The organism is Pseudomonas sp. EA_65y_Pfl1_P113 (genome assembly GCF_963970525.1).
Classification (GTDB): domain Bacteria; phylum Pseudomonadota; class Gammaproteobacteria; order Pseudomonadales; family Pseudomonadaceae; genus Aquipseudomonas; species Aquipseudomonas tritici.
The window spans coordinates 1-57,671 of the sequence record NZ_CAXAQM010000026.1 but is presented as its reverse complement, the minus strand read 5'-3'; the positions used below and the strand labels follow the sequence as shown (position 1 = coordinate 57,671).

General features: G+C 59.0%; 47 protein-coding genes and 1 pseudogene (1 of these 48 running past the window's edge). 25 read left to right on the top strand and 23 right to left on the bottom strand.

Features of this window, described 5'->3' with window-relative positions:
* Positions 1 to 1,454: the 3' portion of a glucose/quinate/shikimate family membrane-bound PQQ-dependent dehydrogenase gene (locus AACY52_RS21075; protein WP_339439212.1), read on the top strand. It extends 955 nt beyond the left edge of the window; only the last 1,454 of its 2,409 coding nucleotides appear in the window; the start codon falls outside the window, past its left edge; its stop codon occupies positions 1,452 to 1,454.
* A 55-nt stretch (positions 1,455 to 1,509) separates the two neighbouring features.
* Positions 1,510 to 2,775, top strand: a complete 1,266-nt coding sequence (locus AACY52_RS21070; protein WP_339560751.1) for a carbohydrate porin — start codon at positions 1,510 to 1,512, stop codon at positions 2,773 to 2,775.
* A gap of 6 nt (positions 2,776 to 2,781) precedes the next feature.
* Here the strand turns inward: AACY52_RS21070 and rpiB are convergent, their stop codons facing one another.
* Positions 2,782 to 3,264, bottom strand: a complete 483-nt coding sequence (rpiB, locus tag AACY52_RS21065) for a ribose 5-phosphate isomerase B (RefSeq protein WP_339419352.1) — start codon at positions 3,262 to 3,264, stop codon at positions 2,782 to 2,784.
* A gap of 255 nt (positions 3,265 to 3,519) precedes the next feature.
* On the opposite strand from rpiB, the gene AACY52_RS21060 reads away from it, so the two are divergent.
* The 5 genes from AACY52_RS21060 to dhaL are packed head-to-tail and all read left to right on the top strand — an operon-like array spanning position 3,520 to position 8,443.
* Positions 3,520 to 5,007 carry a sugar ABC transporter ATP-binding protein gene (locus AACY52_RS21060; RefSeq protein ID WP_339560750.1) on the top strand — a complete coding sequence of 496 codons (1,488 nt, stop codon included), beginning with the start codon at positions 3,520 to 3,522 and terminating at the stop codon, positions 5,005 to 5,007.
* Positions 5,004 to 5,981: an ABC transporter permease gene (locus tag AACY52_RS21055; RefSeq protein ID WP_339419356.1), complete on the top strand. Its 978-nt coding sequence runs from the start codon at positions 5,004 to 5,006 to the stop codon at positions 5,979 to 5,981. The genes AACY52_RS21060 and AACY52_RS21055 overlap by 4 nt, the downstream gene beginning before the upstream one ends.
* A 14-nt stretch (positions 5,982 to 5,995) precedes the next feature.
* The gene (locus AACY52_RS21050; protein ID WP_339419358.1) at positions 5,996 to 6,754 is read left to right on the top strand and encodes an SDR family oxidoreductase; all 759 of its coding nucleotides are present in this window, start codon (positions 5,996 to 5,998) and stop codon (positions 6,752 to 6,754) included.
* A 36-nt stretch (positions 6,755 to 6,790) separates the two neighbouring features.
* Positions 6,791 to 7,792 (top strand): dihydroxyacetone kinase subunit DhaK, encoded by a 1,002-nt coding sequence (locus tag AACY52_RS21045; RefSeq protein ID WP_339419359.1) that lies wholly within the window; start codon positions 6,791 to 6,793, stop codon positions 7,790 to 7,792.
* A 3-nt stretch (positions 7,793 to 7,795) separates the two neighbouring features.
* A complete protein-coding gene (gene dhaL / locus AACY52_RS21040; RefSeq protein WP_339419361.1) occupies positions 7,796 to 8,443 on the top strand; it encodes a dihydroxyacetone kinase subunit DhaL in 648 nt (215 codons plus the stop codon).
* Between the two features lie 187 nt (positions 8,444 to 8,630).
* On the opposite strand, the gene AACY52_RS21035 is transcribed toward dhaL, so the two are convergent.
* From AACY52_RS21035 to AACY52_RS20995, 9 genes and pseudogenes are all read right to left on the bottom strand, one after another.
* Positions 8,631 to 9,608: a sugar-binding transcriptional regulator gene (locus AACY52_RS21035; protein ID WP_049708871.1), complete on the bottom strand. Its 978-nt coding sequence runs from the start codon at positions 9,606 to 9,608 to the stop codon at positions 8,631 to 8,633.
* 88 nt (positions 9,609 to 9,696) lie between these two features.
* Positions 9,697 to 10,869: a XylR family transcriptional regulator gene (locus tag AACY52_RS21030; RefSeq protein WP_339428055.1), complete on the bottom strand. Its 1,173-nt coding sequence runs from the start codon at positions 10,867 to 10,869 to the stop codon at positions 9,697 to 9,699.
* Between the two features lie 85 nt (positions 10,870 to 10,954).
* On the bottom strand, positions 10,955 to 11,344 hold the full coding sequence (locus AACY52_RS21025; protein ID WP_339419367.1) for a hypothetical protein: 390 nt from the start codon (positions 11,342 to 11,344) through the stop codon (positions 10,955 to 10,957).
* A complete protein-coding gene (locus AACY52_RS21020; RefSeq protein ID WP_339419501.1) occupies positions 11,341 to 12,252 on the bottom strand; it encodes a hypothetical protein in 912 nt (303 codons plus the stop codon). Before AACY52_RS21020 ends, AACY52_RS21025 begins: the two co-directional genes overlap by 4 nt.
* Before the next feature lie 264 nt (positions 12,253 to 12,516).
* Positions 12,517 to 12,753 (bottom strand): annotated as a pseudogene (locus AACY52_RS21015) (PAAR domain-containing protein); the annotation flags it as partial.
* A gap of 306 nt (positions 12,754 to 13,059) precedes the next feature.
* A complete protein-coding gene (locus AACY52_RS21010) occupies positions 13,060 to 13,449 on the bottom strand; it encodes a hypothetical protein (protein ID WP_339419503.1) in 390 nt (129 codons plus the stop codon).
* Positions 13,446 to 14,858 (bottom strand): PAAR domain-containing protein, encoded by a 1,413-nt coding sequence (locus AACY52_RS21005; protein ID WP_339439211.1) that lies wholly within the window; start codon positions 14,856 to 14,858, stop codon positions 13,446 to 13,448. The genes AACY52_RS21010 and AACY52_RS21005 overlap by 4 nt, the downstream gene beginning before the upstream one ends.
* A 75-nt stretch (positions 14,859 to 14,933) precedes the next feature.
* Positions 14,934 to 15,182 carry a hypothetical protein gene (locus tag AACY52_RS21000; RefSeq protein ID WP_339436252.1) on the bottom strand — a complete coding sequence of 83 codons (249 nt, stop codon included), beginning with the start codon at positions 15,180 to 15,182 and terminating at the stop codon, positions 14,934 to 14,936.
* Positions 15,179 to 15,418, bottom strand: coding sequence for a hypothetical protein (locus AACY52_RS20995; RefSeq protein ID WP_339436251.1), 240 nt, complete (start codon positions 15,416 to 15,418; stop codon positions 15,179 to 15,181). Before AACY52_RS20995 ends, AACY52_RS21000 begins: the two co-directional genes overlap by 4 nt.
* A gap of 333 nt (positions 15,419 to 15,751) precedes the next feature.
* Between AACY52_RS20995 and xylA the strand changes: the two genes are divergently transcribed.
* The 4 genes from xylA (at position 15,752) to AACY52_RS20975 (ending at position 20,858) form a co-directional block, all read left to right on the top strand.
* On the top strand, positions 15,752 to 17,068 hold the full coding sequence (gene xylA / locus AACY52_RS20990; protein ID WP_339419371.1) for a xylose isomerase: 1,317 nt from the start codon (positions 15,752 to 15,754) through the stop codon (positions 17,066 to 17,068).
* A 101-nt stretch (positions 17,069 to 17,169) separates the two neighbouring features.
* Positions 17,170 to 18,171, top strand: coding sequence for a D-xylose ABC transporter substrate-binding protein (gene xylF / locus AACY52_RS20985; RefSeq protein ID WP_339530999.1), 1,002 nt, complete (start codon positions 17,170 to 17,172; stop codon positions 18,169 to 18,171).
* Positions 18,172 to 18,176: 5 nt separating this feature from the next.
* Positions 18,177 to 19,721, top strand: coding sequence for a D-xylose ABC transporter ATP-binding protein (xylG, locus tag AACY52_RS20980; protein ID WP_339530997.1), 1,545 nt, complete (start codon positions 18,177 to 18,179; stop codon positions 19,719 to 19,721).
* Positions 19,722 to 20,858, top strand: coding sequence for a sugar ABC transporter permease (locus AACY52_RS20975; RefSeq protein ID WP_339419377.1), 1,137 nt, complete (start codon positions 19,722 to 19,724; stop codon positions 20,856 to 20,858).
* A gap of 300 nt (positions 20,859 to 21,158) precedes the next feature.
* On the opposite strand, the gene AACY52_RS20970 is transcribed toward AACY52_RS20975, so the two are convergent.
* The 3 genes from AACY52_RS20970 to AACY52_RS20960 all read right to left on the bottom strand — a co-directional run bounded on the left by AACY52_RS20970 (position 21,159) and on the right by AACY52_RS20960 (position 25,337).
* A complete protein-coding gene (locus tag AACY52_RS20970) occupies positions 21,159 to 22,409 on the bottom strand; it encodes a glycoside hydrolase family 68 protein (RefSeq protein WP_339419378.1) in 1,251 nt (416 codons plus the stop codon).
* Between the two features lie 251 nt (positions 22,410 to 22,660).
* Positions 22,661 to 23,599 carry a pectate lyase gene (locus tag AACY52_RS20965; protein WP_339419379.1) on the bottom strand — a complete coding sequence of 313 codons (939 nt, stop codon included), beginning with the start codon at positions 23,597 to 23,599 and terminating at the stop codon, positions 22,661 to 22,663.
* A 238-nt stretch (positions 23,600 to 23,837) separates the two neighbouring features.
* The gene (locus AACY52_RS20960) at positions 23,838 to 25,337 is read right to left on the bottom strand and encodes a CoA-acylating methylmalonate-semialdehyde dehydrogenase (RefSeq protein ID WP_339436246.1); all 1,500 of its coding nucleotides are present in this window, start codon (positions 25,335 to 25,337) and stop codon (positions 23,838 to 23,840) included.
* 109 nt (positions 25,338 to 25,446) lie between these two features.
* Between AACY52_RS20960 and AACY52_RS20955 the strand changes: the two genes are divergently transcribed.
* Both AACY52_RS20955 and AACY52_RS20950 read left to right on the top strand, forming a co-directional pair.
* On the top strand, positions 25,447 to 26,382 hold the full coding sequence (locus AACY52_RS20955; protein WP_339419381.1) for a LysR family transcriptional regulator: 936 nt from the start codon (positions 25,447 to 25,449) through the stop codon (positions 26,380 to 26,382).
* Between the two features lie 172 nt (positions 26,383 to 26,554).
* Positions 26,555 to 28,237: an AMP-binding protein gene (locus AACY52_RS20950; RefSeq protein WP_339428059.1), complete on the top strand. Its 1,683-nt coding sequence runs from the start codon at positions 26,555 to 26,557 to the stop codon at positions 28,235 to 28,237.
* Positions 28,238 to 28,291: 54 nt separating this feature from the next.
* Here the strand turns inward: AACY52_RS20950 and AACY52_RS20945 are convergent, their stop codons facing one another.
* Both AACY52_RS20945 and AACY52_RS20940 read right to left on the bottom strand, forming a co-directional pair.
* Positions 28,292 to 29,566: a glucarate dehydratase family protein gene (locus AACY52_RS20945; RefSeq protein WP_339419384.1), complete on the bottom strand. Its 1,275-nt coding sequence runs from the start codon at positions 29,564 to 29,566 to the stop codon at positions 28,292 to 28,294.
* The gene (locus tag AACY52_RS20940) at positions 29,563 to 30,924 is read right to left on the bottom strand and encodes an MFS transporter (RefSeq protein ID WP_339419386.1); all 1,362 of its coding nucleotides are present in this window, start codon (positions 30,922 to 30,924) and stop codon (positions 29,563 to 29,565) included. The genes AACY52_RS20945 and AACY52_RS20940 overlap by 4 nt, the downstream gene beginning before the upstream one ends.
* Positions 30,925 to 31,030: 106 nt before the next feature.
* Here AACY52_RS20940 and AACY52_RS20935 point away from each other — a divergent pair, with 106 nt between their 5' ends.
* From AACY52_RS20935 to AACY52_RS20920, 4 genes are all read left to right on the top strand, one after another.
* Entirely contained in the window at positions 31,031 to 31,939 is a 909-nt protein-coding gene (locus AACY52_RS20935) for a LysR family transcriptional regulator (protein WP_065876275.1), read from the top strand.
* A gap of 149 nt (positions 31,940 to 32,088) precedes the next feature.
* The gene (locus AACY52_RS20930) at positions 32,089 to 32,544 is read left to right on the top strand and encodes a (2Fe-2S)-binding protein (RefSeq protein WP_339419389.1); all 456 of its coding nucleotides are present in this window, start codon (positions 32,089 to 32,091) and stop codon (positions 32,542 to 32,544) included.
* Complete coding sequence (locus AACY52_RS20925) at positions 32,544 to 34,769, top strand: molybdopterin cofactor-binding domain-containing protein (RefSeq protein WP_339560749.1); 2,226 nt, start codon at positions 32,544 to 32,546, stop codon at positions 34,767 to 34,769. Before AACY52_RS20930 ends, AACY52_RS20925 begins: the two co-directional genes overlap by 1 nt.
* 16 nt (positions 34,770 to 34,785) lie before the next feature.
* Entirely contained in the window at positions 34,786 to 36,129 is a 1,344-nt protein-coding gene (locus tag AACY52_RS20920) for a cytochrome c (protein WP_339419391.1), read from the top strand.
* A 2-nt stretch (positions 36,130 to 36,131) separates the two neighbouring features.
* Here AACY52_RS20920 and AACY52_RS20915 read toward each other — a convergent pair whose 3' ends face one another.
* From AACY52_RS20915 to nhaA, 4 genes are all read right to left on the bottom strand, one after another.
* Positions 36,132 to 37,208 carry a GlxA family transcriptional regulator gene (locus AACY52_RS20915; protein ID WP_339428061.1) on the bottom strand — a complete coding sequence of 359 codons (1,077 nt, stop codon included), beginning with the start codon at positions 37,206 to 37,208 and terminating at the stop codon, positions 36,132 to 36,134.
* Positions 37,205 to 38,614, bottom strand: a complete 1,410-nt coding sequence (gene gabP, locus AACY52_RS20910; protein WP_339419395.1) for a GABA permease — start codon at positions 38,612 to 38,614, stop codon at positions 37,205 to 37,207. Before gabP ends, AACY52_RS20915 begins: the two co-directional genes overlap by 4 nt.
* Before the next feature lie 167 nt (positions 38,615 to 38,781).
* On the bottom strand, positions 38,782 to 39,087 hold the full coding sequence (locus AACY52_RS20905) for a hypothetical protein (RefSeq protein WP_339419505.1): 306 nt from the start codon (positions 39,085 to 39,087) through the stop codon (positions 38,782 to 38,784).
* Between the two features lie 380 nt (positions 39,088 to 39,467).
* Positions 39,468 to 40,661: a Na+/H+ antiporter NhaA gene (gene nhaA / locus AACY52_RS20900; RefSeq protein WP_339419396.1), complete on the bottom strand. Its 1,194-nt coding sequence runs from the start codon at positions 40,659 to 40,661 to the stop codon at positions 39,468 to 39,470.
* A 388-nt stretch (positions 40,662 to 41,049) separates the two neighbouring features.
* Between nhaA and AACY52_RS20895 the strand changes: the two genes are divergently transcribed.
* From AACY52_RS20895 to AACY52_RS20885, 3 genes are all read left to right on the top strand, one after another.
* Positions 41,050 to 42,537, top strand: a complete 1,488-nt coding sequence (locus AACY52_RS20895) for a SulP family inorganic anion transporter (protein WP_339428062.1) — start codon at positions 41,050 to 41,052, stop codon at positions 42,535 to 42,537.
* A gap of 228 nt (positions 42,538 to 42,765) precedes the next feature.
* Entirely contained in the window at positions 42,766 to 44,433 is a 1,668-nt protein-coding gene (locus tag AACY52_RS20890; RefSeq protein WP_339419398.1) for a BCCT family transporter, read from the top strand.
* A 326-nt stretch (positions 44,434 to 44,759) separates the two neighbouring features.
* Positions 44,760 to 46,379, top strand: coding sequence for a methyl-accepting chemotaxis protein (locus AACY52_RS20885; RefSeq protein WP_339436243.1), 1,620 nt, complete (start codon positions 44,760 to 44,762; stop codon positions 46,377 to 46,379).
* A 281-nt stretch (positions 46,380 to 46,660) separates the two neighbouring features.
* On the opposite strand, the gene AACY52_RS20880 is transcribed toward AACY52_RS20885, so the two are convergent.
* Positions 46,661 to 47,383, bottom strand: a complete 723-nt coding sequence (locus tag AACY52_RS20880; protein WP_339425983.1) for a 3'-5' exonuclease — start codon at positions 47,381 to 47,383, stop codon at positions 46,661 to 46,663.
* Positions 47,380 to 49,260 carry a DUF294 nucleotidyltransferase-like domain-containing protein gene (locus AACY52_RS20875; protein WP_339419404.1) on the bottom strand — a complete coding sequence of 627 codons (1,881 nt, stop codon included), beginning with the start codon at positions 49,258 to 49,260 and terminating at the stop codon, positions 47,380 to 47,382. The genes AACY52_RS20880 and AACY52_RS20875 overlap by 4 nt, the downstream gene beginning before the upstream one ends.
* Before the next feature lie 300 nt (positions 49,261 to 49,560).
* Between AACY52_RS20875 and AACY52_RS20870 the strand changes: the two genes are divergently transcribed.
* Together AACY52_RS20870 and AACY52_RS20865 are read left to right on the top strand one after the other, a co-directional pair.
* Positions 49,561 to 50,814 carry a sodium:proton antiporter gene (locus AACY52_RS20870; protein WP_339560748.1) on the top strand — a complete coding sequence of 418 codons (1,254 nt, stop codon included), beginning with the start codon at positions 49,561 to 49,563 and terminating at the stop codon, positions 50,812 to 50,814.
* A gap of 107 nt (positions 50,815 to 50,921) precedes the next feature.
* A complete protein-coding gene (locus AACY52_RS20865) occupies positions 50,922 to 52,199 on the top strand; it encodes a DUF2254 domain-containing protein (protein WP_339493486.1) in 1,278 nt (425 codons plus the stop codon).
* Between the two features lie 6 nt (positions 52,200 to 52,205).
* Here the strand turns inward: AACY52_RS20865 and AACY52_RS20860 are convergent, their stop codons facing one another.
* Positions 52,206 to 53,528 (bottom strand): chloride channel protein, encoded by a 1,323-nt coding sequence (locus AACY52_RS20860; protein WP_339560747.1) that lies wholly within the window; start codon positions 53,526 to 53,528, stop codon positions 52,206 to 52,208.
* A gap of 241 nt (positions 53,529 to 53,769) precedes the next feature.
* On the opposite strand from AACY52_RS20860, the gene AACY52_RS20855 reads away from it, so the two are divergent.
* The 3 genes from AACY52_RS20855 (at position 53,770) to AACY52_RS20845 (ending at position 57,218) form a co-directional block, all read left to right on the top strand.
* Positions 53,770 to 54,723, top strand: a complete 954-nt coding sequence (locus tag AACY52_RS20855) for a TAXI family TRAP transporter solute-binding subunit (RefSeq protein ID WP_339560746.1) — start codon at positions 53,770 to 53,772, stop codon at positions 54,721 to 54,723.
* Between the two features lie 75 nt (positions 54,724 to 54,798).
* On the top strand, positions 54,799 to 56,826 hold the full coding sequence (locus AACY52_RS20850) for a TRAP transporter permease (RefSeq protein WP_339419414.1): 2,028 nt from the start codon (positions 54,799 to 54,801) through the stop codon (positions 56,824 to 56,826).
* Positions 56,823 to 57,218, top strand: a complete 396-nt coding sequence (locus AACY52_RS20845; protein WP_339560745.1) for a DUF1850 domain-containing protein — start codon at positions 56,823 to 56,825, stop codon at positions 57,216 to 57,218. The genes AACY52_RS20850 and AACY52_RS20845 overlap by 4 nt, the downstream gene beginning before the upstream one ends.
* Here the strand turns inward: AACY52_RS20845 and AACY52_RS20840 are convergent.
* Positions 57,211 to 57,671: IS3 family transposase (locus AACY52_RS20840; RefSeq protein WP_339560744.1), on the bottom strand; the 461-nt coding region annotated here is incomplete at its 5' end. The genes AACY52_RS20845 and AACY52_RS20840 overlap by 8 nt on opposite strands.

Genomic DNA, 57,671 nt, shown 5'->3' with positions numbered 1-57,671 from the left:
AAGACTTCGGCACCCACGGCCAAGTCGACTTGAAAGCCGGCCTGGGTAACGTGCCGGACAGCTACTACCAACTGTCCTCCGCGCCGTTGATCGCCGGTACCACTGTGGTGGTGGGTGGCCGCGTGGCCGACAACGTACAGGCTGACATGCCGGGCGGCGTGATCCGTGGTTTCGACGTGATCACCGGCCAGATGCGCTGGGCTTTCGACCCCGGCAATCCGCAAGACAAGCAGGCCCCGGCCGACGGCAGCACCTATGTGCGCAGCACCCCGAACAGCTGGGCACCGATGTCCTATGACCCGCTGATGAACACGGTTTTCCTGCCAACGGGCAGTTCGTCCACCGACATCTATGGTGTGGAGCGCACCGAGCTTAACCATAAATACGGCGCTTCGGTATTGGCGCTGGACGCCTCCACCGGCGCGGAAAAATGGGTCTACCAGACCGTCCACAATGACCTGTGGGACTTCGACCTGCCGATGCAGCCAAGCCTGATCGACTTCACCCCGCCGGGCAGCGACAAGGCTGTGCCAGCGGTGGTGATCGGCACCAAGGCCGGGCAGATCTACGTGCTCGACCGCGCCACCGGCAAGCCACTGACCGAGGTTAAAGAAGTACCGGTCAAGGCCGCCAACATCCCCAACGAACCCTACTCGCCCACCCAGCCAAAATCGGTCGGCATGCCGCAGATCGGCGCACAAACCCTGACCGAATCGGACATGTGGGGTGCCACGCCGTTCGACCAGTTGCTGTGCCGCATCGACTTCAAAGGCATGCGCTACGACGGCCTGTACACCGCGCCAGGCACCGATAAATCCTTGAGTTTCCCAGGTTCGCTCGGCGGCATGAACTGGGGCAGTATTTCCACCGACCCGGTACACGGCTTTATCTTCGTCAACGACATGCGCCTGGGCCTGTGGATCCAGATGGTGCCGTCGCAGAACGAGGCGCTGGCCGCGTCCGGTGGCGAAGCGCTGAACACTGGGATGGGCGCCGTGCCGCTCAAGGGCACGCCGTATGCAGTGAACAAAAACCGCTTCCTGTCGGTGGCTGGCATTCCGTGCCAGGCGCCGCCCTTCGGCACCCTGACCGCGATCGACATGAAGACCCAGAAAGTCGCCTGGCAAGTGCCGGTCGGCACCGTGGAAGACACCGGCCCGCTGGGCATCCGCATGCACCTGCCGATCAAGATCGGCTTGCCGACCCTTGGCGGCACCCTGTCGACCCAGGGCGGCCTGATCTTTATCGCCGGCACCCAGGACTTCTACCTGCGCGCCTTCAACAGCGGCAACGGTGAGGAAATCTGGAAAGCCCGCCTGCCGGTAGGCAGCCAGGGTGGGCCGATGACTTACGTTTCGCCGAAAACCGGCAAGCAATATGTGGTGGTCACCGCTGGCGGCGCACGCCAGTCCACCGACCGTGGCGACTACGTGATCGCTTACGCCCTGCCATAACCGCCTTTAAGCGCGGTGCTCTTTGCACCGCGCCGTCTGCTTTGGAAGAACCCGCATGACCCGCTCTTCTTATCTTTCCCTTGGGCGCCTGTTGCTCGGCCTGGCCTTTGGCGCCGCCCTGCCCGTTCAAGCCAGTGACACCACCCTGACCGGCGACTGGGGCGGCCTGCGCCGTGAACTCGACGAGCAAGGCATTCGCTTCACCGGCGACTACAGCGGCGAAACCGCCTACAACGCCCACGGCGGCCAACACCGCTCGGCGCGCTACTCGCAAAACCTCAAGCTCGGCGTGCAGTTCGACCTGGGCAAGCTCTACGGTTTCAACCATGGCGACCGCATCCAGGTCACCCTCAATGACCGTCGCGGCAACAGCGCTTCCGAAGACCTGGTGGGCAACCGCCTGCCGATCCAGGAAAATTACGGCGGCCTCTACACCCGCCTGACCGAGCTGAGCTACGAGCGCACCCTCTTCACCCCGGCACTGAACGTCAAGCTCGGCTACATGGCCATGGGCAATGACCTCGGCGGTCTGGACAGCGGCATTCTGTGCAACTTCATGAGCGCCGGTTTCTGCGGGCACCCGCTGAACATGTCCGGCGGCAGCGGCTGGAGCAACTACCCGAACGCGCGCCTGGGTGCGCGGGTGAAATACGACTTATCACCCTCCTGGCAATTGCGCGTCGCCGCATTCAATGTGGACCCCGACAGCAACGGCGATTCCAGCCGCGCCTGGCACTTGAGCCCCAAGCACACCACCGGCACCGTGGTGCCGATCGAACTGGTGTACAAACACGCTGGCACCCTGCCGGGCGAATACAAACTGGGCTATTACTACGACAGCTCCGATCTGAAACGCATTGGCAGTAACAAGGAGGTCAGCGGACGCGCCGGCCACTACCTGCTGATCGACCAGGCGGTGTGGGCGTCGGATTCAACCGCCGGCCGCGTGCTGCACGCCTTCGGCCAATACTCCGCTGCCAGCGAAGCAGCGTCGCCGTTCAGCAAGTGGTACGGCGTGGGCGTGGTGCTGTACAAACCGTTCGAAGGCCGGCCACGTGACAGCCTGGCCCTGGGTTATGGCCGAGCCGTACCGAACCCGCGCAGCCGCGAGGTGCAGGAACTGGCCGCCTTGAACGCCGGCACGGATTATCCCAACCTGAACAATGCCGAGCAGTTGATCGAACTGAGCTATGGCTACCAGGCCACGCCATGGCTGACCCTGCGCCCGGATGTGCAATACATCATCGAGCCGGGAGCGTTTTCCGGCGACAACATCGACAACGCTTTGGTGCTGGGCCTGCAGGTCAAAGCGGTATTCTGACCCGGCTCAGTCGTCTGACGGCAACGCCCTGTTCGCCCGTTCGAGCGCCGTGATGCGCTCGACTTTCGCCCCGGAGCGCTCCGCTTCGAATTCCGACTCGAGAAACACTTTCACGATGCTCTTGGCCAGCTCGGGCCCGATCACCCGTGCACCGATCGACAGGATCTGCGCATCGTTGCTTTTGCGCGCCCGCTCGGCGGAATACGTGTCATGGGCTTGGGCCGCCCGCACCCCCTTGATCTTGTTGGCTGAAATCGCCATGCCGATACCCGTGCCGCAAATCAACACACCCAGGCGCTGCTCACCGGCACCGACCGCCATCGCTACAGCCGCCGCGATATCCGGATAGAGCACTGGGCTGGACGAATGGCAGCCAAAGTCCTCAACCTCATACCCCAGGTTTTCGATAAAACGCTTGAGCAATTCCTTGAGCTCGAAGCCCGCCTCATCGCATCCGACGGCCACCGAAAACGTCGTTTGTGCACCCATCACTGTTTCTCCATCAGACCGATCAAATGATCACTCACTGAAATTATGCACAATCATTAGCCAGCGACTGACAGGGTGCTGTCAAGGCTTATTTAAGTGAGAAAACAGTTTAAAACTGCCATACCACTGGAAGACGCTGTACCGGACCATTGACAAAACCGGCTCAAGCAGTTTAAACATATGATCACTATCCGATCATATGATCAGGCTACTGGACAAAACACCTAATAAGAAAATCAGCAAGAGGACACACCAATGGCAGCGCCATTACTGCTCCACGCTGAACACGTTTCCAAAGCCTACGCGGGGGTTCCAGCCCTGCGCGATGGGCGCCTCTCCCTGCGTGCCGGTAGCGTCCACGCCCTGTGCGGCGGCAATGGCGCCGGCAAATCGACTTTCCTCAGTATCTTGATGGGCATCACCGGGCGCGACGCCGGCAGCATCCTGCTCAACGGCCAGCCGGTGCAGTTCGACCGCCCCAGCGCGGCACTCGCCGCCGGCGTGGCGATGATCACCCAGGAGCTGGAACCGATTCCCTACATGACCGTCGCCGAGAACATCTGGCTGGGTCGCGAGCCGCGGCGCGCCGGCTGCATTGTCGACGGCAAGGAACTCAACCGGCGCACCCGCGAACTCCTGCAAAGCCTCGAATTCGACGTGGACGCCACCAGCCCGATGCACCGCCTGAGCGTGGCGCAGATCCAACTGGTGGAAATCGCCAAAGCCTTCAGTCATGACTGCCAGGTGATGATCATGGACGAGCCCACCTCGGCCATCGGCGAACACGAGGCGCAAACCCTGTTCAAGGCCATCCGACGCCTCACCGAGCGCGGTGCCGGCATCATTTATGTGTCTCACCGCCTCAGCGAACTGGCGCAGATCGCCGACGACTACAGCATCTTTCGCGACGGCGCCTTTGTCGAAAGCGGGCGCATGGCCGATATCGACCGCGCTCATCTGGTACGCGGTATCGTCGGCCAGGAGCTGCAGCGCATCGACCACAAAGTCGGCCGCGAATGCGCCGCCGCCATCTGCCTGGACGTCAACGGCCTGAGCCGCAACGGCGAATTCCAGGACATCAGCCTGCAACTGCGCCAAGGCGAAATCCTCGGTATCTATGGACTGATGGGCTCGGGCCGCAGTGAGTTCCTCAACTGCCTGTATGGCCTCACCGTGCCCGACGCCGGCAGCGCCACCCTGCAAGGCCAACCCCTGCCCACTGGCACACCCGCTGCGACGATTCGCGCCGGCCTGTCACTGGTCACCGAAGACCGCAAAGACAGCGGCCTGGTGCTCAGCGCCAGCATCCTCGCGAATATCGCACTGTCGGCCTACAAGCAGCTGTCGAGCTGGTCGGTGATCAACGCGCGCAAGGAGCAAGCCCTGGCGCAAAGCATGGTCAAGCGCCTGCAGATCAAGGTCTCGTCCCTGGACCTGCCGGTGGAATCCATGAGCGGCGGCAACCAGCAAAAGGTGGTGCTCGCCAAATGCCTGTCGACCCAGCCGATCTGCTTGCTTTGCGATGAACCCACGCGCGGCATCGACGAGGGCGCCAAGCAGGAGATCTATCACCTGCTCGATGAATTTGTGCGTGCCGGCGGCGCGGCCATTGTGGTCTCGTCCGAAGCGCCGGAGCTGCTGCATCTAAGTGATCGCATCGCGGTATTCAAGGGCGGCCGCCTGGTGACCGTCAGCACCGACACCGCCCTCTCCCAGGAAGCCTTGTTGAGTCTTGCCTCATGAATAGCAAAGTCCTTGCTGCACCCGTGACCGCCGCGCCGCGCAATCGCCTGCGCATATCCCTGGACCGCTTCGGCCTGCCGCTGGTGTTTATCCTGTTGTGCGTGGTGATGGCGTTTTCCAGCGAATACTTCATGACGTGGCGCAACTGGATGGACATCCTGCGCCAGACCTCGATCAACGGCATCCTCGCCGTGGGCATGACCTACGTGATCCTGACGAAGGGCATCGACCTGTCGGTGGGTTCGATCCTGGCGTTTGCCGGCTTGTGCAGCGCGCTGGTCGCCACCCAGGGCTATGGCCTGCTGGCAGCGGTGAGTGCGGGGATGTTTGCCGGGGCCATGCTGGGTGTAGTCAATGGCTTTATGGTCGCCAACCTGTCGATCCCGCCGTTTGTCGCCACTCTTGGCATGCTCAGCGTGGCGCGGGGCATGACCTTTATTCTGAACGACGGCAGCCCCGTCACCGACCTGCCCGACAGCTTCCTCGCCCTGGGTATCGGCAAGCTCGGGCCTATTGGCGTGCCGATTATTATCTTTGCCGTGGTCGCGCTGATTTTCTGGATGGTGCTGCGCTACACCACCTACGGCCGCTACGTATACGCCGTGGGCGGCAATGAAAAAAGCGCACGCACCTCCGGCATCGGCGTGCGCAAGGTGACGTTCTCGGTGTATGTGATTTCCGGCCTGCTGGCGGGCCTTGCGGGCGTGGTACTGGCCGCGCGCACCACATCGGCCCTGCCCCAGGCAGGCGTTTCCTACGAGCTGGATGCGATTGCCGCCGTGGTGATCGGCGGTACCAGCCTGTCGGGCGGCAGCGGCAGCATTGTCGGCACGCTGTTCGGCGCGCTGCTGATCGGCGTGATCAACAACGGCTTGAACCTGCTCGGGGTGTCGTCGTATTACCAACAAGTGGCCAAGGGGTTGATCATCGTGCTCGCAGTGTTGATCGATGTCTGGCGCAAGAAAAAACGCTAAGTGGAGTGTGTGCAATGTCCAATTTCTGGAACCAGGCGTTTGACCTCACCGGCCGTTGCGCCGTGATCACCGGCGGCGCGGCCGGTATCGGCCTGGCCTGTGCCAATTTATTGGTGGAACGCGGTGCCAGGGTGGCCCTGCTGGATCGCGACCCGGCGGTGGTGGACGTCGCCGCCAGCCTCGGCGCCGGCCACCTGGGCCTGGTGGCCGACCTGCGCCAGCTCGACTCGGTACACGCCGCCGTCGACCAGGCTGCCGCCGCGCTCGGGCGTATCGATTACCTGGTCAACAGCGCCGGCGTTGCGTTGCTGGACAAGGCGCTGGAGGTCAGCGAAAACGCCTGGGACACCACCCTCGATATCAACCTCAAGGCCAGCTTCTTCGTGGCCCAGGCCTGTGCCCGGCACATGATAGAAAGCGGCGGCGGGCGCATCGTCAACCTTGCTTCCCAGGCTGCAGTAATCGGGCTGGATCGCCATGTGGCCTACTGCGCCAGCAAGGCCGCCGTGGTCGGCATGACCAAGGTGTTAGCCATGGAATGGGCGCCCCACGGCATCAACGTCAACGCCGTGTCGCCAACCATCGTCGAAACCGCCCTGGGCAAGAAGGCCTGGGCCGGTGAACTGGGCGAGCGCGCCAAATTGCAGATCCCGGTGGGACGCTTCGCTCAGCCCGAAGAAATCGCCGGCCTGGTGCTCTACCTGGTCAGCGACGCAGCCAAGATGATCAACGGCGAGAACGTGGTGATCGACGGCGGCTACAGCATTCAGTAATCCGCTTGCTCACGAATAAGAATAAGGAAACAGCGCATGAATCGAGTGATAAACGACCCAGACCTGGTGGTCGAGGACATGCTCGCGGGCATTCTCGTGGCGCACCCGGAGCTGGTGCAGTACGAGAGCAACCCACGGGTCATCCGCCAACGTAAAACTTCACCGGCCGGCCAGGTGGGCATTGTCACCGGTGGCGGTTCGGGCCATGAGCCGGCGTTTCTCGGCTATGTCGGCCCTGGCCTGGTGGATGCGGTGGCGGTCGGCGAGATTTTCTCCTCACCCACCGCCAAAAGCTTCTTCGATGCCTTCCGCGCTGCGGACCAGGGCGCGGGCGTGGCCTGCCTGTACGGCAACTATGCCGGCGACAATATGAACGTGAAGCTGGCAATGAAAATGGCCGCCAGCAAAGAGATGAACATCCGCACCGTGGTCGCCAACGATGACGTGGCCTCTGCCCCTGCGGCGGATATCGCCAAGCGGCGCGGCGTGGCCGGTGAGATTTTCATGTGGAAGATCGGCGGAGCCGCCGCTGCGCAGGGCTACGACCTCGACGGCGTGATCCGCGTGGCCCAGAAAGCCGTGGACCGGTGCCGCTCCATCGGCGTGGGCCTCACGCCCTGCACCATTGCGGCAGTCGGCAAACCCAACTTCCAGATCGAAGGCGGCATGATGGAACTGGGCATCGGCCACCACGGCGAACCCGGCATCGAAGTGGTGCCGGTGGAATCCGCGGCCGCGATGGCTAAACGCATGCTCGCACCGATCCTGGCCGACCGCGACTTCAGCGCAGACGACAGCGTCGTGGTGCTGGTCTCGGGCCTGGGCGCCACGCCGGTGATGGAGCTGTACATTTTCTACGCCGAGGTCGAGCAGCAACTGCGTGCCAACGGCCTGCGCATTCACCGCTGCTACGTAGGCAATTACTTCACGTCGCTGGAAATGATGGGCGTGACCCTGACCGTGCTCGGCCTCGATACCGAGCTGACCACCTTAATCGATCACCCCTGCCGCTCCATCGGCATGACACAGTCGGAGTGAAGCATGAGCGAGCATTTCCCCAGCAACACCGGTAGCGCCATCGTCACCAACCTGGTGTCGATCATCGTTGCCAACCGCGAATACCTCAGCGAAGTGGACGGCGCCATCGGCGACGGCGACCACGGTATCAACATGGCCAAGGGGTTCTCGCGCTGCGGCAAGACCCTCGAAGGGCGCGAACTGTCGCTGGCCGAGGCGCTGGACGAACTGACCCTGGCGCTGATGGAGGGCATCGGCGGCTCCATGGGCCCGCTCTACGGCAGCCTGTTTATCGGCATGGCCGACGAAGTGCGCGGCCGCGACAGCATTGATGCGGCGAGTTTCGCCAGGCTGCTGCGCGGTGGCCTCACGTCACTGCAAGACATCAGCGATGCAGGCGTGGGCGACAAATGCCTGATGGACACGCTGATCCCGGCCGTGGAGGCATTTGAACGGGCCGAAGCCAGCGGCGCTTCGTTTGCCGAAGCGTTGCGCCAGATGAAAAATGCGGCCTCCCAGGGCCGCGATTCAACCCGCGACCTGGTGGCGAAAATCGGCCGCGCCAGCCGCCTGGGGGAGCGCTCCCTCGGCGCACTGGATGCCGGCGCGGTGTCTTGCTGCCTGATCCTCACCAATCTCGCCGATTCGGTGGAGGCCCGGCTGGTAGCGTAATTGTGGGAGCGGGCTTGCCCGCGAAGGCGGTGTGTCAGTTGGCATAAATGCTGGCTGACCCATCGCTATCGCAGGCAAGCCAGCTCCCACATTGGGTTCTGCGCCTGGCCGGTCAACTGAGCACACCCCCCATCCTTGTGGGAGCGACGATCCGACGCGCCCGCCAAGGCTGCGCGCCCCTATGCACTTAACGGCGCGTCGCATCATCCAGGGCGAGGATCGTGTAGGCATTCGATACGGTCGTCGCCAGGGTGTTGATCACCCCGGAACGCAACGCGCCGAGGGTCGCCGCCGCCTTGGTGTTCTCGCTGGCAATCGCCACCACATCCGGAATACGCACCAGTTCCTGCACCGACAAGCCGATCACCCTGCCCTGCATGGCGTTGACCGCCGGCTGGCCGTGGATGTCGATGAAGTCGTAGCCCATCATGTCGCCCACCGTACCGGACACACGGGCCTGGGCAATTTCCTGGGGCGAGAACCAGCCCATGCGCACCATGTTGCTGTTCTCGCTCATGTCACCGATGCCAATCAAGGCGATATCGGCGCGGCGCGCTCGGTCGAGGGTCGAGCGTACGGTGTCGTTGTTGATCAGCACACTGCGCAGTTCCGGGTTGGCCACCAGGGCCGGTGCGTACAGGGTTTCGCTCTCGGCGCCGAAACGCAGGGCCAGGCGCCGGCAGATATGGTCGGGGTTCATGTATTCGCCAGCCTTGAGCGAGCCGCCAATCGCACACACAAACGTGCAGTTGCGCGTCACCGGCAGGAACACATTGTCGGCCACCGCGCCGACATTGCGGCCCATGCCGACGGCGATGATCATGCCGTCGCTGAGGGTTTTGTTCAGGTAGTTGGCGACCAGGCTGGCGACGGCCGAACGCTGGGTGTCGGGGTCGCCGTGGTCGACCGCGATCAACGCACGGTCCAGTTGGAAACGCTCGACCAATGCCTGCTCCAGCTCAGTGTTCAGCGCCGGGTGTTGCAACACCCGCACCTCCACCACCCCTTCATCACGGGCGCGCTTGAGCAACCGGCTGACCTTGACCCGAGACAGGTCGAAGCGCTTGGCAATGGCTTCCTGGGTGATGTTGTCGAGGTAATAAAGCATGGCCACTTCGGTCATCAGGTCGATGTCGCTGGCGGCACGCTGAGCACTGTCGGTCATGGGAGCTTCCATTTACGCCACAAAAAACCATTCTCCCTAGTCTGTACGGTGCAAGTCCAGCAGCGAATGGGCCTGGCTGGCAAAGTTTCTAATGACTCTGCTGGTATTCGCGTGGCGTACAGCCGAACTCGCGACGGAACACCGTGTGCAGGTACTGCGCAGATTTGAAGCCGCATTGCTGGGCGATGTCGGCAATCGCCAGGTGGTTGCCTTGCAGGCCCTTGGCGGCGTTGGCGAGCTTGAAGCGCAGAATCTCGTCATGCACGCTGCAGCCGCGCGCCTTGCGAAAGTGCGACTCCAACGATGAACGCGACACGCCGACATAGGCCGCTACCTGGGCGGTCTTGATGCCCTGGCAGGCGTATTGGCGGATAAACAGCAGCGCCTGCATCACGTAGGGATTACCCAGCGGTTGATGCAGGCTGGATGCCTGCACGTTGATCGCATCCGGCGGCACCAGCACCTGCGTGCCCGTGCAGGGCTTGCCGTGCAGCATCTGGTGCAACAGCGCGGCGGCGGTGCGGCCCATGGTTTCGGTGCCCTGGATCACCGAACTCAGTGGCACGCGTGTAAGGGTGCGGGTCAGCGGGTCGTTGTCGATGCCGATCAGCGCCACTTCTTCCGGCACCGCGATGCCGGCGGTGAGACAGGCTTGCAGCAGTTGCCGGGCGCGGGCGTCGGTGACGGCGATGATGCCGATGGGCTTGGGCAGGCTTTGCAGCCAGGCGATCTGCTGCTCCACCGCGCTGTCCCACAGCGGCGCGCTGGTGCCCAGGCCGCGATAGATCTGCACCGGCAAGCCATCCCGTTGCATCAACCGTTTGAAGGCTTTTTCGCGCTCCTGGGCCCAGCGATTGGCCTGGGCTTCGGGCAGACTGAAACAGGCAAAGCGCGTCAGCCCGGCCTCGATCAGGTGCGCGTACGCCATCGTCATCAAGGCATCGTTGTCCGTTGCCACGTAGGGAATGCCCTTGGGGTAGGCGCGCGCATCTTCATAGGAGCCTCCCACCGCCACCACCGGCACCTTGCTCCCGGCCAGCGCTTCGCCGATCAGCGGGTCGTCAAAGTCGGCAATGATGCCATCGCCCTGCCAGCGCTCAATGCCTTTGAGGCGGCACAAAAAGTCTTCTTCGAGGAACAAATCCCAGGACGCGCGGGTGCTGCTCAGGTAGTTGCCAATGCCGGCAATGATGCCGCGGTCATAGATTTTGCTGCCGTTGAAGAGCAAGGCAATGCGGTGCACGGGCGGTAGGGTTTTCATTGTTTTTATCCTGGGGCCGGTGGGTGCAGATTAGCATGCAGGGACTCGGCTCTTGAAAGCGGACCTCGGGTGAGGCCCGTTTTAGTTACCTGAACTTCAGCAGAATGACTACAACCATCATCCAAAAACAAGAAGTGAGCATCAGCGTCGTATTGACGATCAGATGCCTTTTCAGGCGAGGAGGAAAGCTTTCGAGATCAACAGGGTTTACATCGCCTAAACGGATATATGGCCCTGGCCACAAGACCATTCCGGCAATTCTCGACATCTCGAATAGAGACCAGATCAAACCTCTCTTACCAAGGCTAGGCCCCCACACATAAATATAACGGCTGTTTTTTAAAGCTTCCTTTATGGCTTCCAAATGACAGCGGCTCAGGTACAGGCTGTATGCAGTGCCGGCAAATGCGAGAATCATCCACCCCCCAGCAACAGATATTGAAACCCAGGGAGACCAGGTGTCGATACTGGTCATGGTTGTTTAGCCTCGTAGATTTTTTCACCTACGTACTCTCCGCCCATACCACCACCAGTTGTACCTACCCATGCTCCGGTCCCTGCTATGGCCGCGACACAGACAACGCCTCCGATACCTGCTGTGCCTGCCCCAATCGCCACACAGATCGGAGCACTGGCAAGTCCACTCGTCAATCCAGCCCCAACACCGCCCAGCGTAGATCCGGCAAATTTTCCACCTTCAGTGAACTTAACCCTCTCACAAGCCGCCCCGGAATCGAGGTTACACACCTGCTGAATAGCCAACACCGAAGACACCCCACCCAGACCAATCCCGATATACCCACCCGCCTTCATATATTTAGTAGCACGGCTCACCGCCTCCACATGAGCCGAATACCCCGGAATCTGCCCCGGCCCGCCCGCTTTATCCCAGTGATGCACGAGACTGCGACTGGAAATACCGAGGGCCGTTTTCAACTTGGGGTGATCACCCAGCGTCGTCTGGCCGCGCAAACGTGTCGAGTTCAGCAGATGGGCGTCCAGTTGAGTCAGCAGTCGCTGGCGCTCGGCGAAAAACTGCGGCGACTTGAGGTGACCGTGCTGGCGGTAGCTCTCCTGATGCAAGCGTTCGATGGCTTGAAGGGAGTCGCGCAAGTTTCCCAGGTGTTTTTCCATCACCACCGCACTGACGCCCAGCCAGGTGGAGGTATGGCCGATAAAACCGGCGATCTCGGCACCGTGCCGATACGAAAAATCGGCCTCATCCGGCGTCAGCGTTTCCAGGGATGCATCGACTTGTTGAGCCGCCCGCATCAGTTGCGCTTCCTGATAGGTACAGGACGTATTGTTCGGATCGCTGAGCACGATCATCGAGCCGGCTTTAACCTCACCCTTGCCAGGGTTAAGTGATCGATACTTGCTCATCACAGCGGGGTCATGACCAGGGAAAAGCGTGGCTTCCAGTGCCTGGCGAGTCATGCTTTTGGGCACAATATAGAACCCCGGCTCCTGGCCGGGCAGGCTGTTTAATGCAGAGGTTTGCGAAGGGACATATGTCGAGTGTTGTGGCGCAACCGCAGAGCGGGTTGCTGTTGCGGGCGCCGGTTGAGCCGATGATCGAGTCGTGGGTGACGCAACGCTTGAATCCGCAGGTGCAATCAGGCGATTGCTACCTGCGGGGCAGTCGCAGTGGATTGTTGCGTCATGAAGTACCGTCGCAATGCCCATCCAGCACATGGCCGGCCGGCTGCTCACAATGACGCCGGTTTTGCCGCATCGCGGGCATTCCGTGGTTTTATCGCCAAGTCTTAAGACGCTGCGCCCGCCCTGTTTCGCGTTGGGCAGGCTACTGATACACACGGCGCCGGTAGTGGTCAGATCGCCGTGCAGACCTTGCGCTATTCCATTGACATGTCCTCGCGGCACGATTCAGCCCTCTCTATACGTAAGACAAAAGTGATTAGAGAGCCGAACTTTGCAGAGGCAGTTGCCTGACGTAAAGTCAGATGTTTCCGCAAATTACGTAGTCTTTAGAAGCTTGAACTCGGTACAAAAAATTGCACCGTTCCTTGGCGACTTTTTATAGATGGCTTTTTCAATGCCCCGATGAAATGGCCTTTCACTCGTTCAGATTCTAAAATCTAAGAAGCTGCAACTTGATCCGCATACGGCTTCAAAAAAGTCCTCAATAGGTCCTGCCTGGTAGCGGGCCTCAAGTGAGGTCCGCTCGAATTACCTGAACTGCAGCAGAATCCCCACAACCACAATCCAAGTGAACGAGGTGAGCATCAGCGTTATGTTGACGATCAGATGCTGTTTCAAATGAGGTGGGAAATTTTCAAGATCTGCTGGGTCAAGTTCTCCGATGCGGACAGAAGCCTTGGGCCATACAACCATCCCGGCGATTTTCGATATTTCCCACAGTGACCAAATCAAACCTCTTTTTCCAAGGCTCGGCCCCCATAGATAAATGTAACGGCTGTTTTTCAAAGCCTCTTTTATGGCATCCAGGTGACAACGGCTCAGGTAAAGACTGTATGCAGCCCCCACATAGGCAAGCAAAATTGGGCCGCTGACGACTCCAAAAGCCAACCAAGACTTCCAGAATCCCTCCGTTGTCATGGCCACGTTTTCTCGTACAAAATTTCTCCACCTATTTCGCCACCCATACCACCGTAAGTAGTACCCGCCCACGCGCCAGCCCCAACCAACGCAGCGACACACACGACACCCCCTATACCGGTAGAGACGGCAAGCGCCACACAGATCGAACCGCTGGCAGAACCGGCTATCAATCCCCCCGCAACACCGCCACCAGTAGCTCCAATGAATTTCCCCACTTCAGTGAATTTCACTTTTTCACAAGCCGCCCCGGAATCGAGGTTACACACCTGCTGAATAGCCAACACCGAAGACACCCCACCCAGACCAATCCCGATATACCCACCCGCCTTCATATATTTAGTAGCACGGCTCACCGCCTCCACATGAGCCGAATACCCCGGAATCTGCCCCGGCCCGCCCGCTTTATCCCAGTGATGCACCAGACTACGGCTGGAAATGCCAAGCGCCGTTTTCAACTTGGGGTGATCACCCAGCGTCGTCTGGCCGCGCAAACGTGTCGAGTTCAGCAGATGGGCGTCCAGTTGAGTCAGCAGTCGCTGGCGCTCGGCGAAAAACTGCGGCGATTTAAGGTGCCCGTGCTGGCGGTAGCTCTCCTGATGCAAGCGCTCGATGGCTTGAAGGGTATCGCGCAGGTTTCCCAGATGTTTTTCCATCACCAGCGCACTGACGCCGAGCCAGGTTGAGGTATGGCCGATAAAACCGGCGATCTCGGCACCGTGCCGATACAAAAAATCGGCCTCATCCGGTGTCAGTGTTTCCAGGGATGCATCGACTTGTTGAGCCGCCCGCATCAGTTGCGCTTCCTGATAGGTACAGGACGTATTGTTGGGATCGCCGAGCACGATCATCGAGCCGGCTTTAACCTCACCCTTGCCAGGGTTAAGTGATCGATACTTGCTCATCACAGCTGGGTCATGACCAGGGAAAAGCGTGGCTTCCAGTGCCTGGCGAGTCATGCTTTTGGGCACCACGTAGAAACCAGGCTCCTCAGCATCCACGCCTCTGGATCGCACTAAGGCCAGGCTGCCGGAAGGAACAAAACCCGATTGATGCCGGGCCATCGGGCGGTCGTTTATAGATGAGGCGCCCGGCTGAACGGCTCGCGCGTTCATAGGCGCTGGTGCGCTCTCGTTCTCGTAGGTAGCGGTGTACACCGAGGGAATAAGCCCCGCTCGACAGGGGCAACTGCTGAAGCTATCCAGCGTGCCAGCCACCAGCTTGCCATGACTCTCTATATGCGAAATGCCGCCGAGTATTTGATAAATCCCCGCATGTTTTCCACAACTGACTCGGTCACCTTCGCGAGCGTGCAGGAGGCCATGTATGTCAACTCTTGGATCGCCATCAAGCACTTCTCCACCGCAAGTGGTCTTATCGCCCAAGCCAATAAAATATCCTTCAGTCATCTATGTTCTCCGCTCTATAACGCCTGAGCATTCCAAACGCGGCATAGCCACGCTCAGCACTAACACGCGTCATGGTCAATTCTGGATAAGGGGTAAAAAATCCTCGGCCAACTGCACACCCTCACGCGCGATGAGGATTATTGAGCCTTGAGGTGTATTGATGATTTCGTCACCGTTACTGAGCAAGCTGCCCACTAAAGCAATGTTACTATTGCTTTCACCGGCACCCGTCAAAATGTGCGCCTGGGAACCGTCGACGTACTCAACGTAATCGCCCTTGTGTGCGGCGCGTACGCGCTCACCGTTGGTCAATTTGAATGTCATCGCTGAGGTCGTTTGTTTGATCGTTCCGCCGTTGCGGGTTTGACTGCCCAAGCTGCCACTCGGTAAACGGCAACGGCCGGATGAGTTTTTAAGTAAAACTGCCGCTGACTGATTACTTCCAACGCGTGTTCGTTGAATTCTGCAAGTTGCTGTTCTGTGAAGCAGTGATCGTCCAAACTACTTAGATATGCCGAAAACACTTCATTGGTGTACAGCATGGGCGACTGCGCATTCATGTTTTCATCCTTATTTAGTATGTGCCTGATGAGTACCGCGCTCTCAACCGCGAATGGCATCAAGTCAAAGAAAATGACGATGCAGGCCAAACTTTGGAGAGGCACTTGCTTGAGGTAAAGCCAGACGTTTCCGCAAATCACGTAGTACTTAAGAGTTTGATTAGGGATCACTCTGAAAAAATAAATAAACTCGGATCGTCCCCTATGCAGTGACGCTACGCTCAAGCAAAGACATTACTCAAAATCGCACCCTCCCTTGGTGATTTTCATAATCGGCAGCCCCACCGCCGTTGCTAGTATCGGGACACCGCCAAGAACAATAAGGAAAACGCCATGCCGTACTTCCCCGGTGTCGAGAAGGTTCGCTTCGAAGGCCCCAGCAGCGAATCGCCCCTCGCCTTTCGCCATTACGACGCCAACAAAATCATCCTCGGCAAACCCATGCGCGAACACCTGCGCATGGCCGCCTGTTATTGGCACACCTTCGTGTGGCCAGGCGCGGACATGTTTGGCGTCGGCACCTTCAAACGGCCATGGCAACGCAGCGGCGACCCGATGGAACTGGCCATCGGCAAGGCGCAAGCAGCGTTTGAGTTTTTCTCCAAGCTGGGCATCGACTACTACAGCTTTCACGACACGGACGTCGCCCCCGAAGGCAGTTCGCTCAAGGAGTACCGCCACCACTTTGCACAGATGGTCGATCACCTGGAGCGTCACCAGGAACAGACAGGGATCAAGCTGCTGTGGGGCACCGCCAATTGCTTCAGCAACCCACGCTTTGCCGCCGGCGCCGCCAGTAACCCGGACCCGGAGGTGTTTGCCTACGCCGCCGCCCAGGTGTTCAGCGCGATGAACGCAACCTTGCGGCTCAAGGGTTCCAACTATGTGCTGTGGGGCGGCCGTGAAGGTTACGAAACCCTGCTCAATACCGACCTGAAACGTGAGCGCGAGCAGCTTGGTCGCTTTATGCGCATGGTCGTGGAACACAAGCACAAGATCGGCTTCAAGGGCGACCTGCTGATCGAGCCCAAACCCCAGGAGCCGACCAAGCACCAATACGATTACGACAGCGCCACCGTGTTCGGCTTCCTGCATGAATACGGGCTGGAGCATGAGATCAAGGTGAATATCGAGGCCAACCACGCGACCCTGGCCGGGCACAGTTTTCACCATGAAATTGCCACCGCCGTGTCCCTGGGCATCTTCGGCAGCATCGACGCCAACCGCGGCGACCCGCAGAACGGCTGGGACACCGACCAGTTCCCCAACAGCGTCGAGGAAATGACCCTCGCCACCTATGAAATCCTCAAGGCCGGCGGGTTCAAGAATGGCGGCTATAACTTCGACTCCAAGGTGCGCCGCCAAAGCCTGGACGATGTAGACCTGTTCCATGGGCATGTAGCCGCCATGGATGTATTGGCCCTGGCCCTGGAGCGCGCGGCGACTATGGTCGAGAACGATCGGTTGCAGCAGTTCAAGGACCAGCGCTACGCCGGTTGGCAGCAACCGTTGGGCCAGGCCGTGCTGGCGGGAGAATTCAGCCTGGAGTCGCTGGCTGAACATGCGTTTGCCCATGAACTGAACCCTCAGGCCGTGAGTGGCCGTCAGGAGATGCTTGAAGGTGTCGTGAATCGCTTTATCTACCGGTGACATTTGCGCGACAAATCTCTGCACAGAGCGTCGAGGGACGCTCTACAGTTTTACCCGCATCACGCTGTGTCTTTCCAACAACAATAAAAGGACGCACCACCATGAAGTCATTCAAACGTACCCTGCTCGCCACTGCCCTGGCTCTGCTCGCCCTGCCGGTCATAGCCGGCCCGGCCCACCCGAAAATCGGCTTCTCGATCGATGACCTGCGTCTGGAACGCTGGTCCCGTGACCGTGACTACTTCGTCGCGGCGGCAGAAAAACTCGATGCCAAGGTCTTCGTCCAGTCTGCCGATGCCAACGAGCAGAAGCAGATTTCCCAGATCGAAAACCTGATCTCCCGGGGTGTCGACGTGATCGTCATCGTGCCCTTCAACGCTACCGTCCTCACCAACGCCGTCGCCGAAGCCAAGAAGGCCGGAATCAAAGTGGTGTCGTATGACCGCCTGATCCTTAACGCTGACATCGACGCCTACATCTCCTTCGATAACGAAAAGGTCGGCGAAATGCAGGCCAGCGGCGTGATGCAAGCGGCGCCCAAGGGCAACTACTTCCTGCTCGGCGGCGCGCCCACCGACAACAACGCCAAAGTGCTGCGTGAAGGCCAGATGAAGGTGCTGCAACCGGCCATCGACAAGGGCGACATCAAAATTGTCGGGCAGCAGTGGGTGAAAGAATGGAACCCCACTGAAGCCCTGAGCATCGTCGAAAACGCCCTGACCCGGAACAACAACAAGATCGACGCCATCGTGGCTTCCAACGATGCCACCGCCGGCGGTGCGATCCAGGCCCTGGCCGCGCAGAAACTGGCAGGCAAGGTGCCGATCTCCGGGCAAGACGCCGACCTGGCCGCGATCAAGCGTGTGATCGACGGCACGCAAACCATGACCGTGTACAAGCCGCTCAAGCTGATCGCCACCGAAGCCGCCAAGCTCTCGGTGCAACTGGCGCGTAACGAGAAGCCGACCTACAGCTCGCAGTACGACAACGGCAGCAAGAAGGTCGACACCATCCTGCTCACGCCTACCCCGCTGACCAAAGCCAATATCGATCTGTTGGAGAAAGACGGGTTCTATACCAAAGAGCAGATTGCCGGGCAGTGACCGCCATGTCCGACTATTTGCTGCAAATGAACGGCATCGTCAAAACCTTTGGCGGTGTCAACGCCCTCAACGGCATCGACCTCAAGGTACGGCCGGGGGAATGCGTCGGCCTGTGCGGCGAGAACGGCGCCGGTAAATCAACCTTGATGAAGGTGCTGTCGGCGGTTTATCCGTACGGCACCTGGGACGGTGAAATTCTCTGGGACGGGCAGCCGCTCAAGGCTCAGTCGATCAGCGAGACCGAGGCGGCGGGGATCGTGATCATTCACCAGGAACTGACCCTGGTGCCTGACTTGTCGGTGGCCGAAAACATCTTCATGGGCCACGAACTGACCTTGCCGGGTGGGCGCATGAACTACCCGGCGATGATCCACCGCGCCGAAGCCTTGATGCGCGAGCTCAAGGTACCGGACATGAACGTCGCGCTGCCGGTGTCGCAGTACGGCGGCGGCTACCAGCAATTGGTGGAAATCGCCAAGGCCCTGAATAAACAGGCGCGCCTCATGATTCTCGATGAGCCCTCCTCGGCCCTGACGCGCTCTGAAATCGAAGTACTGCTGGACATCATCCGCGGCCTCAAGGCCAAGGGCGTGGCCTGCGTGTACATCTCCCACAAGCTCGATGAAGTGGCGGCGGTGTGCGACACCATTGCGGTGATCCGCGATGGCAAGCACATCGCGACCACGGCCATGGCCGACATGGACATCGCGCAGATCATCACCCAGATGGTCGGCCGCGAGATGAGTAACCTCTATCCCACCGAGCCGCATGACGTGGGCGAGGTGATTTTCGAGGCCCGCAACGTCACCTGCTATGACGTCGACAACCCCAAACGCAAGCGTGTGGACGACATTTCCTTTGTGCTCAAACGCGGGGAAATCCTCGGCATTGCCGGGTTGGTGGGGGCCGGACGTACGGAACTGGTGTCGGCGCTGTTCGGCGCCTACCCAGGGCGCTACAGCGCCGAGGTGTGGTTGGACGGCCAGGTGATAGACACACGCACGCCGCTCAAATCCATCCGCGCCGGGCTGTGCATGGTGCCCGAGGACCGCAAGCGCCAAGGCATCATTCCCGACCTGGGCGTGGGCCAGAACATCACCCTGGCGGTGCTCGATACCTATGCGCACATGACGCGTATCGATGCCGAAGCCGAACTGGGCAGCATCGACCAGCAGATCGCACGCATGCACCTGAAGACCTCCAGCCCGTTTTTGCCGATCACCAGCCTGTCCGGGGGCAATCAGCAAAAGGCTGTGCTGGCGAAAATGCTGATGGCCAAGCCCAAAGTGTTGATCCTCGACGAACCCACGCGCGGCGTGGACGTGGGCGCCAAATATGAGATCTACACGTTGATGAACGCCCTGGCGGCCGAAGGGGTGTCAATCATCATGGTGTCCTCGGAGCTGGCCGAAGTACTCGGGGTCTCCGACCGCGTGCTGGTGATCGGCGAAGGCCAACTGCGCGGTGATTTCGTCAACAACGGCCTCACCCAGGAGCAGGTGCTCGCGGCTGCGCTCAGCCATAACAATAATGATCGGAAGACCGCGTAGATGAATCAGCTCCAACAGCTGTTTACCCGCTACAAAATGCTCGCCCTGGTGATCGCCGTGGCGGTGATCTGGCTGTTTTTCAGCTGGCAGACCGAGGGCGGGTTTCTCACACCACGCAACCTGTCCAACCTGCTGCGGCAGATGTCGATCACCGGGATCCTGGCGTGCGGCATGGTGCTGGTGATCATCAGCGGCGAGATCGATTTGTCGGTGGGGTCATTACTGGGGTTGCTGGGCGGGTTGGCGGCGATCCTGGATGTGGTTTATCACATTCCGCTGCTGGCCAACCTGAGCTTGGTAGCGTTGTGCGGGTTGGTGATCGGGTTGGCAAATGGGTACATGACAGCCTATCTGCGCATCCCGTCGTTTATCGTCGGTTTGGGCGGGATGCTGGCATTTCGCGGGATCCTGCTGGGGATCACGGGCGGTACCACCATTGCGCCGGTTTCACCGTCGCTGGTGTATGTGGGCCAGGGGTATTTACCGCATTCAGTCGGTATTGGCCTCGGGGTTTCGCTGTTTGCCCTGACACTGTTCCTGGCATGGAAACAGCGGCGCAATCGCGCGCTGCATGGTCTTGCGGCGCATTCCCTCGTGCGTGATCTGGTGCGCGTGGTACTTATCGGCGCCGTGCTGGCCGGGTTCGTCACCACGCTCAACAGCTACGACGGCATTCCCGTCCCCGTCTTGCTTCTGCTGGTGCTGTTGGGTGTATTCAGCTACGTCACCCGCCAGACCGTGTTCGGCCGCCGCATCTACGCGGTGGGCAGCAACATGGAAGCCACACGCCTGTCGGGCATCAACGTACAAGCGGTGAAGCTATGGATCTTCGGCATCATGGGCGTGATGTGCGCCCTCGCCGGCCTGGTCAATACTGCCCGGCTCGCGGCCGGTTCGCCGTCGGCGGGGAATATGGGCGAGCTGGATGCCATCGCTGCGTGCTTTATCGGCGGCACGTCAATGCGTGGCGGCTCGGGCACAGTGTACGGCGCGTTGCTGGGCGCGCTGGTGATTACCAGCCTGGACAATGGGATGTCGATGCTGGATGTGGACAGTTACTGGCAGATGATCGTGAAGGGCAGCATTCTGGTGCTGGCGGTGTGGGTGGATGTGAGTACGCGCACGGGCCGGCGGTAAAGATCCGGAAGAACACCGACGCTCAAATGTGGGGGCTGGCTTGCCTGCGGTAGCGGTCTATCAGTACCCGATGTGCTGACTGATACTGCGCTATTGCGGTCACGCCCTCTCCCACATTTGATAGGTGGCGTGAGTGGCTTTGGGTCATGATTCGTAAAGCGCCAGTAAGACGTGTCGCGTTTAATTGCTGGCATCAATGGCGAGCCTGTGATCCCCCCCTCGAGTGTCTTAAGCCATCAACAGCGCCTGCATGAAAAACAGCCGTAAAAAAGCCACTCCGAAGAGTGGCTTTTTAGTCAGTTACTGGCTCAACACAACATCGCGCATCGCCGGGATGTAACCGTAGTCATAAGCCTCCTGCACAAACGAGCGATCGCCCTTCAATACAATCCTCACAGTGGGTGCTTCGGTGCCGCCAATGCGGTAGTCATCGCCGCTGGTGGGCACGCTGTCGATAAAGGAAGTCACCAGGCCATTGGGCATCACGCAGTGGGAATACGTCTGGAACGGCTGCGAAGGCGGATTGCCCAGCACCAGCCCCGAGGCGTTCATCGGCGTGTAGGGGCCGAACAGATGATCGCCGACAAAACCGTAGACGCCATCCGGACCCGTCACGCCATCCGCGTAGGTGAATTTGTGGCTGATGGTGAACAAGTAGTACTTGTTGTCCTGGAACACATAATGCGGGCGTTCGGTTTGATCGTTCACCCCAACAGCAGTCACCAAGGGCGGCAGAATGTCCCACTCGTCACCGTTGAGGTCTTTGGCCACGGCGATGCCGATGCAGCCAACCTGATAACGTGCCCCGCCGACATCTTCATGCCCTGGCGGCACCAGGCCCAGTTCATTCGGCCCCACTTCGTGAGTCCCGCGCTCGCCGGCAACATTGCCCTCAAACACCATGTACAACTTGCCGTCATTTGGATCGATAAACGGGCTTGGATCGCGAAAGTTCCAGGTCGCATTCTGCGCTTCGGTTTGATAATAGGTGCCGTCTGCATCAAACAATGACTTGACCTGAGTGAAGCCTTGCAGCTCGACACCGGTGTCGGAAGTGACCACCCGGCCCCTGACTTTGGCAATGGTGGCACCCGGCGTTACACAGGTGTAATACAGGTCAATGTCACCGTTGTTATTGAGCAGGATAGGTGTGCCCGCCCATTCACGCGTGGTCGGCGAAACCCCTTCGGCCATGACCCGGCCGCCGAAGATCCAGTCCTTGCCGGTGCGCGAGTACCAATAGCAGATACGCGCATGGCCATGGCGGTCTTCCCAATCGCGCTTGATGTCGTAACGGCCATCGGCGTTGATGAATTGTGGATCATGAGGGCGACGGTCGGCGGTCAGGGTGAAGATCACCGACCAGCCATTGACCGATACAACCGTACCATCCAGCTCACGCAATGGCATGGTGTCCCAAATGAATACAGTGTCACTCATGACAGGAAAGTCAGGACTCACTAACGGCTGTGTGGTCGTCGGGTCATTTTCATTAACTTTTAGCGCATCGGCCCGTGTCCAGCGAGTAGGTGCGTGATTCGCATGTTTCATGATGATGTCCTTTTACTGATGCTTACGTGACAAGCGAAGATTGAATAACACATAACAGCCAGCAACTTTGCTGTGACTGAAAAGAATGAGCCGTCGTTGGCCCTGAAGTGCGGAACCAGGTTTAACATGGCCACCCACCTATCGCAGCGTGAAGAATTATTTAGATTAAAAAGGCCATCACTGTATTTATATCCTTGATATAAATACAGTGGCACTTGCAATCTATGCCAACCAACTAGAAAGCTAGCTAATCAACTACCGAATACCAGCGCACCGGACTGGGCTCCGGCATTCTTCTGCGTAAAGTCTTTGGCTTGGGCTGCGGTTTTCAAGGTGTAGGCGTAGTTGGAAGTGGCCGTCCATTGCGCCTTTGGTGACTTCTGGTTGGTGATCGGTGGAACACTGTTGGTATCAGTGAACGTCCCAGTCCCCTTGTCATCCAACATGCCGTTGTTTTGACTGCCCTCACCAAAGTAGTTACTTTCAGAAAGGATGTTGGCGTTCTGCGCCAGGGTAAAACCGAGGTGGAAGTTATTGATGTAGTTGTTATAAACATGAAAGTATCCGTAACGCATCAAGCCCGGCGCACGCACTTCCATATCCTCGAAGCGGTTATGGCACACCGTCAGGCGTGGGTACCCGTTGAACTCTGCCTTATTGTCATCCGCCGGGTGACCGAAGATCAGCCCATACTTGTGACTGCCAAAGAAGCAGTTGCTGAGGGTGACATAGTCGGCTTTCTCGCCGATATACAACAGTTTATCTTCACTGCCGTCAGTGGTAGACCAGCTGTGCCCGACGAAAGAGCAATGGTCAATCCAGTACTTGCTGCCGTAGTTCAGATAGACCTGGATATCGTCATTGGCCTTGATAGTCGCCGAATGCCTGAAAATAATATTCTGCAGAATAATGTTCTGCGACTGCGCCGTTGCCCGCAGGTGAATATTTTCCAAGGTTCGATTCTGGAATGAGCCGATCAGGGTCTTGTTAGCGCCCATCGTCACTTTGGTGAGACGCGAGGCCGAGAGATTACTGTTGATCACCAATACCCGCGGGGTGGTGTCGCCAATATTGGCCTTGAGTTGATCGAGCGTAGTGATGCTGACCACGGGACCCGACCAGCCACCTGTCACTTTTGCCGCTTGGGCGAAACCGGTCAAACCGGTGAGTTTGCTTTCTGGATACGACATGAGTTCCCTCTCTAAAATAAAAACAGCTCGCTATGACGAGCGGGTGCATCAAGTTAATCCGTTAACTTGCACACAGTGTTGGCAGGACTGAGATTGCCGTGTGAGGTTCGATCAGCGCTTAAACACTGTGTTTATATACAGTATTCGGCATTCACCAAAACGTCAACCCTTGTGCGGGCAAAAAAAAATGGGAGGGGCAAGCCCCTCCCACATTGGGTCCTACAGCATCTGTTCAACCTTACTTCGACACCGGCATCGCAAACTCCGCGCCCTGCTCGATGCTCTCCGACCAGCGCTGCATGATCGACTTCTGCTTGGTGTAAAACCGCACACCCTCCGTGCCATACGCATGCATGTCGCCGAACAAACTCTTCTTCCAGCCGCCGAACCCGTGCCATGCCATCGGCACCGGGATCGGTACGTTGATGCCGACCATGCCCACTTCAATCCGCCGTGCAAACTCGCGGGCAATATTGCCATCGCGGGTGAAGCAGCTCACGCCATTGCCGAATTCGTGGTCGTTGACCAGTTTGATCGCTTCGGCGAAGTCACTTACGCGCACGCACGCCAGCACCGGGCCGAAGATTTCTTCACGGTAGATGCTCATCTCTTGGGTCACGTGATCGAACAAGGTCGCGCCGAGCCAGAAGCCGTTTTCCAGGCCCGCTTCGGTGGGCACGTAGTCGCGCCCGTCGAGCAGCAGTTGCGCACCGGCCTGTACGCCTTGTTCGATGTAGCCGCTGATACGCTCCAGCGCCGCGCGGGACACGATCGGGCCCATTTCGGCCTTGAGGTCGCGGCCGTCGGTGATGCGCAGTTGCTTGGCACGCTCGGTCAAGGCGGCGATGACTTTGTCACCCACATCACCCACCAGCACGGCGACGGAGATGGCCATGCAGCGTTCGCCGGCACTGCCGTAGGCGGCGCCCATCAGGGCGTCGACGGTTTTTTCAATATCCGCGTCGGGCATTACCACCATGTGGTTTTTGGCGCCGCCCAGGCCTTGCACACGCTTTCCGTTACGCGCGCCGGTTTCGTAGATGTACTGGGCAATCGGCGTGGAGCCAACAAAGCTCACGGCCTTGACGTCCGGGTGTTCGATCAGCGCGTCCACCGATTCCTTGTCGCCCTGCACGACGTTGAACACGCCCTTGGGCAAGCCGGCTTCACGCAGCAGTTCGGCCATGAACAACGATGCGCTTGGGTCGGTCGGGCTTGGCTTGAGGATGAAGGTATTGCCCGCCGCAATGGCGATCGGGTACATCCACATCGGCACCATCACCGGGAAGTTGAACGGTGTAACACCGGCTACAACGCCCAGCGGCTGGCGCAGGGTCCAGTTGTCCATGCCACGGGAAACCTGGTCGGAGTGTTCGCCCTTGAGCAAGTTCGGAATGCCACAGGCAAATTCGAGGATATCGAGGCCACGGTCGACTTCACCCTGGGCGTCGGTAAAGACCTTGCCGTGCTCGGCGACAATGATGCGCGCCAGGTCATCCTTGCGTGCACGCAGCAGGTGCAGGTATTCGAACAGCACGCGGGCGCGGCGGATTGGCGGGGTGTCGGCCCAGTCGGCGAAGGCAGCCTGGGCGGCGGCGACGGCTTCGGACACGGTCTGGCGACTGGCCAGGGCGACGCGGCCGGTCTTTTCGCCGGTGGCCGGATTGTAGACGTCCTGATAGCGATCGTCGCGGGACACGCGCTGATCGTTGATGTAGTGCTCGATTGTTTTAGTCATGGCAGTAGATCCCAGGTGGGTAGCGTTGGGACACACGATAGGCTTTCGGTTTGTTCCAAACCAGAGCAGAATCCAGAACTTATTGTCCATAAACGCGAACAATACCCGCATGGAAAAGTCTGAGATCGAAGGGCTGTGGACCCACATTCACTGGCTGTCGGTGCTGGAAGAACAAGGCACCTACACCGCCGCAGCCGCTCGCCTGGGGGTGAGTAAGTCCGCCGTCAGCCAGCGCATTTCGGACCTGGAAAAAGCCACCGGTACGCGGCTGGTCACGCGAACGACGCGCAGCGTAAGGCTCACCGATGCCGGGCTGTCGCTGACCCGGGAGGTCCGCAGTGCCTATGAGCAGATCGCGCGCAGCTTCTCGTCGGTGCGCGACTCTGCCGGCGAGATTCGTGGATTGGTGCGCTTGACCGCGCCGGTGGCCTTCGCCAGGCAGCAGTTGGTGCCACACCTGGCGGAATTCCTGCAGCAGTTTGCGCAAGTACGTATCCAGTTGGATGTGTCGGATGCGTTGAGCTCGCTGGCAGCCGAGGGCTACGACCTCGCCGTGCGCCACGGCTTCCAGGTGCCGGAAACCCACGTGGCGTGGAAGCTGTGCGACACCGGCTCGGTGTTGGTCGCCACCCGCGATTACCTGCAACGCCACGGCGAACCCCGTGAGCCTGGCGACCTGTCAGCCCACAACTGCCTGTTCTACCCGCGCGGCACCGACCAGCCGGCGTGGACCTTTGAGCGCGGCAGCACAAACGTCGAGCGCCTTACCGTGCCCATCGCCGGCAGCTTTGCCACCAACAACAGCGAAGCCCTGCGCGATGCGGCCCTCAACCATCTGGGCATCGCCCTGCTCCCGGACTTCAGCGCCCATGCCGCATTGGCCAGCGGCAAGCTGGTACAGGTGCTCAAGGGCTGGACGCTCAAGGGCGCGTTTGCCGATGAGATCTACCTGATCCGACCGTATTCACCGCATGTGCCCAAGTCGGTGACGGCATTGGTGGGCTTCCTCAAGGAAAAACTGTCAGGTGGGTTCAGGTTTGATTAACGGCCATCGCTTGCGCGTAGGCACCGTCATGTTGGAAGGACGAGCATGACTTTTTTGCACAACGCACCGGTATTTTTGGGCGTTCTTCTCTGATTTATGCGTGCCTATACTCGGTCCAGCCTCTCGGTTCAGCCGAGGGCCAGTCCCACAACAATAATTAAGGACAGCCACCATGATCCAGCCCTTCCTGGCCGCTCGGGATTTTCTGCTCGCTCACCGCACCGACTACGCCACCGCCGTACGGGATTTCCGTTGGCCGCAACTGGGCGAATTCAACTGGGCCCTGGACTATTTCGACGCCATGGCGAAGGGCAATGCGGCCAATGCGCTGTGGATCGTCGAGGAAGACGGCCGCGAGCAGCGCTACAGCTTCGAGCAACTGGCCGCACGTTCCAACCAAGTGGCCAACCACCTGCGCGCCCTCGGGGTTGGGCGCGGTGATCGCGTACTGCTGATGCTCGGCAATGATGTGGCGCTTTGGGAAACCATGCTCGCCGCCTTCAAGCTCGGTGCAGTGGTCATCCCCGCCACCGCCCTGCTGAATGCCGACGACCTGCGTGACCGTATTGAGCGCGGGCAGGTTCGTCACTTGGTGGTCGGCGAGGCACATGTGAGCAAATTCGCCGGGCTGGCTGAAGGCTGCAGCCGCATCTGCGTGGGTTCGGCGCCTGCCGGCTGGTTCCCACACAGCGCCGCCTGTGAATATCCCGAGCAGTTTGAAGCCGAAGGCCGCACCCTGGCCACCGACCCGATGCTGCTCTATTTCACCTCGGGCACCACATCAAAACCGAAGATGGTGTTGCACAGCCACCAGAGCTATCCCGTTGGGCACCTGTCGACCATGTACTGGATCGGCCTGCAACCGGGCGACCTGCACCTGAATATTTCCTCACCGGGGTGGGCCAAGCATGCTTGGAGCTGCCTGTTTGCGCCGTGGAACGCCGGCGCCTGCATCTTTATCCATAACGTCGCGCGGTTCAGCGCGCCGGCGTTGCTCAGTGCATTGGAACGCTACGGCGTGACCAGCCTGTGCGCGCCGCCCACCGTGTGGCGTATGTTGATTCAGGAAGATCTGGCCAGCTACAAATCGCGCCTGAACCTGCGCGAACTGGTCGGCGCCGGTGAGCCACTGAACCCGGAAATCATCGAGCAGATCCAGCAGGCCTGGGGGTTGCCGCTGCGTGATGGCTTCGGCCAATCGGAAACCACTGCACTGGTGGGCAACACGCCCGGGCAGTTGCTCAAGCCAGGCTCCATGGGCCGACCGCTGCCGGGCTATCAAGTGGCCCTGCTCGACCCGGATGGCAACCCCGCCAATGAAGGCGAAGTCGCCCTGCCCCTGGACGTGCGCCCGCTCGGCCTGATGCTGTGCTACGAAGACAGCCCGGAAAAAACTGCAGAAGTCATGCGTGACGGTTATTACCGCACCGGCGACACCGCGCAGGTCGACGCCGACGGCTACATCACCTTTGTCGGTCGCGCCGACGATGTGTTCAAGGCCTCCGACTACCGCATCAGCCCATTCGAGCTAGAAAGCTCGCTGATCGAGCACCCGGCAGTGATGGAAGTGGCCGTGGTGCCCAGCCCCGATCCATTGCGCCTGGCCGTGCCCAAGGCCTTCCTGATCCTGGCCCATGACGCCCCCGGCAACGCCGAACTGGCCCGGCATATTCTCGCCTTCGCCCGCGAACATCTGGCGCCCTACAAGCGGGTGCGGCGTATCGAATTCGTGACCGAACTGCCAAAGACCATTTCCGGGAAAATCCGCCGGGTGGAACTGCGCCAGATGGAAGTACTGCGTCGTCAGAGTGATACGCGAGGCGAACAGGAACACTTCGAAGAAGATTTTGGCTGAAAAAAAGCCCGGCAACACACACGTGTGTTGCCGGGCAAAGCGAAGCGACCAGCTTCAGAAACGCGGTTTCACAGCCTTCCAATCCGGTTGGTAACGCTGCATCTGTTTTACGTCGTCGCGCTGGCGAATGCCGCAACTGAGGTACTGCTCATGCAGCTTGCCCAGTTGGTCATGGTCAAGTTCCAAGCCCAGCCCCGGGGCACGGGTGATCGTCACGCAGCCATCGACAATCGGCACCTTGCCGCCCTTGATGACTTCCTCGTCCGGCTCCTGCCAGGGGTAATGGGTGTCGCAAGCGTAATCAAGGTTGGGCACCGACGCGGCCACATGGGCCATCGCCATCAGGCTGATGCCCAGGTGTGAGTTGGAATGCATCGACACGCCCAGGCCGAAGGTCTGGCACATCTTCGCCAACACCTGGGTGTCGCGCAGGCCGCCCCAGTAATGATGGTCAGCGAGGACGATCTGCACGCTGTCCAGGGCAACGCTGCGGCGGAACTCGTCAAAATCGGTGACCACCATATTGGTCGCCAGGGGCAAGCCGGTGCGTTTGTGCAGCTCGGCCATGCCTTCCAGGCCCGGGGTCGGGTCTTCGTAATACTGCAGGTCATCGCCCAGCAGTTCAGCCATGCGAATCGAGGTTTCCAGCGACCAATTGCCATTCGGGTCGATGCGCAGCGGCACGCCGGGGAAGGCTTTTTTCAGCGCTTTGATGCACCGCACCTCATGTTCCGGTTCCAGCGCGCCGGCCTTGAGCTTGATGCTTTTGAAGCCGTAGGCTTCGATCATCCGCCGGGCCTGGGCGACGATCTGCTGTTCGTTGAGCGCTTCGCCCCAGCTGTCAGGCTTGTAGGGCGAGTCGATGTGTTCGGCGTACTTGAAAAACAAGTACGCACTGAACGGAATCCGGTCGCGGAGAGCCCCACCGAGCAAATCCACCAGTGGCACATTCAAGGCGTGGGCCTGCAGATCGAGCAAGGCCACTTCGAACGCCGAATAGGCATTGCTCACGGCCTTGCTGGCGTGGGAGCCCGGCGCCAGTTCTGCGCCGCTGAGGCTCACGGGCCTGTGCGCGGCCACCGTGGCCTGGACGATCGCACGCAGCCCGTTCAGGTTGAAGGGATCGAGGCCGATCAGTTGCGGCTGCACCTGTTGCTGGATCGCCAGCGCCGGGGCATCGCCGTAGCTTTCGCCAAGGCCGATGTAGCCGGTGTCGCTCTCGACCTCGATGATCGAGCGCAGTGCGAGGGCTTCGTGGATACCGCTGGCGTTAAGCAGCGGCGGGTCGCGAAAGGCGATGGGCGTGACGGTAACGCGGACGATTTTCAAGAGGCTGCTCCCTGTGGGCCTGGACGCGAGGCGCGCTGATGTGTAGTCGGTGTGGGGGGCACGGTGCCCCGTGGTGCGGTGCGCGCAAAAAACACCACCACCGCCGCCGCCAGGGAGGTAGCGGCCAGGCCATACAACCCGCCTTCGATGGAGCCGGTGGTCTGTTCCAGCAAACCAAAGGTGGTGGGGGCGACAAAGCCTCCCAGGTTGCCGACCGAATTGATCAAGGCAATCACCGCCGCGGCGATCCGGGCATCCAGATAACCCTGGGGAATTGGCCAGAACAAGGCAGAGGCGGCCTTGAAGCCAATCGCGGCAAAACAGATGGCGACAAAGGCAAACACCGGCCCGCCGGTAGTAGACATGAACATACCGAAGGCGGCGATCACCAGCATCAGCGCAACCCACGCCTGCTGATGTTTCCATTTGCTGGCGAGGGCGGCGAAACCGTACATGGCGACGATGGAAATCAACCAGGGAATCGAATTGAACAAGCCCACCTGGAAGTCGCCCAGGTTGCCCATTTTCTTGATCATGCTGGGCAGCCAGAAGGTGGCGCCATAGATGGTCAGGGCGATGGAAAAGTAAATAAAGCAAAACAGCGCGATCTGTCTGTCGGCGAGGAGCTTGAACATCGAGGGCCGGACAGTCCGGACGGCTTCACGCGCTAGCTGTTCCGCCTCGATGGCACTCACCAACGCGTGTTTTTCCTCTGCGCTGAGCCACGTCGCCTGATCGGGACGGGACTGCAACCAGAACCATACAAAGCCACAGAGCACGATCGAGGCAAACCCTTCGATCAGAAACATCCACTGCCAGCCATGCAGGCTAAACCCATTGATGTGCAGCAAGGCCCCCGACACCGGGCCTGAGATCACCGAGGCAATCGCAGAGCCGCTGAGGAAAATCGCCATCGCCTTGCCACGCTCGGAGGCTGGCAGCCACTGGGTGAAGTAGTAGATGACACCGGGGAAAAACCCCGCCTCGGCGGCGCCGAGGGCAAAGCGCAGGATATAAAAACTGGTTTCACCTTTGACGAAGGCCATGGCCATCGCGGCCGCGCCCCAGGTGAACATGATGCGCGTCAGCCAGGCCCTTGCGCCGTAGCGCTGCAGGAGCAGGTTGGACGGTACTTCAAAGATCGCGTAGCCAATGAAGAACAAACCGGCACCGAGGCCGTAGGCGGCCGCGCCAATGCCCAGGTCGATCTCCAAATGGCTGCGCACAAAGCCGATGTTGACCCGGTCGATGTAGTTGACGATGAACATCACCACAAATAATGGCAGTACATGACGCTTGACCTTGGTGGCCGCACGGGCGAGCACGGTCGGGTCTGGCGGATTCTGAACAGTGTCCAAGGGCAACTCCCAATCATTGTTTTTTTAGGGACGCGTTGATCATGGACGTCGGGCATTGATCCCGTCTAATCTAACTTGGCATCCGATTGATACCTGGATTAGATCAATGTTCGAACTCACTCAACTGCGTTGCTTCACCACTGTGGCCACCGAGCTGAATTTTAGGCGGGCGGCCGAACGGCTGAACATGACCCAGCCGCCGCTCAGTCGACAGATCCAATTGCTGGAACATCACTTGGGGGTCGAACTGTTTGCCCGCACCACCCGCAGCGTTGCCCTCACCGCCGCCGGCCGCGCATTTTTTATCGAGGCGCAGAACTTGCTGGAGCGTGCCCAGCAAGCGGCGGTGACGGCGCGTCGCTTCGCTGAGGGCGATATCGGCACGGTCAATATCAGCTTCGTCGGCAGCGCGGTGTACGAGTTTTTGCCACGCGTGATCGCCGAGGCGCGGCTCCGGCAGCCCCAGGTGAAGATCGACCTGTCAGAGATGAACACCTACCAGCAATATGAAGCGCTGCGCGCCCGCCGGATCGACCTGGGGATCGTCCGCGCGCCGCTGCTGGAGCCGGGCTACGCCACCGAGTGCCTGGTGCGCGAGCCCTTCGTGCTGGCAGTTCCCAGCAGCCATCGGCTGGCCAATGCCGAGACGGTCAGCGTGCACGACTTGGACGCCCAGCCCTTCCTGATGTACGCCCACTCGGCCTACCCGCCGTTCAACGAACTGCTCACCGGCCTGCTGCGCTCAGCGCGCGTGGCGCCGGAGTTTGTGCAGTGGCTGGGGTCATCCCTGACCATCCTCGCGCTGGTCAATGCCGGCATGGGCCTGGCATTGGTGCCACGTTGCGCCAGCAGTGTGGTGTTCAAGAACGTGGTGTTCCGCGATATCGACTTGGGCGAAGGGGCGCAGAGTGAGCTGCATTTGATCTGGCGCGAGAACAACGACAACCCAGCGTTTGCAATGTTGCTGGACGGAATTCGCAGTGCGGTCCGTCAAGAATGGGATCAGGCACGCTAGCTCAATCCTCTTGAATACTTGCCTGATCCTCCGACTTCTCGGATTTCGGATAGATAGCCCTTGCACCGTGGTCTAGAGTTCGACAATAAGCGGCCGCCGCAAGCTCATACTAAAAATGGCCGCATACACCGATGATCAGCAGGTGAGCCATGGAATTACGAATCAACCAGAAAACCTATCAGGTCGAAGCCGACGCTGACACGCCACTGCTGTGGGTGATCCGCGACGACCTGGGCCTGACCGGCACCAAATACGGCTGCGGCCTGGCCCAGTGCGGGGCCTGTTCGGTGCTGGTGGACGGTAATGTGGTGCGCTCGTGTGTCACGCCAGTGGCCGGAGTGGTCGGGCGTGAAATCACCACCATCGAAGCGATTGAAGACGATGAGGTGGGCAAGCGCGTGGTCGCGACTTGGGTCGAGTATCAGGTGGCGCAATGCGGGTATTGCCAGTCCGGGCAGGTAATGGCCGCGACTGCGCTGCTCAAACACAGCCCCGCCCCTAGCAAAGCGCAGATTGATGCGGCAATGATCAACCTGTGCCGTTGCGGCACCTATAACGCCATCCATGCGGCGGTCGACGCACTGGCCAAGCAGGAGAGCGTCTGATGAACATCCTCAATGAACTGCTCGAGGCACCGGTAAACCTGTCGCGCCGCCGCTTCTTGGCGAGCACGGCGGTGGGCGCGCTGGTGATCGGTTTCGGCCTGCCGCTTGGCTCGTCGAGGGTGCAGGCGGCCACGGCCAACGCCGCAGAACGGGGCACTCAGGTGCCAGCGTTTCTTGAAATTCGCCCGGACGGCACGGTGCGCCTGCTCAGTCCGTTCATGGAAGGCGGACAAGGCACCCACACCGCCATGGCGCAGATTGTCGGCGAAGAGCTGGATGCCGACCCCGCCACGTTCATCGTCGAAGCCGCGCCACCCGGCGAAGCGTATGTGGTGATGGACAACGGCCTGCGCATCACCGGCGGCAGCATGTCGGTGCGCATGAGCTACCCGACCATGCGCCGCCTGGGCGCCCTCGCCCGCGCGATGCTGCTGCAAGCCGGTGCCGCGCAGTTGGGTGTACCGGTTGCCGAACTGACCACCCAGCCTGGCCGGGTGGTACATACGGCTTCCGGCCGTTCGTTGGGCTACGGCGAATTGGCCAGTCGCGCTCTGGACATGCCAGTGCCCGACCCGGCCAGCGTCACGCTGCGCGACCCAAGCCAGTTCCGCTGGATCGGCAAGCCGGTCAAACGCCTGGATGCCTATGACAAATCCACCGGCAAGGCGCAATACAGCATCGACCTGAAAGTCGACAACATGCTTCACGCGGCGGTCCAGCATGCGCCACGCCTGGGCATGACCGTGGGCAGTGTGCGTAACCAGCCGCAAGTGGAAGCCATGAAAGGCGTGCATTCGGTGCACGTGCTGCCCGGCGCCGTGGCGGTAGTGGCTGAACGTTGGTGGCACGCCAAGCGTGCGGTTGAAGCGGTCCAGGTCGACTGGCAAGAAGCGGCTGCGGACTCGACACTGCGCGTCATGCCGGCAGACTTCTCCAGCGACAAGCACCGCGACTTCCTCGCTGCCCAGCAAGGCCCGGCCCGTGACGACGAAAACGAAGGTGACGTGGCCGCCGCCTTGTCAGGCGCCAAGACCAAAATCGAAGCGACGTATCACAACCAATACCTCAACCACGCCCAACTGGAGCCGCCGTCGGCACTCGCACGCTTCAACCCCGATGGCACCCTGGAGATCTGGCTGCCTAACCAGGCGCCTGACATGTTCCGCGCCGACATCGCCAAGCGCACCGGCCTCGGCCTCGACAAAATCAACCTGCACTCGCCACTGCTGGGCGGCTTTTTTGGGCGGCACTTTCTGTATGACTCCGCCAATCCCTTCCCCCAGGCCATTGCGCTGGCCAAGGCCGTGGGGCGTCCGATCAAGCTGATCTGGAGCCGTGAAGAAGAATTCCTGCGCGACGTGCTGCGCCCGCTGGCCGTGGTCAAGTTCCGCGCTGCGCTGGATGACAAAGGCTTCCCGGTGGCCATCGAAGCGGTCAGCGCGACCGAAGGCCCGACCGAAGCGCTGGCCGGCAAGCAGGGCGATAAAATCGACCCCACGGCCCTCGAAGGGTTGTCGGGCAAGCCCTACACCATTCCCAACAAACGCATCGCGCAGATCTACGTCAAAGGCGCGCCCATGCTCGGCTACTGGCGTTCGGTGGGCAACTCGCTCAACGACTTCTTCTATGAGTCGTTTCTCGACGAACTGGCGGACAAAGGCGGACATGATCCCTATGAGCTGCGCCTGCATCTGCTGCGCGACAACCCACGGCTGACCACGTTGCTGCGAGCGGCGGGTGAATTGTCCGGTGGCTGGAAGCGTGGCCCCTTCACCGCCGAGGACGGCACCCGACGCGCTCGCGGCGTGGCCATGGCCTCACCGTTCGGCTCCCACACGGCAGCGATCGCCGAAGTGTCCATCGAGAATGGAAAGGTCAAGGTGCACGATATCTGGCAGGCCATCGACCCGGGCAGCATCGTCAACCCGGCGATTGTCGAGGCGCAGGTCAATGGTGCCGTGGCGTTGGGCTTGTCCCAGACCTTGCTGGAAGAAGCGGTGTACGTGGATGGAAAACCACGGGCGCGCAACTACGACCTGTACCCGATCCTGGCGCCCGCACAGATGGCGCGGGTGCATGTACGGGTGGTCGAGAGTGGCGAAAAAATGGGCGGTATCGGCGAACCGCCGTTGCCCGCCGTGGCACCGGCCGTGGCCAATGCGGTGGAGCAGTTGACGGGCCAGCGCGTGCGCAGCCTGCCCTTGAGCCGACACACTTTCAGCTGACCCTCAGGAAACGCCCATGAACAACCGTCGATTCGCAAGAACCGCAGGCTGGCTGGCGCTGCCCTGCCTGGCTGCCGCAGGCCTGCTGGCCTGGTATGTCACCCGTGAACCTGCTACTGCGTTCGAACAGGAACAGGCGGGTGCCAGCTTCGAACCCGCCTTGGTCAGCCGTGGCGAGTATGTCGCCCGCCTCAGCGATTGCGTGGCCTGCCACAGTTTGGCAGGCAAGGCACCGTTCGCCGGGGGGCTGGAAATGGCCACGCCGTTGGGGGCGATTCACGCCACCAACATCACGCCGGACAAAAACACCGGGATCGGCACTTACAGCCTGGCTGACTTCGACCGCGCAGTGCGCCATGGCGTGGCGCCGGGTGGGCGACGGCTGTACCCGGCCATGCCCTACCCGTCCTACGTAAAACTCAGCGATGACGATATAAAAGCGCTGTACGCGTTCTTCATGCAGGGTATACAGCCGGCCAACCAACCGAATATCCCCAGCGATATTCCCTGGCCGCTGAATATGCGCTGGCCGATCGCGCTGTGGAATGGCGTGTTCGCCCCCACTGCCACCTATGCAGCCAAGCCAGACCAGGACGCACTGTGGAACCGCGGCGCCTATATCGTTCAAGGCCCCGGCCACTGCGGCAGCTGCCACACACCACGCGGCCTGGCCTTTAACGAAAAAGCCCTGGATGAATCCGGCAAGCCGTTCCTCGCCGGCGCCCTGCTCGACGGCTGGTACGCACCGAGCCTGCGCCAGGACCCCAACACCGGGCTGGGACGCTGGACTGAGCCGCAGATCGTGCAGTTCCTCAAGACCGGGCGTAACGCGCATGCAGTGGTCTATGGCTCAATGACCGAAGCCTTCAACAATTCCACGCAGTTCATGCAGGACGACGACTTGGCCGCCATCGCGCGCTATCTCAAGTCGCTGCCTGGCGACCCGCAGCGCGACGGCACGCCCTGGCAGTATCAGGCGGTGAGCACGAACCAGGACGTCCCCGGCGCCCGCACTTACGCGACCCGTTGCGCCTCGTGCCATGGCCTGGACGGCAAGGGCCAGCCCGAGTGGATGCCGCCACTGGCCGGCGCCACGTCGGCACTGGCCAAGGAAAGCGCCTCCGCGATCAACATCACCCTCAACGGCTCGCAACGTGTGGTCGCCGCCGGCGTTCCCGACGCCTACCGCATGCCGGCGTTTCGCGAGCAATTGTCCGACCAGGAAATCGCTGAGGTGCTGAGCTACGTGCGCGGCACCTGGGGTAATAACGGCGGTGCGGTTGAGGCGAAGGCGGTGGGCAAGTTGCGCGGGCATACCGACCCGGCGAGCAGCAGCCCGATCATCCTGCATATGCGCTGAATTCAGGACTTCAGGTTCTTCACGCTGGCAAACGTTGCCTCGCCCCGCGCCTGCTCCAACACGTTCATGGGCGCGGGCGCAGGCAACGTGTGCAGCACCGGCTTGAGCACGACGGATCGCTCGCTGTCCGTGACTGAACGCTCATCGCTGGGCGGTACGCCGAAGTATTCGCGGTAGCACTTGGAAAAGTGCGGTGTGGACACAAAGCCACAAAGCACGGCCAATTCCACGATTGAAATGGGTGTCTGCTTGAGCAACTGCCGCGCACGGATCAGCCGCAGCCTGAGGTAATAGCGCGAAGGCGAACAGTGCAGGTACTTCTGGAACATGCGCTCAAGCTGGCGACGCGACAACGCGACATACGCGGCCAGCTCGTCCAAGTTGATCGGTTCCTCCAGGTTCGCCTCCATCAATGCCACGATTTCCTGCAACTTGGGTTGCTGGGTGCCCAGCATATGCTTGAGGGGCACGCGCTGATGGTCCTGCTCGTTGCGGATCCGCTCGTACACAAACATGTCGGAAATGGCCGCCGACAGCTCATGCCCGTGATCCCGACCGATCAAGTGCAGCATCATGTCCAAGGGCGCGGTACCGCCCGAGCTGGTGAGACGGTCCCGGTCGAGGCTGAACAGGCTGGAACTGACAGTCACCCGTGGGAAGGCCTCCTGCATGGCGGCCAACCACTCCCAATGCACGCTGCATTCATAGCCATCCAACAAGCCGGCCCGCGCCAACACAAAGCTACCGGTACAAATACCGCCCAATCGCTTGGCGTAACGCGTCTGGCCGCGCAACCACTTGACCAGTTCGCCAGTCACGGTGCCCTGGATGCCGATGCCGCCACAGACAATCACAATGTCGGCGGGCAGCACGCCGAGTATCGAACCGTCAGGCGTGATGGGCACGCCGTCACTGGCCCACACAGGGTTGCCGTCCGGGCTCGCGGTATGCCACTTGTAAAGCTCCTGGCCAGACAGCTGATTGGCCATGCGCAACGGCTCGACTGCAGCCGCCAGTGACATCAAGGTGAACTGGTCCAGCAGCACGAAAACGATGCTGCTGACAGGACGGGCACTCATGGCTGCGAAGCTGCGGCCACTGTTTTTTGCGCGCGTTCAGGCTGCCGCGCGGTGAGCAAGCCGATCAGGGAAATTATCAAGGCCAGGCCGATTGTCGAGGACACTTCAGAACGGTGCTCGGGGGTCACCAGCATCACCGTCAATGCGGTACAGATGAACGCAATGACCAACCAGGTCAGCCACGGAAACAGCCACATCTGGAAGGTCAGCGTGACGTTGCGCTGTCGTAGGATCTTGCGCATGCGCAACTGGGAAATGGCGATCACCAGGTACACCAGCAAGGCGATGGCGCCCGAGCTGGCCAGCAGGAACTGGAACAACCCGGCCGGCGCGAAGTAGCTGAACAGGGTCACTCCCGCGCCCAGGATCGTGCTGGCGATCACCGCCGCCCTTGGCACGCTCGCCGCCGAGGTCTTCCTCATCAGCTGGGGTGCGTCGCCCCGCTTGCCCAGGGAAAACAGCATGCGCGAGGCGATGTAGATGGAGGAATTCATACAACTGGCCACGGCGATCAACACCACCCCATCAACCAGCAGTTTGGCGTGGGGAATGTTCATCAGCTCCAGTGCCCGTTGATACGACCCTACAGACGCCAACAGCGGGTCATTCCATGGCACCACGGAAATCACCACGAAAATCGACAACAGATAGAACACGCCGATGCGCCACATCACCGAGCGCGTGGCCCGGGCGATGTTCTGCGCCGGGTTACTGGATTCGGCCGCCGCGATGGTAACCGCTTCGGTACCGATGAAACTGAACATGATCGTGATGAAAGCCCCGACCACTGCCGACAGCCCGTTGGGCGCGAAACCGCCATGTTCCTCCATCAACCGGCTCAACCCACTGGCCTCCCGCTCGGGAATCCAGCCCATCAAAACCGCGAAGCCCAGACCGATGAAGCCGATGATCGCAATTACCTTGGCCATGGCGAACCAGAACTCGAACTCACCGTACTTGGACACGCTGAACAGATTGGTGACCACCAACAAAAAGATCGACAGCAAGGCAAACAGCCAAGCGTCGATCTGTGGGAACCACTGGTTGAGAATATGCCCGGCGGCCAGGGCTTCGATGGGGATCACCAGCACCCAGAACCACCAGTACAACCAACCGATGGTGAACCCGGCCCAGCGGCCGATGGCCTGGTCGGCATAGGTCGAGAATGACCCCGTATCGGGGTTGGCCACCGCCATCTCCCCCAACATGCGCATAACCAGCACCACCAGCGTGCCGGAGAACAGATAGGCCAGCAGCACCGCCGGCCCAGCCGCGGCGATCGCGTGTCCGGAACCGACGAACAACCCCGCGCCGATAATGCCCGCAATGGAAAGCATGGTGACATGACGCGGCTTGAAGCCCTGCGCCAACTGGCCGTTCGAATCGTTGGAATTCAGGCTATTCATTGTTTTTGTTGTTCTCGGTGATCGACGTCAGGGCGTACTGACTGAAGGGTCAGGCGATCATCATTTCTTAATGATGGGTCACCTTACGCGGCCTGACTTCACTGAAAACAGCCTGAAAGCGGCAGGGATTGGTCTGATATCGACATCGGTAAGCGCAGGCGATGATGTCAACGACGCCGATAACTTTTTTGCCCGGAAGGCGTGAGGCAGTAAACCCCACCCCTTGGTCCGGTGCAGTAAGCACCACTGCCGCAGCCGCAGCTATCTTTAAGATCTTGCAGCGGTTGCAACGCGGGCCGTGCCTGGCGATTGCCGATGTAGGCCGGACAACTTTTTTTCGAAGCACTGATGGAGCCGTCGTTGCACAGGAACGCGTCACCATCACAGCCCGCAATCCCACCCTTGCGACCTGAACAAGGCGTATTGGCAGCCAGGGTGATCGTGCTTGATAGCATCAAAACGAGGCCCAGCATCACTCTACGGTTGTAAGAACGAGACATTGCGGACACTCAAAAAGGGTGGCTTGATGCTATCAACCTTTGCCTGGCTTTAAAAATAGTCCGTTGTTCTATAAGACGCCTAACAGGTGAAATGGCTCAGATACTGCTTGCGACTGACGGCGTTTACAAAAAAGACACTTAAGCGTCTATTTCATAAATCGCAGGCAAAAAAAGCCACTCACCAGAGTGGCTTTTCTTGCCGGAGCAGGAAATCATTTAATTCTGGATTTGTTTTCGGAGCATCTCAAGGCCAAAAAATTGATCGAACAGCAGCCTTCGTGATGCCTGAACCCCTCGGCGCGACTGGATGCTCATCCCCCCATGCAGTTATCAACGGACAGATAAGCTCAGGATTAACGTTTAGCCTTCAAAAGAACAGCCACACCGAGGACAGCGGAAAGAATAGAGCCCATAAGCACGCCAACCTTCACCTCATCGACCAAATGCGGGTTATCCGGGAAGGCCAGCGCCCCGATGAACAGGCTCATTGTGAAACCAATGCCGCACAGCAGCGCTACACCGTACAGCTGAGACCAATCACATTGCTCAGGCAGCTTGGCCAGCCCTGCGCGAATCGCCAGCGCAGCCAAACCAAACACGCCAATTTGCTTGCCTAACAATAGCCCAAGCGTTACTCCCAGAGGTACCGGGTCGATCAGGTTATTGGGCGAGATACCGGCAAGAGAGACACCCGCATTGGCAAAACCGAAGATGGGCACAACGGCGAAAGCGACCCACGGGTGCAGCTTTTCTTCCAAGTGGATGAGCGGCGATTTGCGCTCGCTGCTCGCCGCCCGCATCGGAATGCACAGTGCGAGAATGACACCTGCCAGGGTCGCGTGGATACCCGACTGAAGCATAAAGAACCACAGCAGACCGCCCGCTATCAGGTAAGGCCAGAGCCGGGTCACACCGAATCGGTTGAGCATCACCAGGAACACAATAACGCTCAGTGAGGCCAGCAACATGCTGACCGACAAGCCGCTGGTGTAAAACAGGGCGATGATCAGTACGGCGCCAAGGTCATCAAGAATCGCCAGCGCGGATAGAAAGATTTTCAACGAAATGGGCACACGTTTACCGAGCAGCGACAGTACGCCCAAGGCAAACGCGATATCGGTCGCTGCAGGAATAGCCCACCCCCCCAAGGTTTCGGCATTGCCCCAGTTGACCGCAATGTAGATCAAAGCAGGCACCAGCATACCGCCTACCGCGGCGAACCCTGGAAGTGCGCGCTGGCTCCAGCTCGATAATTGGCCAACCAGCATTTCACGCTTGATCTCCAACCCGACCAACATGAAAAAGACAGCCATCAGGCCATCATTGATCCAGTGCTCAATCGAGAGGCCAACGACTTTTACGTGCAGTGACGAGAAGTAAATGTCTGCCAACGGGGAGTTGGCGACGAGGAGTGCTATCGAAGCAGCGGCCATGAGTATCAGGCCACCCGCGGATTCCGCGGCCAGGAATCGGGAGAAAAAAGCACGCGTGTCGCGTGATTCACGATGGCCGTGGGTTTTATCCGGACGTGAAGATTTCAAGCTCATAGGCACAGCCACTCCGCGCGGCGGCCCGACCTGCGCTGAATTAAACCTGCCCTCCCGCGTTTTGCGGTGACACCCATGGGCGTATTCTACATGATACGTTCGTGCAAGCCCGCCTATCGGTTGTGCGCGTGCGCAACTGCCGGTTAGTATCCTGTGGTCTATCGACGACACGCCAAAGGAGTTACCTTGCCCCGTTCCAACTGGCTGCCTACGCCGCCATAGCGCACCGCCCCCTCGCACGACCCTGACCGCCTCCTAGCTGCGGTCGTATTTTGCCGCGCCCGCTTTTTTGGCCGCAGCCACTCCACAACTCAATTGAAGACAGATACACACGCACTGCTCAGCGCCCACCGCTGCGCGGGATGTGGTACCTGCCATGGGTGAATCAATGTTTGAAAAGTTCAAAGTCGCTTGGCTGTCGAATATCCGAGCCGATGTTCTCGCGGGCCTCGTTGTCGCACTGGCCCTTATTCCAGAGGCTATTGCCTTTTCTATTATTGCCGGCGTCGACCCAAAGGTTGGCCTTTATGCCTCTTTCTGTATCTGCACTGTGATCTCGTTTGTTGGGGGGCGTGCGGCAATGATCTCGGCGGCCACCGGCGCCATGGCATTGCTCATGGTCAACCTGGTCAAGGATCACGGCCTTCAGTACCTCCTCGCCGCCTCGCTGACATGCGGCGTACTTCAAATCATCGCGGGCTATTTGCGGCTGGGCGAGCTGATGCGCTTCGTATCGCGATCAGTCGTCACAGGTTTCGTTAACGCCTTGGCGATCCTGATTTTCATGGCGCAGCTGCCAGAACTCACCGGGGTAACCTGGCCTGTTTACGCCATGACTGCTGGCGGACTGGCGATTATTTACCTGTTCCCAAGGCTGCCGGCCGTAGGAAAACTGCTCCCCTCGCCGCTCGTATGCATCATCGTGCTGACGGCGATTTCGATCTACATGGGCCTGAATATACATACGGTAGGCGACATGGGTTCGCTGCCTGATAGTCTGCCGATATTCTTGTGGCCAAGCGTGCCGCTAAACCTTGAAACACTGATGATTGTACTGCCGTACTCTGCCGCGCTGGCAGTGGTCGGTTTGCTGGAGTCGATGATGACAGCAACCATCGTCGACGACCTGACAGACACGAGCAGCGACAAGAATCGTGAATGCAAAGGCCAGGGTATCGCCAACATCACCAGCAGCCTCATTGGCGGCATGGCAGGGTGCGCGATGATCGGGCAGTCGATGATCAATGTTAAATCTGGCGGACGAACCCGCTTGTCTACGCTGAGTGCAGGCGTTTCACTGCTGATCATGATGATCTTCATGGGCGACTGGCTCGCCCGCATACCGATGGCCGCGTTGGTCGCCGTGATGATCATGGTCTCCATCAGCACCTTCAGTTGGGACTCCATCCGCAATCTCAAAGACTATCCGCTCTCAACGAACATCGTGATGCTGGTCACTGTGGTCGTGGTCGTCGCGACCCATAACCTGGCCTACGGCGTTGTCGCAGGCACCTTGCTGGCCGCCATGTTCTTCGCCAACAAGATCGGACATTACCTGGAGGTCACTTCTCAGCGTGACCCCGCACATGCCCATCGCACTTACTACGTCACAGGCCAGGTGTTTTTTGGCTCAGCGGACAGGTTCACTCATTCGTTCGACCTTAAGGAACGGCTGGAGACCCTGACCATCGATCTTCGAGAGGCCCACTTTTGGGATATCACTTCAGTCGCTGCGCTCGACAAGGTCGTGCTCAAGCTACGCCGAGAAGGGGTTCACGTGGATGTCATCGGGATGAACCAGGCTACGTCCACGATCGTGGATCGCTTTGGCGTTCACGACAAACCCGATGGCATAAATAAGTTGATGGGGCATTAAGCGGGCCCGCGCAAACCTGTTCATTGCACTCAAGCGAATAGATTGCAGCCGACAAAGACGTCATGTGGCGGTGACATATTCGATCGAAGGGCTATGCAATTGGCAGGTTTTGGCGGTTTTGTTCTAAAAGCTTGTTAGGATAACGGCGTTTATATCTCGTTTTACCATAGGAACAGCGGGGATAATCACAACTACACGTTAAGACGTGCCAACAACAAGGAGATTCTTATGGTTGAAAAGCCTACGGATGATCGGCCTAACACCCCTCACATTGCCAGTGAGGACGGTATTCCGGCTCCAAGTGGAGCTGCCAATCTGATCGACACCGACTATGTTATTGGTCAAGACAATATCAAGGGAGAGTTTTCGTTCTCGCTCGATATCCACGGCAAAGTCTTCATCATTTCAGCGGCCACCATCCTGCTGTTTGTGATTTTGACACTGGCCTTGCAGAATGAAGTAGAACCCCTCTTCAGCGCTATCCGGAACTGGTTAACCAGCCACCTCGCCTGGCTCTTCATGAGCATTGCGAACGTTTTTGTGGTGCTGTGCATTGCGCTGATTTTCTCCCCGCTGGGGAAGGTGCGTTTGGGCGGCAGAGATGCCAAACCCGATCACTCCTACGTCGGATGGTTTTCAATGCTGTTTGCCGCGGGCATGGGCATCGGCTTGATGTTTTATGGCGTCGCCGAACCCATGTCGCATTACGCGGCGTCCATGGGAGGCGTGACAGTCGATGCGAGCGGCGTGCGCACGGACTGGGCGCCGTTGGGCGGTGCAGCAGGCGATATGAAAGCATCCGCCGACTTGGCAATGGCCGCTACGATCTTTCACTGGGGACTTCATCCCTGGGCGATCTATGCCATTGTGGCGTTGTCCCTGGCGTTGTTTTCTTACAACAAGGGCTTACCGCTTTCGATACGCTCGATTTTCTATCCACTGTTGGGTGAGCGCGTTTGGGGCTGGCCGGGGCATATCATCGATATCCTGGCGGTATTCGCCACGCTATTCGGGTTGGCAACCTCTCTGGGCATTGGTGCAGAACAGGCTGCCGCGGGGATTGAATACCTCTTCGGGATACAATCGACGAACCTCAGTAAAGTCGTGCTGATCGTTGGCATTACCTTGATCGCGCTGTGGTCAGTCCTTGCCGGTTTGGACAAGGGCGTCAAAATGCTTTCCCAGATCAATATGGGACTCGCATTGCTCTTACTGGTGTTTATCATCGCAGTGGGACCGACCTTGGCCATCTTCACAGGGTTCTTCAAGAACCTGGTGACGTATGCTGAATACCTGCCGGCACTGTCAAATCCATTCGGCCGCACTGACACCCAATTCACCCAGGGCTGGACGGCCTTCTACTGGGCGTGGTGGATCAGTTGGTCGCCGTTTGTAGGCATGTTTATCGCGCGCGTCAGTCGTGGTCGCACCGTCAGAGAGTTTCTGATCTCGGTCTTGCTCGTTCCCTCAGTGGTGTCTGTGCTGTGGATGACAACGTTCGGCGGAACCGCCATTGACCAAACGACTTTACAGGGCCTGGTGGGCGTCAAGGACGCTGTGCTGGAGCTGAAGTTGTTCGCCATGCTGGGAGAGCTGCCGCTTAAAGAGATCACCTCCTTCCTGGGCATCGTTCTGGTCATTGTGTTTTTTATTACCTCCTCGGACTCAGGCTCCTTGGTAATCGACACGATCACCGCCGGCGGCAAGGTGGATGCGCCTGTGCCTCAGCGTGTGTTCTGGGCGGTCATCGAGGGCGTGATTGCGATTGCCCTCTTGTTGGGCGGCGGTCTTGTAGCACTGCAGGCAATGGCAGTGTCCACAGGGTTGCCTTTCGCAATCGTTTTAATGCTGGGATGCATATCCCTCGTGAAAGGACTGATGTCTGAGCCTCGTTAGCACTTAGGGCTTTCGCTGTCAGCGCACAGCAAACACACCCGTGACGCCATCGCCCGGGGCGATGGCGTCCGTCTGAGCAGGCGGGTATTAACGACAGAAAAAACCACCCCGGTAAGAACTTGGTACATGCATGCATGAACGCTCACGTTCTGGTTGTCAGCAGCGTTTGGTATTAGACACTTAAACGTAGCGCAGCACTTTAGTGCATCGACTGATGCCCGCAGACGACTGAGCAGAGCACCTATAGCGAGAGGCCAGATTAAGTTTATTACCGTCAGGTCGATAGACTGGTTACCTAGATCATTCCCTCGCGTTAGGAAGTTCGCATGAACCTTAGAAACCTCAACGTAGCACCCCGAGCTTCCTTGTTTTTCGCGTCGATCATTGCATTGGTCTTTGTGCTCGGCGCGGTCGCTGCTGTGCAAATGGGCAAGCTGCAGGACGCCGAAAAAGATGTCGAAAACAATTGGCTTCCAAGTATCCGACAAACGGCGTTGATGAACGTTGGCGCAATGCGGCTCAGACTTGAAACCCAGCGTGCACTTGCTGACCCTCAAGCAGTTCAATCGACGGTTGCGTCCTTCCCAGGCTACCGGAAGGCGTTCGCGGATGCGGTGCTAAATTATGAACCTCTGATCACGGGTAACGACGAACGCGCGCTTTATCAAGTAGTGACAGCGTCCGCCGATGCGTACGCCAAACAACTGGATATCCTCGAACCGTTGATGGCGCGCGGTGACATACCTGCCGCCGTCAACCTCGTGAGTACAGGTATACGGCCGTTGACGAATAGGATGGAGGGTGAAATCAAAGCCCTGACTGACTTCAACAACGACGGCGCCACAGCGGCTGGGCAATACGCAACCAATACTTACTCCGAAGGCATCTGGACAATCATTGGCCTTATTACCGTCGTCGTCGTCCTGACTGTCGGGTTGGCAATACTTCTGACCAAGAGCATTACGACCCCAATCGGTGCAGCGTTATCTGTGGCAGAACGCATCGCCGGCAGTGATCTCTCCAAAGAAGTGCACGTCAGCGGGAAGGATGAAGCCGGACGCCTGTTAAAAGCGCTGGCCCAGATGCAAGAAAACCTTCGCCGAACCATCATGCAAATCGGCGACTCATCTACACAGCTGGCCTCAGCCGCAGAAGAAATGACAGCGGTCACTGAGGAATCCAGTCGAGGTCTCATCTCCCAAAATGATGAAGTCAACCAAGCGGCCACTGCGGTAACTGAGATGAGTGCGGCGGTTGATGAGGTGGCCCGTAATGCGGAGTCGGCCTCGGAAGAGTCGCGTCGCACCCAGGGCTTCACTGAAACCGGTTTAGAGCGAGTCTCTCAAACGTTGAAGTCGATTGAAAAACTCAGCGGCAATGTTGAAGCCACGAGTGACAAGATTCAGGTTTTGTCACAGCGGGCTCAAAGCATCAACAAAGTCGTCGAAGTGATTCGTGCAATCGCAGAGCAAACTAACCTTCTGGCGTTGAACGCAGCGATTGAAGCTGCCAGGGCTGGTGAGCAAGGCCGCGGCTTTGCAGTCGTTGCTGACGAGGTCAGGGCGTTGGCGCACAGAACGCAGTCTTCCACTCAAGAGATCGAACAGATGATCTCTGCAATGCAGAGCGATTCAGCTGAAGCAGTGGAAGCCATGAGTAAAAGTAAAGAGCTGGCAACCCAATCCCTCGATGTGGCACAGGAGGCCAGCAGTTCACTCGATCAGATCGCCAAGGCCATTACGCAGATTAATGAGCGAAATATGTTGATCGCAACGGCGTCTGAAGAACAGGCCCATGTTGCCCGAGAAGTTGATCGTAATCTCGTCAGCATTCGAGAGCTTGCCGTGCAGAGTTCTGCGGGCGCCAGTCAAACAGCCAGCGCGTGCGGGGAAATGTCAAAGTTGGCGGTTGACCTTAATAGGATGGTGAATCGCTTCGTCGTTTGAAAAAATGACGCAGGACACGCGATGTGTGCCTGGCGCGATGAGGGCTCTCAAACGGATCATGAGACACGCTGAGAGCTTGACTGGCAGTCTTTTGCAAGCTCAATGGCCGAGGTAATGGCAGCCCGCGCTTGCGGGCTATTCCTCCCGCACCTCGGTCAGGTTACGGCCAATGCCTGAGCCAGGATGTCACAAGCATTCACCGTACTGAGTACCGCTGGCGAGTCAATGCGCACAGGAATATCGGTCGGACAGGCGTTAGCGTTTCACTATCAAGCGGTGACTCAGTTCCATAACTCGCCAACAGGCGTGGACGCTGAGTAATAAGTCGCTACCTGCGCCTGCAGCAGTTCTGCGGTTGCCAGGGCATCGGTTAATGCATGGTGCGCGTGATAAGCCGGAAGGCCAAGGCGCGCTCGGCTATCTGCCAGCCTTATGGACGGTTGTGAGCGCCCCATAAGTCGGGCAAACCACCCGCGCTTTTGCCGGTGCAGTCGGGCTTCCAACTGCATCGTATCGATGACCGGGAACTCAAACCCTTCCCCTAAATGCCTACGCACTGCCTGATCCAAAAAGGCCCGCTCAATATTCCGATAATGGACCACCATCACCTTGCCTGCCATGGCCTCCAGCAATGGGGCCAGCACCTGCTCAAAGGTGGGCGCATCTGAAATTTCAGCATGGGTTATGTGATGAAACGTCACCGACTTTTCATTCAGCTCGGACGCTGGTTTTATTACCCAGTAAAGCGAGTTCCCACAATAAATGCGCTGCAGCGTAAACGGCATGACCCCGATGCTCACAACGCTGTCAGCTTGTGCATCAAGGCCGGTGGTTTCCACGTCCATGGCCAGCAGTTGCACGCTGTCAATGGAGGCCTGTGCAGAGACCGCGCCGGCTTGATAGAACTGTCGCAAGCGGCTGTTAACGGCATTGTCTGCCAGGGTCTCGAACCTCGAAGACCACTCCAGCATTTTATGATCGGGCTGCGCTTTCACGTGTTTCATGACGGCAGGCGACCCTTTGATGGATAGCGGAATCTTAAGAAATTCTGGCCATTACTCAAAACCTGAAACGCCTCTTTCAGGTTATGTCGCTCACTGTTGGAAAAGCGTTCCGGTTCGACGTAATTATTCAGCGCAGCGCCCTGCTCCAGTGCGTCAACCTGATGTCGAATTCGCACCATCGACAGGAACTCCAGCGCGTATCGCAGTTGCTTTAATGCTTCAGGCGGAATGACGTTGCTCTTCGCGATGGCATCCATGCGATCAAATGAATTCTGCGCGGTACTGCCACACGCGAGCGCATGGATGCGGATCAGGTCCGTCAGCGGTGCGGTGCCTCGACCCTTGAGGTTGATGATCCGTTTGTGCTGCCCGTCTGTCTCAACGACAAAAGTACGGAAAAAGCCCAATGGCGGCGTCCGGTTAAGCGCAATCCGAGCCATGGCACTCAAAAAAACAGGATGTGCGCTGGATTTTCGAGCGCACAGCACCTTAAGCTCTTGTACCAGTTCCACTTGGCCAAACACGCCGTCCAGGTCGAAAAAAATACAACTATTGAGCAACGTCGTCGGGTTAGGCTTTTCGATCCACTGATCAAAATAACTTCGCCATACCTTCAATGGCTGACGCCACTGGTCGTTCGTCGCCATGATCCCGCCTTTGCAATAGCTGTAACCGCACGCGGCCAGGCCATCACTCACAAACGTCGCCAACGCTCGGAAGTAAGCATCGTGCTGGAGCGGATCGAAGCCGTCGTCGAGCACCAGGGCATTATCCTGATCAGTCACCAATAACTGCTCATCACGCGCCATGGAACCCAGCACCATGAAGCAGTAAGGCACCGGAGGTGGCCCCAGCTTTTTCTCTGCCAGTTCCAGCAAACGCTGGGTAAAGGCACGGCCAATGCCGGAAATCGCGCTACCAATCATGTGCGCCGTCGCGCCGTCACGCACCATGCGGATGTAGGTGCCGCGCAGGTCACGCAAAAGCGATTTCAGACCGTCGACCGACGTCTGGTTAGAGATTCTGTTGACCAGGTACAGACTGCTGTGTGACTCGTAGCGGATGATATCCGACAGGTTGATCAGCCCGATCGGATGGCCATGGTGGACCACCGGCAGATGGTGAATATTACGGCGCAACATCACCAGCATCGCTTCAAACACTGAGTCGTCGGCGCCTATCGTTACCGGCTCGGCCGTCATGATGTCTCGGGCAGCCGTTTCGCCAGCGTTTCGGCCGGCCGCGACAACGCGTGTGCGAAGGTCCCGATCCGTCACGATTCCCTGGATTTGAGCCGCCTGCAAGCCCGCTGATGACATCACTAGCACGCAAGAAACGCTTTGTTCTGTCATGATTTTTGCTGCGTCGCCAACGCAGGTATCCGACGTGACCCATACCAAAGGCCGAGAGATAAGGCCGCGGCATTTGAGCTGAATAAGCTCACTCGCACGCCCCTGCGCCTCAACGGCAGTCTTGAGCCTGGAGTGCCCCTCAGCTTCAACGAAGTCGGCGAACGCATCATGCTGCGCACACAGGTCGGCGAAGACGTCGGCGGGTATGTAATAAATCAGGCTATCTTCCAAGGCTCTGGCGGGAAAACGCACCTTGTTACTGCGCAACAAACCGGCCTGACCGAAGAGGTCGCCTTCGACAAGTCGGTTGTAGAGTTCGCCATTGCGCCGGTAAATCTCCACCGCACCACTACGCACATAGTGCAAGTCATGAATGATCGCGCCCGCTTCAAGGATGTCACTGCCGGCCTTGAAATAACTCACTTCTACCCGCCGAGCGATGGCGTCTACCGATTCCTTTGGCAGCGTATCAAATGGAGCGAAACGGTAGAGGTGGTCGCTAATCTCCTGTAACTCGATTTGCATGAAACCTCGAAATGCTGAAAAGAATTAAACTTGCGAGCGCCCTACATCGCAAAGGGCAGTGGTCTTTCTGTGTCGCCCACCACATCACATCCCGATACGAGGAGCAAGCGCCACGTCTGATCTACGCTATGAGTGGCAACAAATGCTGCGTAACGGCTGGCCGTCATATTTACACTCCCGGCAGGCGCGGCATTCACTGAATGCACCGCGCAGGCGGCGGTTATTTCTGAACGCTCAGAGGTATTTGCGATCTGCATTGCCTAGGGTGCTTTCCTCATCCTGTGTTTTTGGAGCGGGTCAATGCTGAACATTATTGCGATCTTCCTTTGCATCACAGCAGTACTCGCCTATCTCAATCGGCGCTACGTCGGCCTGCCATCCGCCATCGGTGTAATGGGCATTGCCTTGGGCCTGTCACTGTTGAATATGGCATCCGATGCGCTGGGCTTTCATGCCTTGCATACCCTTGAGCAATCGCTGGTGGAGTCCATCGACTTTTCCGAACTGCTGATGCAAGGCATGTTGTCATTGCTGCTCTTTGCTGGCGCGTTGCATGTGGACCTGTCGGAGCTGCGGGCCTACAAATGGCAGGTTGCATCCTTGGCCGTGGTAGGGACAACGCTCTCGACATTGTTCATCGGCTTTGGGCTCTGGGCGCTGTTGTCCCTTACCGAACTGCAGCTACCGTTAGCTTATTGCCTGGTGTTTGGCGCGCTGATCTCCCCCACCGACCCCATCGCCGTGATGGGTATTCTGAAATCTGCCGGCGCGCCAAATAGCGTGGAGCTGGTCATTTCCGGTGAGTCACTGTTCAACGACGGTGTGAGTGTCGTGCTGTTTTCGCTGATCGTCGCAATGATTGCCAGCGGGGAGGCACCGTCGGTTAGCGGCGCATCGCAGCTGTTACTGAAGGAAGCCGGGGGCGGTGCCCTGTTAGGCGCCTGCGTGGGCTATATCACTTACAGAATGCTCAAGAGTATCGATAGCTATCAGGAGGAGGTGCTCATCACCCTGGCCGCGGTTCTCGGCGCCTATGCAGTCGCCACTCAGTTCCATGTTTCGGGCCCATTGGCGATGGTGGTGATGGGACTGATTGTGGGTAACCAAGGACGCTCCCATGCCATGTCCGAGCAGACTGAAAAAAACCTGGACATGTTCTGGGAACTGATCGATGAAATACTCAACGCAGTGCTGTTTGTATTGATCGGCTTGGAAGTCGTTCTGATCCAGTTCTCCAACCCATTGCTCACCACGGGCCTGCTGGTCATATTGCTGACGTTGTTATCACGATTGTTGACTGTAGGGGTTCCCATTGCGGTATTGGGTAGACGCTTCCGCCTACCGGAAGGTGCCTGGAGTGTGATGACCTGGGGCGGCCTGCGTGGCGGGATATCGGTGGCATTGGCGTTGTCGCTGCCCCCAGGCGCAGCTCGCGATATCGTGGTTTCCCTGACGTACCTGGTGGTCGTTTTTTCTATCCTGATCCAAGGCATGTCGATCGGTAAATTGGTCAAGCGAGTCATTCCTTGTGCAGCAACCAAAGACGCTGGATGAACCCTTGGCCCGGCAGAAGACTCCATTAAGGATAATCAACTCACCGCCTTCGTTTCCCTGAATCCTTGCGGTGGGTTCCATCGTGTTATTTGCAGAAGGGATAAAAAATGCTCGCACGCTGGCGCTGGGTGCTACACCAATTGACCAAACGGCTGTGGTTCAGGGCGAGTCTGTTTTCCTTGCTGGGCATTGCGACCGCGTTACTCGCCGTTGTCTTCAAGGACTACATTCCCGAGTCGTTGCCCGCCCGCATCGGTGCCGACGCCGTCGATAAGATATTGGGCATCATTGCCTCAAGTATGCTCGCGGTGACGACCTTTTCGTTAAGTACCATGGTCAGCGCTTACGCTGCAGCGAGCAGCGGCGTGACGCCGCGCGCCACTACACTGGTGATGGAAGACACCACGACACAAAATGCCCTGGCCACCTTTATCGGCTCATTCCTGTTCAGCCTGGTTGGGATCATTGCGCTGAGTACCGGCGCCTACGGTACAAAAGGGAGGGTTTTGCTATTCGCGGTAACCATCGCCGTGGTCATTCTGATTGTCTACACCCTTTTGCGCTGGATCGATCATTTGTCCAAGCTTGGCCGGGTGGGAGAAACCATTGACCGTGTCGAGCAGGCAACCATTGATGCCATTAACAATCGAGTCCAATGGCCGCATTTGGGGGCAGCCGCCTACCCTTGCGAGTCAGTGATCCCCCGTTCTGCGCTGATCATCACAAGCCTCCACACGGGGTACGTCCAGCACATTGACGTTCAGGCGTTAGGCGCGATCGCCAAAGCAGACGAGATACAGATATTTATGGACGTCCTGCCGGGAAGCTTTGTGCATGTCGGCATGCCGCTCGCAAGAACCGTCAGCTTGAACAAGGCACGCGGGGAAGAACTGGCGTCGAGCAACGAAAAAATCATCGCTACCCTGGCTATAGGCGTGCGTCGAACGTTCGAACACGACCCCCGGTTCGGCTTGTCAGTGTTGTCGGAGATCGCCTCCCGCGCCTTGTCGCCGGCCGTCAATGACCCCGGCACCGCCATTGACGTCATTGGGCGCGGTGTCAGAAGCCTGACATGTTGGGGTAAACCTAAAGAACCCGCCGCGAAAATCGACGCTGACTGCCAACACGTTTACCTGAGCGGTTTGACCGTGGATGACCTGTTCGATGACTTCTTCGCACCGATTGCCAGAGATGGCGCGGGCCTGGTGGAGGTCGACCTGCGAATGATGAAGGCCCTTGTAAGCTTGGCACAGATAAACCCGACGATGTTCAGGGGTGCCTGTACCCGGCACGCAGAACGGCTGCTCAAGCACGCGAACACTGCGCTTGTACTCGAAGATGACCGGCACACGCTCAGCGCAGCGGCGCGACCGCTGCTGCACTGACACTCTCTACGTGTTGGCTTTTTGCGCGGCGGCGCCACTGCCGTCCGATTGCAGAAAGCCACGCGCCAACTGCTGATAGAGCTCGGGGCCCATCCTGGCACTGACTGCTTTGGCAATCAGCGCAACAGCCATCAGACTGATGACCATGCCATGGCTGTCGATCATCTCCATCACGATGATTGCAGAAGTGATCGGCGATTGCGTGACTGCTGCCAGAAACCCCACCATGCACAGTGCAATGATGGGCTGTGCCGCCAGGGCGAAGTATTCAGCAACATTGGCCCCGACAGCAGCGCCTACCGCCAAAGAGGGGGCAAAAATACCGCCCGGTATACCGGAAAAATAAGTCACGACGGTCGCCAGAAAACGCGTAATCGGCGCGTGCCACGGCAAACCGACATCAGACACGATGATCTGGGAGGTGATCCCGTAACCGCTGCCAAAGGACATGCCACCGCTGAGCCAACCGAGAATCGACACGATCATGCCGCAGCCACCTGCAAACCAGACTGGATGCAGGCGGCGCCATTCCCAGACGACAAAACGGCGATAGCGCTGTGGCCACAGGAGCATCCGACTGAACAATCCCCCCATAAGGCCACAGCCAATACCAATCGTCAGTATCGGAAGAACGATATCGAGATTGGCCTCTTGTACGTCGAAGTGCCCGAAATAGTTGTAGTTGCCCTGCAAGGCAATCGCGACCATCCCCGACAAGATGATCGTGCTGAGCAACACCCCGCTGGTGCGGGTTTCCAACTTGCGCCCCAACTCCTCTACCGCAAAGGCCACACCGGCCAAAGGCGTATTGAAGGCGGCGGCAATACCCGCTGCGCCACCGGCCAGGATGAGGTCTTCAGGGCGAATGATGCGTGCGTTGGGTAGGTAACGATGAAAGAAATGCATGATTGAAGCGGCGACTTGCACCGAAGGCCCTTCACGCCCCGCTGAAAAGCCACCGGTCAGGGCCAGGGTACCGAGGCCTATCTTGGCGAAGGCCAGACGCAATGACACCAACGTATGCACAGGCTTGCCTTGGTGGGCCAACCGTGTGGCGGCGATCACCTGGGGAATACCGCTGCCTTGGGCCCCTGTAAAAAAACGCGAGGTCATCCACACCACAAACATGCCGATCAGCGGCGTGTAGATAAACGGCAGCCACGGCCGGGCGGCGGCCTGTTGGGCGAACTGCATCAGCGCCAGGTCAGCCAGCCGGGCGAACATCACAACCAGCAACCCTGCGAGGGTAGCAGCAGCCCAGAGCGTCACTCGAGTACGCCATCGGATCGAGGCAAAACGACGACGTATCAGCAATATCGGTTTGATCACCCGAGCGGATTCCCCTTGTTGATATTCAATAAAATGTAATAACCAGATTAACGGGTTAAACGGTCAGGTCCAACCGGCAGTGACCCGATCACTACAACCCCGGCTCGCGTCTAACCGCTCGCTCGGCACCCTCACCCAGCCATTCTGATACATAGTATGACTGTCCGCTCGCCACTGCGGTGATCAATCAACTACAGTTGAGTCGCTCTGAATAAAAACAAGACAAGCCGGAGAGATTCCCATGCGAGTAAAGAACCGCTTCATCCTGCTGGCAGCCGCCGCAACCCTGACACTCACCACCGCGACACAGGCAGCCCCGGTATTCATTAACATCCTGACAGGCGGCACCAGCGGGGTGTATTACCCGATCGGGGTCGGCCTCTCCCAGATCTACAATGAAGGCATCCCCGGCGTAAAGACTTCGGTTCAGGCCACCAAGGCCTCCGTGGAGAACCTGAACCTGCTACAATCGGGTCGAGGCGAGTTGGCACTGGCGCTGGGTGACTCGGTGGCGGATGCCAAGAACGGCGTCGAGGAGGCAGGCTTCAATACACCACTGACCAAGTTACGCGCCATTGCCGGCGCGTACCCCAACTACATTCAAATCGTGGCCAGCAAAGAGTCGGGGATCAAGACGCTGGCGGACCTTAAAGGCAAGACTATCTCAGTCGGAGCGCCGAAATCGGGTACCGAGTTGAACGCACGGGCGATTTTCAAGGCGGCGGGCCTGACCTACGCAGACATGGGCAAGGTGCAATACCTGCCCTTTGCCGAGTCAGTTGAGCTCATCAAGAACCGGCAACTGGATGCCACGCTGCAGTCTTCCGGACTGGGCATGGCCGCCATCCGCGACTTGTCATCGGTGATGCCGCTGAACTATGTGGCGATCCCCCCGGAAGTGTTGGCGAAAATCGGCAACGCGGCCTATCACAGCGCGGTGATTCCGGCCAACACCTATGATGGCCAACCTGACGCGGTGCCGACGGCTGCGATCACCAACATTCTGGTGACCCGCTCGGATGTACCCGATGAGCTGGCCTACCAGATGACAAAATTATTGTTCGAAAACCTCCCCCGCCTCGGTAACGCTCATTCGGCTGCCAAGGACATCACCCTGGAAAACGCCACCAAGAACCTGCCGATTGCACTTCATCCGGGTGCCGAACGCTACTACACCGAAAAAGGCGCGCTCTAGCCACGCACGGCGCAGCGGCACCCGATCGCTGCGCCAACGGTCCGCCCTTTTTCCATGCAGTGAGGCAGGCAGCTAATGAGTGAAGATCATCACGGCATCTCTGCGAACCCGCGAGACTGGCCAAAAACGCTGTTTTACGTCGCGTTGTTATTTTCGATCTTTCAGATCGTCACGGCAGCGTTTTCACCCTTTTCAAGCCAGGTACTGCGCGCGATACACGTCGGCTTTCTATTGTGGGTGGTTTACCTGAGCTATCCGGCCTATGGCAACAAGCGCCCCTGGCAACCATTGGCCTGGGTTCTCAGCCTGGCAGCCATTGCCACCGCCTTCTATCAATGGTGGTACGAGGCTGACCTGATCCAGCGCTCTGGGGACCTGACAACCGCGGACACGGTGATCGGCATTGTGCTGGTGGTGCTGGTGTTCGAAGCCGCGCGACGGGTGATGGGCATTGCCCTGCCGATCATATGCGGGTTGTTCCTGGCGTATGGTTTGTTTGGCGAGTATCTACCGGGTGAACTGGCCCATCGAGGTTATGGCTTCGACCAAATCATCAACCAACTGTCTTTTGGCACCGAAGGGCTGTACGGCACGCCCACCTATGTTTCGGCGACCTACATCTTCCTGTTTATCCTGTTCGGCGCATTCCTCGAACAGGCAGGCATGATCAAACTGTTCACCGACTTTGCGATGGGCCTGTTCGGCCACAAACTGGGTGGGCCGGCCAAAGTCGCCGTGGCCTCATCGGCGCTGATGGGCACTATTACCGGCTCGGGGATCGCCAACGTGGTGACCACAGGGCAATTCACCATCCCGCTGATGAAGCGCTTTGGTTACCGGGCTGCCTTTGCCGGCGGGGTGGAAGCGACCGCCAGCATGGGCAGTCAACTGATGCCGCCGGTCATGGGCGCCGTCGCCTTCATCATGGCCGAAACCATCAACGTACCGTTTGTGGAGATCGCCAAAGCGGCATTGATCCCCGCCATCCTGTATTTCGGTTCGGTCTTCTGGATGGTCCACCTGGAAGCCAAGCGCTCCAACCTCAAGGGGTTGCCCAAGGATCAATGCCCCAGTGCGTTGAACGCTGTGAAGGAGAACTGGTACCTGCTGATCCCACTGCTGGTATTGGTCTACTTGCTGTTTTCAGGGCGTACGCCGTTGTTTTCCGGCATGGTCGGACTGGCACTCACGGCTATCGTGATTCTCGGCTCGGCGATCATCCTGAGAGTACAAAGCTTTGGCTTGCGCTGCGCCTTCTGGATAGCGCTGGGCATCCTCTGTACCGGTTTTTTCCAACTGGGAATCGGCGTGATCTTTGCCGTGATTGCAGTGCTGGTGGCGGTCTGTGGGTTCATCAAGGGCGGGCACGAAACCCTGACCATTTGCCTGCACGCGCTGGTAGAAGGTGCACGCCATGCTGTACCGGTTGGCATCGCGTGCGCCTTGGTGGGCATCATTATCGGCGTGGTTTCACTGACGGGCGTCGCTTCGACGTTTGCGGGGTATATCTTGGCGATCGGCCGAGATAACCTACTGCTTTCGCTGATCCTGACGATGATTACGTGCCTGGTGCTGGGCATGGGGATTCCCACCATTCCCAACTACATCATCACCAGCTCGATCGCAGCGCCTGCCCTCTTGGAATTGGGCGTGCCGTTGATTGTGTCGCACATGTTCGTATTTTATTTCGGCATCCTCGCCGACCTGACGCCCCCGGTCGCCCTCGCCTGCTTTGCCGCGGCCCCCATCGCTAAAGAGACCGGGTTCAAGATCAGCCTGTGGGCGGTGCGAATTGCCCTGGCGGGGTTTGTCATACCGTTTATGGCGGTCTACAACCCGGCATTGATGCTGCAAGGTGGTAATTTGTGGATGACCGCGTACATGCTGATCAAGACCCTGTTGGCGGTCGGGCTCTGGGGAATGGCGTCCACCGGGTATTTGCAGCGCAAAATGCCCTTATGGGAGCGATTGCTGTGTGTGGTTGCTGGGGCCTTGCTGGTGGTGGCGTTACCGCTGACCGATGAATTGGGCTTCGCGCTGGGGATCGTGGTGATATTCCAGCATATCTGGCGGTCCCGTCGTGCCGAGCCAGCCCTCCCATGATCGGCGTGTGCCTGGGCCTGACGGGTGTGGTGTGGGCCCAGCTGTCGATTTCCCACTTCACGCTGGCCTGGGATCACACCATTGAAAAGATCCGCTGGGAGGAAGACTACCGCGTGACCGAGCAAGGGCTAGTGCTGGAAGAAGCACGTGTACGCGGTAACGGCGCAGGGATGGAGGTTCCAGACGACGCGCGACTGGAAAATGGCAGTTGGCACTACCGGCGCCTAGTGCCACCCTTGCAACCCTTGCGCCTGGGGCGAACACCGGAGGCTGGTGATTACCAGCTGTGTGTTGATGGCCAGTGTTCCGCCCTGAGTCATTGGGTGGGCGCGCCAACCACTCGCCATCCGTTCATTCAACTGTGGACGTGCAAGAGTGTAGTGGTCAACTGATCCCGGACACGACGTTAAGTTTTTTCTCAGCCTGAGCCGGTGGCAGCCCACCATTAAATTGGTGCGGTCGAATCCAGTTGTACCGGTGCATCAAAAAATGGCTGATATCCCGCTGAGCTTGTTGGACCGTCGTGTAGCCCATGGTCGGTATCCACTCGGTTTTCAGGCTCCTGAACACCCGCTCCATCGGCGCATTATCCCAACAATTTCCTCGCCGGCTCATGCTCTGACGCATGCGATATCGCCAAAGGCGCTGGCGAAAACTCCGGCTTCCATATTGCGAGCCTTGATCGGAGTGGAATAGCAATCCTTGAGGCTTCCCTCGCTGCTCGTAAGCCATGTCCAAGGCCTTGATGACCAAGTCGGCATCCGGCTTTCCCGACAACGCCCAGCCCACAACACGGCGGGCAAAAAGATCTAGCACAACCGCCAGATACTGCCATTTCCCTTGAG

Excerpts from the sequence above, each read along its gene's own strand:
- AACY52_RS21070 (WP_339560751.1), top strand. The coding sequence starts at position 1,510 with ATGACCCGCTCTTCTTATCTTTCCCTTGGGCGCCTGTTGCTCGGCCTG.
- rpiB (WP_339419352.1), bottom strand. The coding sequence starts at position 3,264 with ATGGGTGCACAAACGACGTTTTCGGTGGCCGTCGGATGCGATGAGGCG.
- AACY52_RS21060 (WP_339560750.1), top strand. The coding sequence starts at position 3,520 with ATGGCAGCGCCATTACTGCTCCACGCTGAACACGTTTCCAAAGCCTAC.
- AACY52_RS21055 (WP_339419356.1), top strand. The coding sequence starts at position 5,004 with ATGAATAGCAAAGTCCTTGCTGCACCCGTGACCGCCGCGCCGCGCAAT.
- AACY52_RS21050 (WP_339419358.1), top strand. The coding sequence starts at position 5,996 with ATGTCCAATTTCTGGAACCAGGCGTTTGACCTCACCGGCCGTTGCGCC.
- AACY52_RS21045 (WP_339419359.1), top strand. The coding sequence starts at position 6,791 with ATGAATCGAGTGATAAACGACCCAGACCTGGTGGTCGAGGACATGCTC.
- dhaL (WP_339419361.1), top strand. The coding sequence starts at position 7,796 with ATGAGCGAGCATTTCCCCAGCAACACCGGTAGCGCCATCGTCACCAAC.
- AACY52_RS21035 (WP_049708871.1), bottom strand. The coding sequence starts at position 9,608 with ATGACCGACAGTGCTCAGCGTGCCGCCAGCGACATCGACCTGATGACC.
- AACY52_RS21030 (WP_339428055.1), bottom strand. The coding sequence starts at position 10,869 with ATGAAAACCCTACCGCCCGTGCACCGCATTGCCTTGCTCTTCAACGGC.
- AACY52_RS21025 (WP_339419367.1), bottom strand. The coding sequence starts at position 11,344 with ATGACCAGTATCGACACCTGGTCTCCCTGGGTTTCAATATCTGTTGCT.
- AACY52_RS21020 (WP_339419501.1), bottom strand. The coding sequence starts at position 12,252 with ATGAGCAAGTATCGATCACTTAACCCTGGCAAGGGTGAGGTTAAAGCC.
- AACY52_RS21010 (WP_339419503.1), bottom strand. The coding sequence starts at position 13,449 with ATGACAACGGAGGGATTCTGGAAGTCTTGGTTGGCTTTTGGAGTCGTC.
- AACY52_RS21005 (WP_339439211.1), bottom strand. The coding sequence starts at position 14,858 with ATGACTGAAGGATATTTTATTGGCTTGGGCGATAAGACCACTTGCGGT.
- AACY52_RS21000 (WP_339436252.1), bottom strand. The coding sequence starts at position 15,182 with ATGACATTCAAATTGACCAACGGTGAGCGCGTACGCGCCGCACACAAG.
- AACY52_RS20995 (WP_339436251.1), bottom strand. The coding sequence starts at position 15,418 with ATGAATGCGCAGTCGCCCATGCTGTACACCAATGAAGTGTTTTCGGCA.
- xylA (WP_339419371.1), top strand. The coding sequence starts at position 15,752 with ATGCCGTACTTCCCCGGTGTCGAGAAGGTTCGCTTCGAAGGCCCCAGC.
- xylF (WP_339530999.1), top strand. The coding sequence starts at position 17,170 with ATGAAGTCATTCAAACGTACCCTGCTCGCCACTGCCCTGGCTCTGCTC.
- xylG (WP_339530997.1), top strand. The coding sequence starts at position 18,177 with ATGTCCGACTATTTGCTGCAAATGAACGGCATCGTCAAAACCTTTGGC.
- AACY52_RS20975 (WP_339419377.1), top strand. The coding sequence starts at position 19,722 with ATGAATCAGCTCCAACAGCTGTTTACCCGCTACAAAATGCTCGCCCTG.
- AACY52_RS20970 (WP_339419378.1), bottom strand. The coding sequence starts at position 22,409 with ATGAAACATGCGAATCACGCACCTACTCGCTGGACACGGGCCGATGCG.
- AACY52_RS20965 (WP_339419379.1), bottom strand. The coding sequence starts at position 23,599 with ATGTCGTATCCAGAAAGCAAACTCACCGGTTTGACCGGTTTCGCCCAA.
- AACY52_RS20960 (WP_339436246.1), bottom strand. The coding sequence starts at position 25,337 with ATGACTAAAACAATCGAGCACTACATCAACGATCAGCGCGTGTCCCGC.
- AACY52_RS20955 (WP_339419381.1), top strand. The coding sequence starts at position 25,447 with ATGGAAAAGTCTGAGATCGAAGGGCTGTGGACCCACATTCACTGGCTG.
- AACY52_RS20950 (WP_339428059.1), top strand. The coding sequence starts at position 26,555 with ATGATCCAGCCCTTCCTGGCCGCTCGGGATTTTCTGCTCGCTCACCGC.
- AACY52_RS20935 (WP_065876275.1), top strand. The coding sequence starts at position 31,031 with ATGTTCGAACTCACTCAACTGCGTTGCTTCACCACTGTGGCCACCGAG.
- AACY52_RS20930 (WP_339419389.1), top strand. The coding sequence starts at position 32,089 with ATGGAATTACGAATCAACCAGAAAACCTATCAGGTCGAAGCCGACGCT.
- AACY52_RS20925 (WP_339560749.1), top strand. The coding sequence starts at position 32,544 with ATGAACATCCTCAATGAACTGCTCGAGGCACCGGTAAACCTGTCGCGC.
- AACY52_RS20920 (WP_339419391.1), top strand. The coding sequence starts at position 34,786 with ATGAACAACCGTCGATTCGCAAGAACCGCAGGCTGGCTGGCGCTGCCC.
- AACY52_RS20915 (WP_339428061.1), bottom strand. The coding sequence starts at position 37,208 with ATGAGTGCCCGTCCTGTCAGCAGCATCGTTTTCGTGCTGCTGGACCAG.
- gabP (WP_339419395.1), bottom strand. The coding sequence starts at position 38,614 with ATGAATAGCCTGAATTCCAACGATTCGAACGGCCAGTTGGCGCAGGGC.
- AACY52_RS20905 (WP_339419505.1), bottom strand. The coding sequence starts at position 39,087 with ATGCTGGGCCTCGTTTTGATGCTATCAAGCACGATCACCCTGGCTGCC.
- nhaA (WP_339419396.1), bottom strand. The coding sequence starts at position 40,661 with ATGAGCTTGAAATCTTCACGTCCGGATAAAACCCACGGCCATCGTGAA.
- AACY52_RS20895 (WP_339428062.1), top strand. The coding sequence starts at position 41,050 with ATGTTTGAAAAGTTCAAAGTCGCTTGGCTGTCGAATATCCGAGCCGAT.
- AACY52_RS20890 (WP_339419398.1), top strand. The coding sequence starts at position 42,766 with ATGGTTGAAAAGCCTACGGATGATCGGCCTAACACCCCTCACATTGCC.
- AACY52_RS20885 (WP_339436243.1), top strand. The coding sequence starts at position 44,760 with ATGAACCTTAGAAACCTCAACGTAGCACCCCGAGCTTCCTTGTTTTTC.
- AACY52_RS20880 (WP_339425983.1), bottom strand. The coding sequence starts at position 47,383 with ATGAAACACGTGAAAGCGCAGCCCGATCATAAAATGCTGGAGTGGTCT.
- AACY52_RS20875 (WP_339419404.1), bottom strand. The coding sequence starts at position 49,260 with ATGCAAATCGAGTTACAGGAGATTAGCGACCACCTCTACCGTTTCGCT.
- AACY52_RS20870 (WP_339560748.1), top strand. The coding sequence starts at position 49,561 with ATGCTGAACATTATTGCGATCTTCCTTTGCATCACAGCAGTACTCGCC.
- AACY52_RS20865 (WP_339493486.1), top strand. The coding sequence starts at position 50,922 with ATGCTCGCACGCTGGCGCTGGGTGCTACACCAATTGACCAAACGGCTG.
- AACY52_RS20855 (WP_339560746.1), top strand. The coding sequence starts at position 53,770 with ATGCGAGTAAAGAACCGCTTCATCCTGCTGGCAGCCGCCGCAACCCTG.
- AACY52_RS20850 (WP_339419414.1), top strand. The coding sequence starts at position 54,799 with ATGAGTGAAGATCATCACGGCATCTCTGCGAACCCGCGAGACTGGCCA.
- AACY52_RS20845 (WP_339560745.1), top strand. The coding sequence starts at position 56,823 with ATGATCGGCGTGTGCCTGGGCCTGACGGGTGTGGTGTGGGCCCAGCTG.